This window comes from Methylotenera sp., from assembly GCF_030653755.1.
GTDB lineage: Bacteria > Pseudomonadota > Gammaproteobacteria > Burkholderiales > Methylophilaceae > Methylotenera.
In genome coordinates, this window is the sequence record NZ_JAURYU010000044.1 from 1 (window position 1) to 57,671 (window position 57,671).

58 protein-coding genes (1 of these 58 running past the window's edge) are annotated in these 57,671 nt (G+C 43.1%); 27 read left to right on the forward strand and 31 right to left on the reverse strand.

The genetic code is table 11. The annotated features are described in order from the left end of the window. Window positions 1–252: 252 nt before the first annotated feature. Complete coding sequence (gene tyrS / locus Q7U33_RS07600) at window positions 253–1,452, reverse strand: tyrosine--tRNA ligase (protein ID WP_304859335.1); 1,200 nt, start codon at window positions 1,450–1,452, stop codon at window positions 253–255. 104 nt (window positions 1,453–1,556) lie between these two features. Here tyrS and Q7U33_RS07605 point away from each other — a divergent pair, with 104 nt between their 5' ends. The 3 genes from Q7U33_RS07605 to gltA all read left to right on the forward strand — a co-directional run bounded on the left by Q7U33_RS07605 (window position 1,557) and on the right by gltA (window position 5,438). After that, window positions 1,557–2,939: a M23 family metallopeptidase gene (locus tag Q7U33_RS07605; RefSeq protein WP_304859339.1), complete on the forward strand. Its 1,383-nt coding sequence runs from the start codon at window positions 1,557–1,559 to the stop codon at window positions 2,937–2,939. Window positions 2,940–2,962: 23 nt separating this feature from the next. After that, window positions 2,963–4,063, forward strand: a complete 1,101-nt coding sequence (locus Q7U33_RS07610; RefSeq protein ID WP_304859342.1) for an anhydro-N-acetylmuramic acid kinase — start codon at window positions 2,963–2,965, stop codon at window positions 4,061–4,063. Window positions 4,064–4,139: 76 nt separating this feature from the next. Further along, window positions 4,140–5,438 carry a citrate synthase gene (gltA, locus tag Q7U33_RS07615; protein ID WP_304859345.1) on the forward strand — a complete coding sequence of 433 codons (1,299 nt, stop codon included), beginning with the start codon at window positions 4,140–4,142 and terminating at the stop codon, window positions 5,436–5,438. Window positions 5,439–5,655: 217 nt separating this feature from the next. Here gltA and Q7U33_RS07620 read toward each other — a convergent pair whose 3' ends face one another. The 12 genes from Q7U33_RS07620 to rplM form a co-directional block, all read right to left on the reverse strand. Next, window positions 5,656–5,961: a Na+/H+ antiporter subunit G gene (locus Q7U33_RS07620; RefSeq protein WP_304859348.1), complete on the reverse strand. Its 306-nt coding sequence runs from the start codon at window positions 5,959–5,961 to the stop codon at window positions 5,656–5,658. Further along, window positions 5,958–6,227: a K+/H+ antiporter subunit F gene (locus Q7U33_RS07625; protein ID WP_304859351.1), complete on the reverse strand. Its 270-nt coding sequence runs from the start codon at window positions 6,225–6,227 to the stop codon at window positions 5,958–5,960. Before Q7U33_RS07625 ends, Q7U33_RS07620 begins: the two co-directional genes overlap by 4 nt. Then, window positions 6,221–6,709: a Na+/H+ antiporter subunit E gene (locus tag Q7U33_RS07630; protein ID WP_304859354.1), complete on the reverse strand. Its 489-nt coding sequence runs from the start codon at window positions 6,707–6,709 to the stop codon at window positions 6,221–6,223. Before Q7U33_RS07630 ends, Q7U33_RS07625 begins: the two co-directional genes overlap by 7 nt. Further along, on the reverse strand, window positions 6,706–8,241 hold the full coding sequence (locus Q7U33_RS07635; protein WP_304859357.1) for a monovalent cation/H+ antiporter subunit D: 1,536 nt from the start codon (window positions 8,239–8,241) through the stop codon (window positions 6,706–6,708). The genes Q7U33_RS07630 and Q7U33_RS07635 overlap by 4 nt, the downstream gene beginning before the upstream one ends. Beyond that, complete coding sequence (locus Q7U33_RS07640) at window positions 8,238–8,606, reverse strand: Na+/H+ antiporter subunit C (protein WP_304859360.1); 369 nt, start codon at window positions 8,604–8,606, stop codon at window positions 8,238–8,240. Before Q7U33_RS07640 ends, Q7U33_RS07635 begins: the two co-directional genes overlap by 4 nt. Next, a complete protein-coding gene (locus tag Q7U33_RS07645) occupies window positions 8,606–11,398 on the reverse strand; it encodes a monovalent cation/H+ antiporter subunit A (protein WP_304859363.1) in 2,793 nt (930 codons plus the stop codon). The genes Q7U33_RS07640 and Q7U33_RS07645 overlap by 1 nt, the downstream gene beginning before the upstream one ends. Before the next feature lie 304 nt (window positions 11,399–11,702). Next, a complete protein-coding gene (gene erpA, locus Q7U33_RS07650; RefSeq protein WP_304859366.1) occupies window positions 11,703–12,068 on the reverse strand; it encodes an iron-sulfur cluster insertion protein ErpA in 366 nt (121 codons plus the stop codon). A gap of 90 nt (window positions 12,069–12,158) precedes the next feature. Beyond that, window positions 12,159–12,530, reverse strand: coding sequence for a polymer-forming cytoskeletal protein (locus Q7U33_RS07655; RefSeq protein ID WP_304859369.1), 372 nt, complete (start codon window positions 12,528–12,530; stop codon window positions 12,159–12,161). Between the two features lie 78 nt (window positions 12,531–12,608). Next, entirely contained in the window at window positions 12,609–12,959 is a 351-nt protein-coding gene (locus Q7U33_RS07660) for a DUF6776 family protein (RefSeq protein ID WP_304859371.1), read from the reverse strand. A gap of 4 nt (window positions 12,960–12,963) precedes the next feature. Continuing rightward, window positions 12,964–14,016, reverse strand: a complete 1,053-nt coding sequence (gene argC / locus Q7U33_RS07665) for an N-acetyl-gamma-glutamyl-phosphate reductase (RefSeq protein WP_304859373.1) — start codon at window positions 14,014–14,016, stop codon at window positions 12,964–12,966. A gap of 117 nt (window positions 14,017–14,133) precedes the next feature. Next, entirely contained in the window at window positions 14,134–14,526 is a 393-nt protein-coding gene (gene rpsI, locus Q7U33_RS07670; protein WP_019896537.1) for a 30S ribosomal protein S9, read from the reverse strand. Window positions 14,527–14,535: 9 nt separating this feature from the next. After that, window positions 14,536–14,964, reverse strand: a complete 429-nt coding sequence (gene rplM / locus Q7U33_RS07675) for a 50S ribosomal protein L13 (protein ID WP_019896538.1) — start codon at window positions 14,962–14,964, stop codon at window positions 14,536–14,538. Between the two features lie 341 nt (window positions 14,965–15,305). On the opposite strand from rplM, the gene Q7U33_RS07680 reads away from it, so the two are divergent. Then, window positions 15,306–17,612, forward strand: coding sequence for a hypothetical protein (locus Q7U33_RS07680; RefSeq protein ID WP_304859379.1), 2,307 nt, complete (start codon window positions 15,306–15,308; stop codon window positions 17,610–17,612). Between the two features lie 78 nt (window positions 17,613–17,690). Here Q7U33_RS07680 and ubiA read toward each other — a convergent pair whose 3' ends face one another. From ubiA to Q7U33_RS07745, 13 genes are all read right to left on the reverse strand, one after another. Further along, entirely contained in the window at window positions 17,691–18,569 is an 879-nt protein-coding gene (gene ubiA / locus Q7U33_RS07685) for a 4-hydroxybenzoate octaprenyltransferase (RefSeq protein WP_304859382.1), read from the reverse strand. Next, window positions 18,566–19,114: a chorismate lyase gene (locus Q7U33_RS07690; RefSeq protein WP_304859385.1), complete on the reverse strand. Its 549-nt coding sequence runs from the start codon at window positions 19,112–19,114 to the stop codon at window positions 18,566–18,568. The genes ubiA and Q7U33_RS07690 overlap by 4 nt, the downstream gene beginning before the upstream one ends. Before the next feature lie 45 nt (window positions 19,115–19,159). Next, the gene (gene recG, locus Q7U33_RS07695; RefSeq protein ID WP_304859388.1) at window positions 19,160–21,199 is read right to left on the reverse strand and encodes an ATP-dependent DNA helicase RecG; all 2,040 of its coding nucleotides are present in this window, start codon (window positions 21,197–21,199) and stop codon (window positions 19,160–19,162) included. A 98-nt stretch (window positions 21,200–21,297) separates the two neighbouring features. Beyond that, the gene (locus tag Q7U33_RS07700) at window positions 21,298–21,684 is read right to left on the reverse strand and encodes a RidA family protein (protein WP_304859390.1); all 387 of its coding nucleotides are present in this window, start codon (window positions 21,682–21,684) and stop codon (window positions 21,298–21,300) included. Window positions 21,685–21,725: 41 nt separating this feature from the next. After that, window positions 21,726–23,966: a bifunctional (p)ppGpp synthetase/guanosine-3',5'-bis(diphosphate) 3'-pyrophosphohydrolase gene (locus Q7U33_RS07705; protein ID WP_304859392.1), complete on the reverse strand. Its 2,241-nt coding sequence runs from the start codon at window positions 23,964–23,966 to the stop codon at window positions 21,726–21,728. Window positions 23,967–24,019: 53 nt separating this feature from the next. Further along, on the reverse strand, window positions 24,020–24,232 hold the full coding sequence (gene rpoZ / locus Q7U33_RS07710; RefSeq protein ID WP_019896547.1) for a DNA-directed RNA polymerase subunit omega: 213 nt from the start codon (window positions 24,230–24,232) through the stop codon (window positions 24,020–24,022). A 60-nt stretch (window positions 24,233–24,292) separates the two neighbouring features. After that, on the reverse strand, window positions 24,293–24,904 hold the full coding sequence (gene gmk / locus Q7U33_RS07715) for a guanylate kinase (RefSeq protein ID WP_304859395.1): 612 nt from the start codon (window positions 24,902–24,904) through the stop codon (window positions 24,293–24,295). Window positions 24,905–24,958: 54 nt separating this feature from the next. Beyond that, window positions 24,959–25,693 (reverse strand): proteasome-type protease, encoded by a 735-nt coding sequence (locus Q7U33_RS07720; RefSeq protein WP_304859398.1) that lies wholly within the window; start codon window positions 25,691–25,693, stop codon window positions 24,959–24,961. A 139-nt stretch (window positions 25,694–25,832) separates the two neighbouring features. After that, the gene (locus tag Q7U33_RS07725; RefSeq protein WP_304859401.1) at window positions 25,833–27,041 is read right to left on the reverse strand and encodes a hypothetical protein; all 1,209 of its coding nucleotides are present in this window, start codon (window positions 27,039–27,041) and stop codon (window positions 25,833–25,835) included. Between the two features lie 63 nt (window positions 27,042–27,104). Continuing rightward, window positions 27,105–28,007, reverse strand: coding sequence for a transglutaminase family protein (locus Q7U33_RS07730; RefSeq protein WP_304859404.1), 903 nt, complete (start codon window positions 28,005–28,007; stop codon window positions 27,105–27,107). Window positions 28,008–28,026: 19 nt separating this feature from the next. After that, complete coding sequence (locus tag Q7U33_RS07735; RefSeq protein ID WP_304859406.1) at window positions 28,027–28,983, reverse strand: alpha-E domain-containing protein; 957 nt, start codon at window positions 28,981–28,983, stop codon at window positions 28,027–28,029. Further along, window positions 28,977–30,467, reverse strand: coding sequence for a circularly permuted type 2 ATP-grasp protein (locus Q7U33_RS07740; RefSeq protein ID WP_304859408.1), 1,491 nt, complete (start codon window positions 30,465–30,467; stop codon window positions 28,977–28,979). Before Q7U33_RS07740 ends, Q7U33_RS07735 begins: the two co-directional genes overlap by 7 nt. A gap of 364 nt (window positions 30,468–30,831) precedes the next feature. Further along, on the reverse strand, window positions 30,832–31,698 hold the full coding sequence (locus Q7U33_RS07745; protein ID WP_304859411.1) for a YicC/YloC family endoribonuclease: 867 nt from the start codon (window positions 31,696–31,698) through the stop codon (window positions 30,832–30,834). A 239-nt stretch (window positions 31,699–31,937) separates the two neighbouring features. On the opposite strand from Q7U33_RS07745, the gene Q7U33_RS07750 reads away from it, so the two are divergent. From Q7U33_RS07750 to hemW, 6 genes are all read left to right on the forward strand, one after another. After that, window positions 31,938–32,945 (forward strand): serine/threonine-protein kinase, encoded by a 1,008-nt coding sequence (locus Q7U33_RS07750; protein ID WP_304859414.1) that lies wholly within the window; start codon window positions 31,938–31,940, stop codon window positions 32,943–32,945. Next, a complete protein-coding gene (locus Q7U33_RS07755; RefSeq protein WP_304859416.1) occupies window positions 32,942–33,853 on the forward strand; it encodes a PP2C family serine/threonine-protein phosphatase in 912 nt (303 codons plus the stop codon). Before Q7U33_RS07750 ends, Q7U33_RS07755 begins: the two co-directional genes overlap by 4 nt. Before the next feature lie 36 nt (window positions 33,854–33,889). Continuing rightward, complete coding sequence (rph, locus tag Q7U33_RS07760; protein WP_304859418.1) at window positions 33,890–34,615, forward strand: ribonuclease PH; 726 nt, start codon at window positions 33,890–33,892, stop codon at window positions 34,613–34,615. 4 nt (window positions 34,616–34,619) lie between these two features. After that, window positions 34,620–35,243, forward strand: a complete 624-nt coding sequence (gene rdgB, locus Q7U33_RS07765) for an RdgB/HAM1 family non-canonical purine NTP pyrophosphatase (protein ID WP_304859421.1) — start codon at window positions 34,620–34,622, stop codon at window positions 35,241–35,243. Then, on the forward strand, window positions 35,236–35,457 hold the full coding sequence (locus tag Q7U33_RS07770) for a hypothetical protein (protein ID WP_304859423.1): 222 nt from the start codon (window positions 35,236–35,238) through the stop codon (window positions 35,455–35,457). The genes rdgB and Q7U33_RS07770 overlap by 8 nt, the downstream gene beginning before the upstream one ends. A 91-nt stretch (window positions 35,458–35,548) precedes the next feature. After that, the gene (hemW, locus tag Q7U33_RS07775; protein ID WP_304859533.1) at window positions 35,549–36,748 is read left to right on the forward strand and encodes a radical SAM family heme chaperone HemW; all 1,200 of its coding nucleotides are present in this window, start codon (window positions 35,549–35,551) and stop codon (window positions 36,746–36,748) included. Between the two features lie 62 nt (window positions 36,749–36,810). Here hemW and Q7U33_RS07780 read toward each other — a convergent pair whose 3' ends face one another. Next, complete coding sequence (locus Q7U33_RS07780) at window positions 36,811–37,401, reverse strand: BLUF domain-containing protein (RefSeq protein WP_304859426.1); 591 nt, start codon at window positions 37,399–37,401, stop codon at window positions 36,811–36,813. A gap of 249 nt (window positions 37,402–37,650) precedes the next feature. Here Q7U33_RS07780 and Q7U33_RS07785 point away from each other — a divergent pair, with 249 nt between their 5' ends. Continuing rightward, a complete protein-coding gene (locus Q7U33_RS07785) occupies window positions 37,651–38,997 on the forward strand; it encodes an ammonium transporter (RefSeq protein WP_304859428.1) in 1,347 nt (448 codons plus the stop codon). Window positions 38,998–39,007: 10 nt separating this feature from the next. After that, window positions 39,008–39,646 carry a hypothetical protein gene (locus Q7U33_RS07790; RefSeq protein WP_304859430.1) on the forward strand — a complete coding sequence of 213 codons (639 nt, stop codon included), beginning with the start codon at window positions 39,008–39,010 and terminating at the stop codon, window positions 39,644–39,646. A gap of 69 nt (window positions 39,647–39,715) precedes the next feature. On the opposite strand, the gene argH is transcribed toward Q7U33_RS07790, so the two are convergent. Beyond that, window positions 39,716–41,161, reverse strand: a complete 1,446-nt coding sequence (argH, locus tag Q7U33_RS07795; protein WP_304859432.1) for an argininosuccinate lyase — start codon at window positions 41,159–41,161, stop codon at window positions 39,716–39,718. A gap of 266 nt (window positions 41,162–41,427) precedes the next feature. Between argH and Q7U33_RS07800 the strand changes: the two genes are divergently transcribed. Both Q7U33_RS07800 and Q7U33_RS07805 read left to right on the forward strand, forming a co-directional pair. Further along, the gene (locus Q7U33_RS07800) at window positions 41,428–42,441 is read left to right on the forward strand and encodes a sensor histidine kinase (protein ID WP_304859434.1); all 1,014 of its coding nucleotides are present in this window, start codon (window positions 41,428–41,430) and stop codon (window positions 42,439–42,441) included. Then, window positions 42,425–43,192 (forward strand): LytTR family DNA-binding domain-containing protein, encoded by a 768-nt coding sequence (locus Q7U33_RS07805; protein ID WP_304859436.1) that lies wholly within the window; start codon window positions 42,425–42,427, stop codon window positions 43,190–43,192. Before Q7U33_RS07800 ends, Q7U33_RS07805 begins: the two co-directional genes overlap by 17 nt. A 91-nt stretch (window positions 43,193–43,283) precedes the next feature. Here Q7U33_RS07805 and Q7U33_RS07810 read toward each other — a convergent pair whose 3' ends face one another. After that, window positions 43,284–43,964, reverse strand: coding sequence for a hypothetical protein (locus Q7U33_RS07810; RefSeq protein ID WP_304859439.1), 681 nt, complete (start codon window positions 43,962–43,964; stop codon window positions 43,284–43,286). 184 nt (window positions 43,965–44,148) lie between these two features. Between Q7U33_RS07810 and hemC the strand changes: the two genes are divergently transcribed. From hemC to Q7U33_RS07830, 4 genes are read left to right on the forward strand one after another with little or no spacing between them, the layout of a single operon-like run. Beyond that, on the forward strand, window positions 44,149–45,090 hold the full coding sequence (gene hemC, locus Q7U33_RS07815; RefSeq protein WP_304859441.1) for a hydroxymethylbilane synthase: 942 nt from the start codon (window positions 44,149–44,151) through the stop codon (window positions 45,088–45,090). A gap of 21 nt (window positions 45,091–45,111) precedes the next feature. Beyond that, window positions 45,112–45,888 carry a uroporphyrinogen-III synthase gene (locus tag Q7U33_RS07820; RefSeq protein ID WP_304859443.1) on the forward strand — a complete coding sequence of 259 codons (777 nt, stop codon included), beginning with the start codon at window positions 45,112–45,114 and terminating at the stop codon, window positions 45,886–45,888. Beyond that, window positions 45,881–46,918 (forward strand): uroporphyrinogen-III C-methyltransferase, encoded by a 1,038-nt coding sequence (locus Q7U33_RS07825; RefSeq protein WP_304859446.1) that lies wholly within the window; start codon window positions 45,881–45,883, stop codon window positions 46,916–46,918. The genes Q7U33_RS07820 and Q7U33_RS07825 overlap by 8 nt, the downstream gene beginning before the upstream one ends. A 6-nt stretch (window positions 46,919–46,924) precedes the next feature. Further along, window positions 46,925–47,347, forward strand: coding sequence for a heme biosynthesis HemY N-terminal domain-containing protein (locus tag Q7U33_RS07830; RefSeq protein WP_304859448.1), 423 nt, complete (start codon window positions 46,925–46,927; stop codon window positions 47,345–47,347). A gap of 110 nt (window positions 47,348–47,457) precedes the next feature. Here Q7U33_RS07830 and Q7U33_RS07835 read toward each other — a convergent pair whose 3' ends face one another. Together Q7U33_RS07835 and Q7U33_RS07840 are read right to left on the reverse strand one after the other, a co-directional pair. Next, window positions 47,458–48,492 carry a CDP-6-deoxy-delta-3,4-glucoseen reductase gene (locus Q7U33_RS07835; protein WP_304859450.1) on the reverse strand — a complete coding sequence of 345 codons (1,035 nt, stop codon included), beginning with the start codon at window positions 48,490–48,492 and terminating at the stop codon, window positions 47,458–47,460. Window positions 48,493–48,541: 49 nt separating this feature from the next. Beyond that, window positions 48,542–48,946: an FxsA family protein gene (locus Q7U33_RS07840; protein ID WP_304859452.1), complete on the reverse strand. Its 405-nt coding sequence runs from the start codon at window positions 48,944–48,946 to the stop codon at window positions 48,542–48,544. 18 nt (window positions 48,947–48,964) lie between these two features. Here Q7U33_RS07840 and cutA point away from each other — a divergent pair, with 18 nt between their 5' ends. The 9 genes from cutA to Q7U33_RS07885 form a co-directional block, all read left to right on the forward strand. Continuing rightward, a complete protein-coding gene (gene cutA, locus Q7U33_RS07845; RefSeq protein ID WP_304859455.1) occupies window positions 48,965–49,294 on the forward strand; it encodes a divalent-cation tolerance protein CutA in 330 nt (109 codons plus the stop codon). A gap of 8 nt (window positions 49,295–49,302) precedes the next feature. After that, window positions 49,303–51,162 carry a protein-disulfide reductase DsbD gene (gene dsbD, locus Q7U33_RS07850; RefSeq protein ID WP_304859457.1) on the forward strand — a complete coding sequence of 620 codons (1,860 nt, stop codon included), beginning with the start codon at window positions 49,303–49,305 and terminating at the stop codon, window positions 51,160–51,162. After that, window positions 51,156–51,683, forward strand: coding sequence for a TlpA disulfide reductase family protein (locus Q7U33_RS07855; protein ID WP_304859459.1), 528 nt, complete (start codon window positions 51,156–51,158; stop codon window positions 51,681–51,683). The genes dsbD and Q7U33_RS07855 overlap by 7 nt, the downstream gene beginning before the upstream one ends. Before the next feature lie 199 nt (window positions 51,684–51,882). Beyond that, the gene (gene aroQ / locus Q7U33_RS07860) at window positions 51,883–52,332 is read left to right on the forward strand and encodes a type II 3-dehydroquinate dehydratase (protein WP_304859461.1); all 450 of its coding nucleotides are present in this window, start codon (window positions 51,883–51,885) and stop codon (window positions 52,330–52,332) included. A gap of 36 nt (window positions 52,333–52,368) precedes the next feature. Continuing rightward, window positions 52,369–52,821, forward strand: coding sequence for an acetyl-CoA carboxylase biotin carboxyl carrier protein (gene accB, locus Q7U33_RS07865; RefSeq protein ID WP_304859464.1), 453 nt, complete (start codon window positions 52,369–52,371; stop codon window positions 52,819–52,821). 117 nt (window positions 52,822–52,938) lie between these two features. Next, window positions 52,939–54,288 (forward strand): acetyl-CoA carboxylase biotin carboxylase subunit, encoded by a 1,350-nt coding sequence (accC, locus tag Q7U33_RS07870; protein ID WP_304859535.1) that lies wholly within the window; start codon window positions 52,939–52,941, stop codon window positions 54,286–54,288. 110 nt (window positions 54,289–54,398) lie between these two features. Then, on the forward strand, window positions 54,399–55,295 hold the full coding sequence (prmA, locus tag Q7U33_RS07875; RefSeq protein WP_304859466.1) for a 50S ribosomal protein L11 methyltransferase: 897 nt from the start codon (window positions 54,399–54,401) through the stop codon (window positions 55,293–55,295). Further along, window positions 55,283–56,380 (forward strand): DUF3426 domain-containing protein, encoded by a 1,098-nt coding sequence (locus Q7U33_RS07880; RefSeq protein WP_304859468.1) that lies wholly within the window; start codon window positions 55,283–55,285, stop codon window positions 56,378–56,380. Before prmA ends, Q7U33_RS07880 begins: the two co-directional genes overlap by 13 nt. Window positions 56,381–56,542: 162 nt before the next feature. After that, window positions 56,543–57,671, forward strand: partial view of a PAS domain S-box protein gene (locus Q7U33_RS07885; protein ID WP_304859470.1) — the start only. It continues 1,565 nt past the right edge of the window; only the first 1,129 of its 2,694 coding nucleotides appear in the window; its start codon is at window positions 56,543–56,545; the stop codon falls past the right edge of the window.

Consider the following 57,671-nt stretch of genomic DNA (forward strand, 5'->3'; position numbering starts at 1 on the left):
GCACCCACACTTATCAGTTGTTATATTGTTAAAGAACTTTTTGTTTCCCCGTTACGCTTTGCGTTAACGAGGTGCGCATTATACAGAGCTTTTAACGCTCGTCAACCTTAATTTCGTAATATTTACTCATTAAAATTAACCGTACTTTTTACTGCGCCTTCTACTACTTTATACTTTTCGCTAACGTTGTTTCGTCAGCGAGGTGCGCATTCTACAGCGCTTTTAACTTTGGTCAACCCCTATTTTAAAATGTTACATAATTGTTACATTTGCAAATTTACGCTTACCCACTTGTGCAATTACAGCACTGCCTTTTTTAACAGTCAAAGTCTTGTCTGTCACTTTCTCGCCATCCAATTTAACACCACCCTGCTCAATCGACCTGAAGGCTTCGGAGGTACTGCTCACTAGGCCAGCCAACTTCAACAATTGAGCAACACCAATACTCTCAGACTCAGCCACCACCTCTATTTGTGGGATATCTTCTGGTACACCACCTTTTGAGCGCGTCTGAAAATCTAGCAATGCCTTATCTGCATCCTCTTTACTATGAAAACGCGTGACAATTTCTTGAGCGAATTGAACTTTGATGTTTCTAGGGTTGGCACCAGCACTAACATCAGCCTTCCACTGCGCAATGGTTTCCAATGATTCAAATGAAAGCAACTCTATATAACGCCACATTAATTCATCTGAGATAGACATTATTTTGGCAAAGATAATTTCTGGCGCTTCCGCGATACCTATATAGTTACCTAAAGATTTAGACATTTTATTAACGCCATCTAAACCTTCAAGCAACGGCATGGTAAGGACACATTGGGGACTTTGCCCTGCTTGCTTTTGCAGCTCACGACCCATTAACAAGTTGAATTTCTGATCCGTACCGCCTAGCTCAAGATCAGCATTTAACGCAACGGAGTCATAACCTTGTAACAAAGGATATAAAAACTCGTGAATCGCGATTGGCTGATTACCTTTAAATCGCTTTGAGAAGTCATCACGCTCTAGCATTCGCGCGACGGTATGGCTAGCGGCCAACTTAAGCATACCAGCAGCACCAAGCTCAGTGAGCCACTTAGAATTAAAAACAACTTCAGTTTGTTCTGGCTTCAGTATCTTAAATACTTGAGCCGCATATGACTTTGCGTTTTCCTGCACCTGCTCTGCAGTTAATGGCGGGCGCGTTGCACTTTTACCTGTCGGGTCGCCTATCATGCCAGTGAAATCACCGATCAGAAACAACACTTGATGCCCAAGCTCTTGAAGCTGACGTAACTTATTAATAAGTACAGTATGCCCAAGATGTAAATCTGGTGCCGTAGGGTCAAAGCCAGCTTTAATTCTTAATGGCTGACCTTTTTTAAGCTTTTCGACCAACTCCGCTTCGATTAACAGTTCATCTGCGCCGCGTTTAATCACTGCAAGCTGTTGGCTGATTTCAATATTCACGTTTTAACGTCCTTAAACTATATTATTTTTACTGCTAGTTTATTTGTATAAACTAAATTTTCTGTTAGTATCAAGAGCTGAAATAATTAACTAAAGGTTAGCCCGTGGATATCAACGAGCCCAATCATCACCAATCAACCCAAGATTCTATTTTAACGCAAAACGCCAATAAAGCTGAACGCAAGTTGCAGCGCCTTTCAGAGCGTAAATTTAAGTTGCGCTGGATATTGGCGATTTCTTGTTTACCGCTGTTTGGTATTTACACCGCTTTTGGTATTGCACCTCAAACCCTAACAACTAATATCACTACATCTATGGTGGTTGAAGAGTTGAGTTTACCTACGCTTGAACAAGCATTAAATGATGAAGTCAACCTAACAGAAAAATTTTGGTATAAAGATCATGTGCGCAGAGATGACACATTACAGAGTGTTTTAGCGAGACTAAACATTCGCAACCGCGATGTGCTTGAATTCATTCGCGCAGATAGCGTTGCTAGCGAAATTGCACGCTCAATCATCCCTGGTCGCCAAGTAAAATCAGAAACCGATGCAGATGGAAATCTGTTTCATTTTGAATATCAAATTAGCGCTAATCAGTTTTTAACGATTACCAAAACTGTTGATGGTTATGAAGCCCGTCAAGATGAACGCGCTTTAGAAGTTCGTCCAGTACTAAAATCGGCAATGATTCATAGTTCACTATTTGGCGCAACAGATGCTGCCAACATTCCAGACCATATTGCAATCCAGCTCGCAGATATTTTTGAAAGCGAGATTAACTTCCATACTGATTTACGTCGTGGTGACCGATTCAATGTCATTTACGAAGGCAATTACGATCAAGGAGAGCTGATTAAATCAGGCGAAGTTTTAGCTGCCGAGTTCGTAAACAATGGCAAAACTTACCGTGCTATTGGCTTCCGAGATAGTAACAATCAAATGCAATACTACACACCAGAAGGCAAAAGTATTCACAAGTCGTTTTTACGCTCACCTTTAGAGTTCAGCCGCGTAAGCTCTGGCTTTAGCGTTGCAAGGTTCCATCCTGTTCTACAAAGAATGCGTGCGCACAAGGGGGTAGACTTTGCGGCGCCCACTGGAACACGCATTAAAGCCTCGGCTGATGCTGTTGTTGATTTTGTAGGCACCAAAGGCGGCTACGGCAATGTCATCATCCTCAAGCATGCGAATGGGGTAAGTACAGTGTACGGACACCTTTCACGCTTTGCGCCAGAACTACGCCGCGGCTCAAAAATCACGCAAGGGCAAATGATTGGTTTTGTCGGAATGACCGGCGTGGCGACAGGCCCACATTTGCATTATGAGTTTTTAATCAACGGCAAGCATCAGGACCCAATGAAAGTTGCCTTACCAAAAACCAATGCGATTCAAGGCGACAATAAGGCTCAATTTGAAGCTATTAGCGGCCAAATGACTGCTCAGCTAAGATTGCTAGGCACAAGTAACATCGCCGCATTAGAATAATTCACCTCAATTAGAACACCATCATGGCTAGCCAGCTTTTCATCGGGTTGATGTCGGGCACTAGCCTTGATGGTGTTGATGTTGCATTGGTAACATTCGACCATTTGCAACATCCCCAGCTACTTAAAACACACTTTACAGCGTACCCTACAGATTTACGCAACCAAATCCTTGCCCTACAACACCCCACAGATAATGAATTAGAAATTACAGCACTCATGGGCAATACACTTGCTCGTTTGTATGCAAAAGCAGTTAACGAGTTATTGTCGGATGCAGAAATTGATGCAGGCACGGTTACTGCGATTGGTTGCCATGGACAAACTATCAGACATCGTCCAGAGCTAGGCTATACCATGCAAATTGGAAACGCTGCGTTGTTAAGTGAACTCACGGGAATTACTGTTGTAAGCGATTTTAGAAGTAGAGATATTGCCGCCAATGGACAAGGTGCGCCATTGGTACCCGCATTCCATCAAGATGTTTTTGCTCACAATCAGCGTAACCGTGCAATTATCAATATAGGTGGTATCGCCAATATTACCTACCTGAGCAATACTGGCGAGGTATTCGGTTTTGATTCTGGTCCAGGCAATATGCTATTAGATGCATGGACTAAGCAACATCTAGGCTTAGACTACGATACCGATGGCCAATGGTCCAGTACTGGCAATATCATTGAACCTTTGCTGTCTGCCATGTTAAGTGAACCTTATTTCTCTGCACTGCCACCTAAGAGCACTGGTCGAGATCTATTTAACGATGCATGGCTAAACCATTGCTTAACTACGCAAACATATGCACCCAATGATGTTGCACGTACATTGGTTGCATTAAGTGCGCACTCTATTGCAAACGCTGTAAAACAATACTGCGGTCAAGTAGACGAAATATACCTTTGTGGCGGTGGCGCTAAAAATAAGCTACTAACTAGCGGCCTACAGTCACTTATAGGATCGACGCACTTAGAAACTACTGAAAAACTAGGGATGGGCGTTGACTGGGTTGAGGCAATTGCCTTTGCATGGCTGGCGAAAAAGTGCCTATCACAAGAAAGTGCTAACCTACCAGAAGTCACTGGCGCAAAAGGCTTACGCATTTTAGGTGCAATTTACCAAGCATAGTAAGCTTTTATCATTCATCTGCCCGCATTGATAAAGTATAATCACAGTAAATGATGATTAGAACCGCAAAAACACCATGAAAAATAATACAAGTACAGCTACGCTCAGCTTTGACAATGGCAAATCACCAATTGAATTACCAATGCTCTCAGGAACATTGGGTAATGATGTGATTGATATCCGCACATTAGGCAAGCACGGGGTATACACTTACGACCCTGGTTTTATGTCTACTGCTGCATGCGATTCCAACATTACATTTATTGATGGAGAACAAGGCTTACTGTATCACCGCGGCTATCCTATTGAAGAACTTGCCGAGCACTGTGATTACTTAGAAGTTGCCTACTTGCTAATGCATGGCGATTTGCCGAATGCTGCAGAGAAACAGCAATTTACCGACACCATTACTGGCAGCACAATGCTGCATGATCAACTCAGCAATATTTTCCGCGGATTCAGACGTGATGCACATCCAATGGCAGTCATGGTGGGTGTTGTGGGATCACTCTCTGCGTTTTATTTTGACTCGATGGATATTCTGAATCCAAAACACCGCGAGATATCTGCACACCGCTTACTTGCAAAAGTGCCAACAATTGCTGCATGGAGCTATAAATATATAAGTGGTCAACCATTTATGTACCCGCAAAATCATCTGAACTATGCGGAAAACTTTATGTACATGATGTTTGCCACACCATGCGAAGAATACGTGCCTAATCCTGTATTAGCGAAAGCTTTTGAGCGGATTTTAATCTTACATGCTGATCACGAACAAAATGCATCAACCTCAACCGTACGCCTAGTTGGCTCTAGTGGCGCGAATCCATTTGCTTGTATTTCAGCAGGTATTGCATCACTTTGGGGTCCAGCACACGGTGGCGCTAATGAAGCCACACTTAACATGCTTGAGGAAATTGGTGATGTTTCACGCATTGGTGAGTTTATAAATCGGGCAAAAGACAAATCAGACAGCTTTAGGCTCATGGGATTTGGTCATCGCGTTTATCGCAACATGGACCCAAGAGCAGCCATCATGAGGAAAACATGCCATGAGGTGTTGGATGTACTTGGTTTAAATAACGACCCAATGTTTAAGCTGGCACTAGCTTTAGAGAAAATTGCACTGGAAGATGAATACTTTGTATCACGTAAACTCTACCCTAACGTCGACTTTTACAGTGGCATTGTAATGCGTGCGATGGGCATTCCAAACAGCATGTTTACTGCTATTTTTGCACTTGCTAGAACTGCGGGCTGGATTGCTCAATGGTCTGAAATGCATTCAGACCCTGAAGCAAAAATTGGCAGACCTCGCCAACTGTATACAGGCACAGAAAAAAGATCGTTCGTTGAATTAAATAAAAGGTAGTGACAAAACACAATAAAGGTGTAGCTACTCTTGGTTGCACCTCTTGATTTTACCTAGGCATTCATAGCGGGCTTTTCACAGTCAAACATTATCTTAACTTGGGCTAGGCCATAACTATCGCGGCCTCAATTAATAAGTTAAGCCCCATTTATGAGGACTTCACTTACTTTGTACACATGTATATCTAGCAACACCTTCATCACAAAATAACTAGTCGCTATTTGCTTACCCTGCTTGCTATATGCAACGCCGCTTTTGTCAGTAGGTGTGCACTCACTGGCGCGGTAATAAAAAGAAATACCGTAGCGACTATTTCATGCAAACTAATACCATCACCTGTGACACTAAAGTAGATAGCCGATGCCATTACCATTGCGCCCACGCCTAGCGTTGTGGTTTTAGTTGGTCCATGCACACGCATAAAAAAATCTGGCAATCTCGCCAACCCTATTGACCCTAGCAGGGTAAAACCAGCGCCGACTAATATCAGAAACGAAATGAGATACTCTACCCAAATACTCATTCGATGATATTCCCGCGTAACATGTATTTAGATAAAGCCACTGTTCCCACAAACCCCATGATAGCAATCAGCAGCGCGGATTCAAAGTAAGCGCTATTATTCATATAGATACCAATCAGCACCAGTAAAGCAATAGTATTAATATATAGCGTATCTAGTGCAAGGACACGGTCTGTCATATCAGGCCCAATCACCATTCGATATAAGCTTAGTATCATCGCCAACGCAATCATCACAAAGGCAATAGGCACCACGGTATTTAACATGAAAATATCTCCTTTAACGGCTTTTCATAGCGAGTCTTGATTGACTTAATTAATGTCTCAGCATCATCCACATTAAGCGCATGCACTTGTAGCACCCAGCGCGAGCGGTCAATATCAATAGAAACGGTCCCTGGTGTCAGCGAAACAATACTCGCGAGCAAGGTGCCAACAAATGGATCTTGCATATCTAAAGGAACCTCTACGAAAGCTGGTTTTACTTTACCTAGTGGGCCAAGCACCAACTTCGCCACGCCAATGCTGGCGAGCAAGATATCCCAAAGTACAATGCCAAACAGACGGATAGCCGGTAATAATTTTACTTTTTCTGGACGCTCTGGCCAAAATCGCTGAGTCAATACTGGCAAGCCGATTGCCAGAATAAAAGCTAAAATAAAATGCCCTGTGGAGGAAGCATTGTTTAGCGCAATCCATACCAAAAAGATGGCTACTGATAGCGCTGGATGCGGTAATAGCCGACTCATGGCCTAACTCCTCTTTGAATGTCAGCATGATGAGGAATAACGGCTTCAATATATTGTTCGGGCGCATGCAATTGCTCAGCAGCTCGCAGCGTAAAATCAGATAAAGGTTGCGCAAAAATAACTAACAATAAGGATACAGCGATTAAACCAAAAGTCGCTGAATACTGAAAGATGCTATGTTGAAACGAGGCTGGTCTTGGCGCAGAGGCTAGGTCATTTGGTGTTTCCCAAAATAAACGACTGCCAGCTTTAGCCAGCGCTATTGTTGTGATAAGGCTTACTATCAGTATAATCGTCCATATTGCTGGCATCATTACGCTTTCCTTCACGGCGAAAAGCAACATTAGCTTACCGACAAATCCTGAAAATGGCGGCAAACCAGCAGCCGTTGCTGCAAGTATGAAATACCCTAGCTTGAGCTTATTGTCTGATGCCCATTCAGTAATAATAAATGCGTCACCAATATGACCACGCGCATTGCTGATTAAATCAGCCATCATAAAGAATGCAGCACCAACAACGGCTGATTGCACTAAGTAATAAAGACCTGCGGCCGTTACCAGCTCATTATTCAAAGACGGCACAATTAACAGCAGCCCTGCTGAGCCTAATATGAGCCACGCAACCAACGACTGTAGACTTTTTGCACTTAATAAACCTATGGCAGCAAACACTATCGTTGCTAATGCCGCGACAATTAACCAGCTATCTAACAAGCCATGCATCACTGGTGCCGCACTAAAGGCGATCATCTGCACATGCAAAATAGCGACAATACCCACCTTAGTCATTATCGCGAACAAAGCAGCCACTGGCGCGCCTGCAGCACTGTAGGCATGTGGCAACCAAAATGAAAGTGGCAACACTGCCGCTTTAAGCAGAAAAACCGCCATCAATAATGCCCCTGAAAGTCTAACCAGCGAGGCCTCTGTCGCAGATACTGTTTTAAGCTGCATCGCAATATCAGCTAAATTAAGCGTCCCTAACGTTCCGTAAATCAAGCCTAGCGCTACTAAAAAAACCGCAGAGCCTGCCAAATTAAGAGTGACATAAGCAAAGCCTGCACGACTTTTGTTAAGTCCGCTACCGTGTGCTAGTAAAATATATGATGCGAGTAACATGACTTCAAAAAAAACAAAGAGATTAAAGACATCCCCTGTTAAAAATGCGCCGTTGATGCCAACTAACTGCAATTGAAACACCGCATGAAAATGTCGACCTTTACCATCAAAACCAGCGCTCGCGTAAAGCAATACGGCTGCCGAAAGTAACGCCATCGTTAATACTACCAAGGCGGCTAGCCTATCAGCCACCAGCACAATGCCAAAAGGTGCTTGCCAATCGCCCAATGCATAAACAAGCGGCGCAGGTTGATCAGCAAGTAGCAATAAATTAACTGACACTGCCAACAATAGAGTGACTGCCAATGCGCCCACACCCCGCTGCCAGCTGAGCTTACAAGCGCTCATCATCAATAGCACGATGCTAGCGATGAATGGCACTAATATAGGCAAAATCGGGCTGTGATTCATAGACGACGCTTTGGTAATTGATTAGATGCTGAGTCAGCTGTTTTTTCTATCATATCGACATGATCATCACCAGACTCTGACAGCCCGCGCAATGCTAGTGTCACAATATATGCAGTCATACCGAAACCAATCACTATAGCAGTCAGCACCAGTGCCTGAGGAATAGGATCGGTATAACGCACAATATCAGCACTGATGATTGGGGGCGCATTTACCACTAACCTGCCGCTGGCAAAAAGAAACAAGTTAACAGCATAAGACGTGAGCGTTAAACCAATAATCACTGGAAACGTGCGTGCGCGCAACATGAGGTAAACACCGCATCCGAATAATAAGCCAATTGCAATTGCTAATATTGCCTCCATCAGACGCGCGCCCCTTTCATATTTAGTCGCCCCAGTTCAGTTAAAATCAGCAGAACCGTTGCCACGACAACCAAATAAACCCCTAAATCAAAAATAATCACTGAAGCTAGCTCAATGTCTCCAACCAGAGGGATTTCAATATGACCGTGGGCGCTGGTGAGAAACGGTCGTACAAAAAACCAGCTGATCAAGCCCACGCCTGCAGCCATCGCCAGCCCCAACCCTAAGATAGGTGGGTATGACTTTGGTAGTCTATCTTCTGCGAACGCAAAACCGCCAGCCAAAGACTGCAAAATCAAGGCAACGCCTGTGACTAACCCAGCAACAAAACCTCCGCCAGGCAAATTATGCCCTCTTAAAAAGATATAGACGGCTACCGCTAAGGCTAATGGCAACAATGGACGCATTAACATTTTCAGAAATAAGGGATGAGCATCCTCCGCCCATAAACGGCCCGCACTATCCGGCATAGGCTGCATCAGACGCAATTGATTCAGTAAAGCATGCGTCCCTAAAGCGGCCATTGCTAACACCGTAATTTCACCCAACGTATCAAAACCACGGAAATCCACTAAGATGACATTCACGACATTACTGCCTCCGCCGCCTGGTACTGACTGCTGAAGATAAAAATCAGAAATGGTACTAAAAGAACTGGTCAACAGCTCAAAGCTGACAAAGGCCATACCCAAACCAATACCTAGCGCAAGCAAGACATCTCGCACTACACGAGTCTTAGACGATTCTTTCGGCGTATATTGCGGCAAATAATGTAACGCAAGCAACATCAGCACCGTTGTAACGACCTCAACTGAAAGTTGAGTCAATGCTAAATCTGGGGCTGAGAATCGCACAAAGATCAAGGCAACAACCAGCCCCACAATGCCAATCAAAATAATGCTTAACAAACGGCGATGATGCATAAATACTGCACCCAGCGCGCCTAATGCTAATGCAAAAAAGGCGATGCCACTGGCAACATCTAATGGCAATGACGAAACCGCATTCACCATACTGCCACCGCTAATAAACGCCCAAGCGCCATAAATGAACACAAACAAAAAGAATACGGCCATGTAACGCTGTAATGATCCATTGTCCATAATTAATAAAATATTTTCAGCATAAGCCGCCAAGTTTTGATACGCCCGCTCAAAAAATGTTCGGCTACTAATCGTTGGCAATTGATCGTTCCAACGCATCAACGTACTGCGCATCATATATAAACCAACACCGCCAGCCAGCGCTATCAAGCTCATCAAGAATGCGAGATTAAATCCATGCCATATCTTTAAATCATACACAGGCAAGGTAGATTGCAAAGTTGCCCCTGCAGCAGATGCCAATAAGGCGCCTACAGACCAAGCAGGAAAGATGCCGACAAGCAGACACAACACGACCAAAACCTCTACTGGCACACGCATCCAACGGGGCGGCTCATGAGGCTGACGCGGCAAGTCGACAGGCTCTCCATTGAAGAATACGTCATGAATAAATCGCACTGAGTAAGCCACTGCTAGTACACCAGCGATAGTGGCAAATATTGGCAAAATCCAATGTGAATTTCCAAATCCTTGAAACACGATAGACTCAGTAAAGAACATTTCTTTGCTTAAAAAACCATTGAGCAATGGCACGCCAGCCATTGAGCCTGCTGCGAGCATCGCTAACGTTGCCGTGATAGGCATCAGTTTAAACAAACCGTTGACACGTCGCATGTCACGAGAGCCACATTCATGATCAATAATACCCGCGGCCATAAAGAGTGATGCCTTAAATATTGCATGATTGATAATATGGAACACCGCTGCAACCACAGACATGGGTGTACTTAAACCAAAAAGCAAGGTAATTAAACCAAGATGACTAATCGTTGAATAAGCCAATAAACCTTTAAAGTCATTACGATACATTGCCAGATAAGCACCATAAACCAAAGTAATTCCACCGATGGCACTTACACTAAACAACCATGCATCAGTACCTGAAAGCACAGGATAAAACCGGGCAAGTAAAAATACACCCGCTTTAACCATCGTAGCCGAGTGTAGATATGCAGAAACAGGGGTTGGAGCCACCATTGCATTAGGCAACCAAAAATGAAATGGGAATTGTGCAGACTTTGTAAAAGCACCGAGCAACACCAAAGTAAGAATCGTAGGATATAACGGATCTGCTTTTATTTGCGTTGCGGCTGCAATCACATCTGTCAGCTCATAACTACCAGCAACGTTGCCTAACAGCAGAACACCTGCGAGAAAAGCCAAACCACCAGCACCTGTGACGACTAACGCCATCCTCGCCGCAATTCTAGACTCATGCGACGCTGATTTATAAGCAATCAATAGAAATGATGAGAGGCTGGTTACTTCCCAAAACACCACCATCATAAGTAGATTTTCTGAAAGCACAACCCCTAGCATTGCAGACATGAACAGTAACAATAGTGCGTAAAAACGCCCTAACTTGTCATCCTCGGGTAAATAATAGTGAGCATACAAAACGACCAGTATGCCAATCCCCAGAATTAGTATCGAGAATAACATGCTTAAGCCATCAAGGCGGAATGATAGGTTTAGACCAAAACTTGGCAACCAGTCAAAATGTGCAATGACAGTTTGTCCACTAATTGCACTAGAAAAGAGTGGTGCAAGCGATGCTAGGCACAATGCCATGACAGCACCTGCCGCAATAGCAGCTGCTTTCCTGCCGTAGCGCTCTACCATTAAAGGCAAAGCAACGCCAGAAACTGCAATGAAAAGTGTTAAAGGCAACAATACGCTTTCAATCATTGCAAAGATTAATCAAAAATATCATGTGCAATTAAATTTCACACCTTAAGAATTGAGGTTAGCGGGATTAATATACTCAGGTCATTAATAACGTGCTTAGTATTATTATTTGCGTGCTGAATATTACTCAACACCTGTTACTACGAGACTATGCCGCTTGCACAACAAGGAAACTCTCGTTCTGTTGAATGCAAACTGCAGTCTATTAGCACTGTAGATAAACAAACACGCTCAGTCAACCTAATGCTCACATTTATGAGCATTCAAGTTAACACAAGCGTGTAAATTTGCGTTTAATTAAATCTTAAGCTGAGAAAGATGAGCCACAACCGCAAGTTGTTTGTGCATTTGGGTTACGAATCACAAACTGTGAACCCTGCAAGCTATCTTGATAATCAATCTCTGCGCCCATCAAGTACTGTAGGCTCATCGGGTCAATTAACAATGTCACGCTATCCTTTTGCACTTGAGTATCATCGTCGTTCACGTCCTCTTCAAACGTAAAGCCATATTGGAAGCCTGAACAACCGCCACCGCTCACAAAAACACGTAATTTAAGATCTGGCGAACCTTCTTCTTCAATTAACTCTTTTACCTTTTTAGCCGCATTATCGGTAAAAACTAAAGGCGAAGGAATGTCTAGTTCCTGAACTTCTGCAACTGTACTCATTGTGTACTCCTAAAATTTCAATTAAATATCTTTTACTAATATGCGACCTAACGCAATGAATTTCAATAGCAAATACTGTTAAGCTTTACTTTACTCTGCTTTATCATCCAAATACACTAACTTTCCCTCAATCACTGCACCTGTATGCATTTCAAGGGTATTGTAATAAACATCGCCAGTCACGCGTGCTTTAGTTTGTAGCTCTATATATTGCGCAGCCTTTACTGGCCCAATAACAGCACCATTAATCACCACTTTGGAAGCGGTGATTGCACCTTCTATGCGCCCGAGCTCACTAAGTATTAGTGTACTTGGTTGATCATTAGGTTCAGCCACTGCACCGATGACTGTACCATCAACACGTAAACCACCTGAAAAATGAATGTTGCCTTCAACGCGCGTGTCCACGCCAATTAGAGTGTCTATCGTATTTTGAACGCGATTACTTTTTTTAAAAAACATCTTAAATCCTCTAAACTTTAGCAACTGACCAGCAGACAAAGACTACACGCAAGACAACGACATACTATAAATTAAGTGCTACCGCTTACTATTCATCATATTCTTATAAAAAGCCAAATCCTCTTTGATATGAATATTTTCATCTTGCACCTCACGCAACTCTTTACTGAGAACACTCTGCGCCGCCTGTTCTATTTGTAACTGTCGCTCCACTTGAATCACCTTTGTATTCAAGGCCTGATTATCAAGCAAAGTCTGCCGTAAACTCTCACTGCCTGTCGCAAATTGCCAATAAGCAATGAGATAACCCACCCCAATAAATACAAACGTAGTGCCGAGCTGAAAATACCATGGGCGCTTAGACCGCACGGCAACCTGCTTAGCAGTTAATCCAAAATGACGACGAATTCTACGGCGAACAGGTTTCATTCGTTCAAGGCAATAACGGCAAAACTTCTAAACCACTATGCTCATCAAGGTCAAACATGATATTCATATTCTGTACCGCCTGTCCTGCAGCGCCTTTTACCAAGTTATCTTGCACCACCACCAATGTTAAGTAACCTGTCGCTTGCTGTTGATGTAATGCAATGCGCAACTGGTTTGAACCGCGTACTGATCGTGTTTCTGGCAAAGCACCTGCTGGCATCACATCAACAAAACGCTCATGCTGATAACGTTGCTCATACAAGGCTTGCAAATCTACCGTCTTAGCCACATCGGTCAGTTTAACGTAAATAGTTGAAAGCATGCCACGTATCATCGGTATTAAATGCGGTACAAATATAAACTGCACATCAGCACCTGCCAATTGCGTAAGTTGTGCATGAATCTCTGGGTGATGACGGTGGCCAGCCACTCCATACGCTTTCATACTATCACTAGCTTCTGCAAACAAAGTAGCCACTTCGGCTTTTCTACCTGCGCCAGAAACACCTGACTTAGCATCAGCAATAATCGGTGCAGAAAAATCAATGTAACCTTGCTCTAGTAACGGTGCCAACCCTAACAAGACTGTTGTTGGATAGCATCCTGGGTTACCAATGACTTTAGCTGACTTAATATTTTTACGATAAAGCTCAGGTATCCCATAAACAGCATCCTGTAAGACATCTGGGCAGCTATGTGGCATTTTATACCACTTCTCAAAAACAACAGTGTCTTGCAAACGGAAATCTGCTGCAAGATCAATGACCTTAACGTTAGCATCCAACAGCACTTGTGCCTGACTCATGGCAACACCGTGCGGTGTCGCAAAGAACACCACATCACATGCACTTAAATTTGCCGTTGCTGGATCAGAAAATGCTAAATCAACATAGCCACGTAAACTAGGAAACATATCAGCAACTGGTAGCCCAGCTTCACCACGTGAGGTAATCACCGTTAACTCTGTGTGCGGGTGCATTGCCAATAGGCGCAACAACTCAACACCTGTGTATCCAGTGCCACCTACAATCCCTATTTTAATTTTCTTAGATGCCATTTTGTTTAATTAATTACCCAAGTTGTCTGATTATAAGCGCTCTATGTTTTTCATCCAATAAAAAAGGCCGCCAAAGCGACCTTTTTCAAACTCCACCGCCAAATAGCGTTTAACGTATTAGCGTTTAGAGAATTGTTTACGACGACGCGCTTTGCGTAGACCAACTTTTTTACGCTCAACTTCACGTGCATCACGTGTCACGAAACCAGCGTGTGACAATGCACTTTTCAATGTAGCATCAAAGTCAATCAAAGCACGTGTGATACCGTGACGCACAGCACCTGCTTGACCAGACTCACCGCCACCAATCACGTTAACCATGATGTCGAAGCTAGCTGTGTTGTTTGTTAACTCTAAAGGTTGACGCAAAATCATGCGTGATGTCACGCGTGAGAAGTACTCATCAACCGGCTTGTCATTAACAATGATGTTGCCTTTACCTGATTTTAAGAATACGCGCGCTACAGAACTTTTGCGGCGACCCGTACCATAATTGTATTTACCGATCATTTTTTATCCTTAGATGGTCAATGGTTGCGGTTGTTGTGCCGCGTGGTCATGCTCACTACCTGCATAAACCTTCATTTTTTTGATCATTGCATAGCCTAAAGGACCTTTAGGCAACATGCCTTTAACCGCTTTTTCTAAAGCGCGACCTGGGAAACGATCTTGCATTTTAGAGAATGTTGTTGTGCTGATGCCGCCTGGGTAACCAGAGTGGCTATGGTAAAGCTTACCATCCGCTTTATTACCAGTTACTTTTAATTTGTCGGCATTAATAACAACTATATAATCACCTGTATCAACGTGAGGCGTATAAATTGTTTTATGTTTGCCGCGTAAACGGTGTGCAACTGCGCTAGCTAGACGGCCTAGCACTAGGTCTGTGGCATCAACCACAAACCAATCGCGCTTCACTTCGTGTGATTTTGCTGAAAAGGTTTTCATTGTGTTACCAATACTATGAGCTAAAAAAATTAAGAGGCGGATTTTATGCTAAAGAAATATGTTTTGTCAAACAGTATTACACTATAGGACTTAATATTTTTTAAGTTTATTACCAACTTGCAACTATATGCTTTAAGAACTATACCGAACAATTTGTATCTATCTATCTGATGAGTACTCATGCCAATATGCATTGGCATGAAATGTGCTTTTTATTTATGGTAAAGTAGCATTGATTTACAATGGTTTTACCATATTAAGTTAAGCAAGAACAAGATTCTAACAGACCAGACTAACAATGCAATCAAAATTTAGTATAACAATTTGAAAACAAACATATTTTGAGACTATTCATACCCCTTATTTTAGCCATCTATGCTAACGCGAGCTTCGCGCTTAGCATTGGAGACGCTACGCTTAAATCATATTTAGGTGAGCCTCTGATTGTTAAACTAAATGTCACTGACGTCGAAAAATCACCAGATTCCAATTGTTTTACGATTACAGACACGAATGATACATCTGCTTTTAGAAAAGCACTCTCTACATTAGTGCCATACAAAAATGGTTATCAACTCACCATCACTACGCAATCAGTGATTACCGAGCCAATTGTAAGTCTACGCGTCTCATATGGTTGCGAACCCCAACTTATTCGTGATTACGTTTTATTATTAGACCCAGCGCCTTATCATAGTGAAATGCTCACTAACACTGGCAACAGCACTCAAACCAGCGGCATTAGTAAACAGCCTGAGAAAGCTATCGATAATGTGAATACGGTTAGCCCATATAACAATAAGACTACCGTTGACTCTATTAACGATAGCACTAGCAAACCACAAGCTAGCACAAAACGAAACTCAAAGAAACGCCTAGCCAATTCACCGTCTACTACTGATCAAAAAATAATGGAGGCCTATGTAGGCAAGCAACAAAGTTCAGCCAAACCAACTCCAGCAACATCTAATAGCAGCAATAGTGAACTTGCAGCGCCAACCAAACCCAGCAGTTCTAGCGAGCCATACCTGAGCATTTCTGGCGGCAACCAAGTAACAAATGCATTGGGCGGACAAACAAATCTAGGCCTCAAATTTGAGAGAGAAATTGACCTTAACCGCACACAACCTATTGCTCCGATGGATAGTAGTGAAATGATGGATGAAGTAACTGTCATGACCAATCGGTTAACACACTTAGAAAAGCAGATTATCAGCTTACAAGCTCAAAATACTGAACTACGAAACGAGGCTACGCTCGCGAAAGCTGAGTTAGAGAATCAAAAATCCAGTTGGCTAGATTACTTTTTTATCGCCATGGGCGTCGCCTTATTGATTGCCATACTTACATGGCTGCACCGCACCTTTATTAGCAAGCGTTTAATTAAACAAGAGCCGAGCTGGCTTGATGCTGAACACACTGAATTCGGTGAAGATGAGCCAACATTCTCTACAACAACTATACAGCCAGCACTTGATAATAAGCAGACTAGAAATAATAATTTTTCAGCATCATTTCTCGATGATCAACCTTACGATGATCAAGAAAAAATGGCGCTTCCTAGGCCCAGCACGCTATCATTCACTGAGCATGTGATTGACGAACATGACAGCATCATCGACAATGCAGATGTTTTTATAGAGCATGAACGCCCGTTACTGGCGATTCAGTTATTACAAAACCATTTGAATGACTTCCCTACAGAGTCACCTAAGATTTGGCTTAAATTATTGTCACTTATTGAAACCGAAGGTACAGAGGCCGAATATGAAGCCGCTGCGATTGAGGCAAAAAAATACTTTAACATCAGGGTGCCAAACTATTCTGACGCTAAAAGTGAAGACACATCATCGATTGAAGATTTTTCAAATATCGTTGCTAGACTGGAAGGTGTTTGGGGATCGCCGTTTGCAGTTAAATTTTTAAATGATTTAATTTACGACCACCACGCACAACCAGCAGAAGGTTTCTCAGCCAAGAATTTTGAAGAGCTATTCTTTCTAAAAAGAATAGCCGAACTACTGAGTACTGGCGTCACCACTAGTCAACGCACGCTATATCGCTCCGCTCCCGCAATATCCGATAGCGAGGTTGAAAACACACCAACTGACACCAGTTTAGATAACTTAGCATTTAATGAAGCAGCATTTGGCAACAACATGCCTTTTGATCAAGTTTCACCAGCGGAATTCACAGAAGATCCAAGCAAGAGTGCAATCATTGATGATGAGTTTATGTCGGCCTCTTTTCTTGACACCCCAGAGCCGACCAAACTAAACAAGCTGACTAAAGAGGAGGCGCATTCACAATTTGAAAATTCTCCTTTTCAGAAAGTGCCGTCTTATGATGTAGACATGCTCGTAGACTTTGATGACCATATTGAAACTGATGCGCAGCCACTAGTCGTACCAGTATTGAAGGATGAGGCTGACGACATGGATATCTCACAAGACATAAAACAAGATATTTTAGAAAAAGATGACGTCAATCAAGAAATGGCAGAAGAATTTCACTTTCCACTAGATACTTATCCTGAGGAAACAGATTCCAAAGACAACACACCAACAGAAATTGATGAAAAGCCAACGCCGAAAAAAGGCAAGGATTCCAACATTATTGAATGGGACCTACCAAAGATAGACTCTTAAAATCAGGTAATGGCAATAACGCCCACTCAGTTTCTATACCTTCAACGCTTATTGCGTAGACTTGCTAAGACTTTAGATTTAGGTCGCTTTAATTAAGTAGTTAACCAATATGCCTGAGAATACAAAAAAGCCGAACCAATTATTACCCAAGAATGCTTGAAAGCATTTTGCTCTCAAGCGCCCCCTGATAAGGTAAAAGTGGTAAACCGCGACAAAGCCTGCACCAACCAAACCAGTGTAATAAGCGAACGATAACTTTAGCTGATAGCCAACAATTCCAAGTAACAACAATGTCATGCCATAACATAGCATTATGGCGACAACATCAAAGCCCCCAAAAGTGATGGCGGATGATTTAATTCCAATTTTCAAATCATCCTCTCTATCCACCATTGCATATTCAGTATCATATGCGATTGTCCAAAACACATTGGCTAACAAAAGCATCCACGCAACAGCAGGAACATGATTATCAATCGCAGCGAAGGCCATCGGGATGCCAAAGCCAAAAGCAATGCCTAAATAAGCTTGAGGTATCGCGAAAAACCGTTTCGTCAATGGATAGGTCAGCGCTAAAAACAAGGCCAGCAGGGATAACTGTATCGTCAACGTGTTCAATACACAGACTAATCCAAACGCTACCACGCTTAACCCTAAGGCTAAGCAATACGCCTCTTTCTTAGTCACCTCTTTATTGGGTAAAGGGCGATTTTTGGTGCGCTCTACCAAGCCATCATATTGACTATCTGCAATATCGTTCATCACACAGCCAGCGCTACGCATCAGCACTGTACCAGTGATAAATATCAATACAATTATCCAATCAGGCTTACCCGTACCAGCGATCAATAGCGCCCATAGCGTGGGCCAAAGTAGCAGTAAAATGCCAATTGGTTTGTCTAAACGCATTAAGCGTTCGTAGCTGTTGATTTTTTTGACGATGTCTTGTGTATTCATGGGGTAATAATATTAGGTAGGAAAACTTCAGTGACCATAATAGTAGCGCAGTTCAAACTGAACACCGAGCGTCGCGCCCATAGGCAAGCTGGCTTATTGACCAAGTGCTTGATTGCATGCTGATATAGCACATGGTTTGGTGATAGTTTTTTATAACTGAATGCAGTGCGCTTTACTTTTTGATTGGAAAATAAGGTTGCGCCAAGCGGCTTAATGCCCAGTTTACCTAAGCCATGCCACACACCTCGCAGACTTTTTCGTGGCAGGATGCTGTGTGCAAAAACCACAGGATTTTGACCGCCAAACAACAAAACATCGCGCACTAGCACCGCACTATCAGCATTCAATCGCAAGGGTGTTAATTCATCTCGAATCGGCTTGAGAAAGCTTACGGTTAACGGCACTACATTAAAGTCTGAGTAACGCTGCTGTAACTTGGCAGTTAATGATTGATTATTAATCAGCCACGAGCGATATGTATGACTTAACACTGGCTTAATTAACCAACGATAACGGGCTTGAGATGTATGTTTACGATTCTTCACATCTAGAATTATCGCATGTTGTTCATGGATTCCACTGTTATCTAGCTACACCTTTACCAACTCTCCCGCACTACTCATCCAGCGATCTAAATGTTGCTCAACTTCTACAGGGTAGTTTTTAAGCAATGCATCTGCCATTACTTTTGCGGTCTCCAGCAAATCCACATCACGTTCTAAATCGGCAATCTTCAACATCGGCACACCACTTTGACGCACACCTAATAGCTCACCAGGGCCACGAATCTGCAAATCTGCCTGTGCGATGGCAAAACCATCATTACTTTCATAAATCACTTTCAAGCGTGCACGCGCGGTTTCAGACAGCTTATTTTGGTAGAGCAAGATACATGTGCTTTTTGCAGAACCTCTACCTACACGTCCGCGTAGTTGATGCAATTGTGACAATCCCATCCGCTCCGCATGCTCGATCACCATCAGGCTGGCATTGGGGACATCTACTCCGACCTCAATTACAGTGGTAGCAACGAGAAGCTGCAAATGCCCTGCGCTGAACTCAGCCATCACGGCCTGCTTTTCTGATGGTTTCATACGCCCATGTACTAAGCCAATTTTAAGTTCGGGGAATTCATTTTGCATCAAGGCGTAAGTGTCATTGGCGGTTGCCAACTGCAATGCTTCAGACTCTTCAATCAAAGGGCAAACCCAATAGGCCTGATTGCCCTGCAAGCACGCCTCACGCACGCGCTGCAAAATTTCGTCGCGTCTAGCATCGGAAACTATTTTCGTCACGATAGGCGAGCGCCCAGGTGGCAATTCATCAATCACTGACACATCAAGGTCAGCATAATAGCTCATGGACAAAGTGCGTGGTATCGGGGTGGCAGACATCATTAACTGATGTGGCTCTGGCTGGCCTTTTTGGCGCAATGCTAAACGCTGATGTACGCCAAATCGATGTTGCTCATCAATAATCGCCAGACCTAAGCTTTTAAAACGCACCGCTTCTTGAAACAGCGCATGCGTGCCGACAACTAATTTTGCCTCTCCATTTGCAATAGATTCAAGCGCAGCCTCGCGATCTTTTTTGTTTTGGCTACCAGTGAGCCATGCGATTTTGATATTTAATGGCAGCAACCAACTTAGCATTTTTCGATAATGCTGCTCAGCCAATATCTCGGTTGGCGCCATTAGTGCGACTTGCCAGCCATTTTCCATACATTGCAATGCTGCCATGCAGGCCACTATGGTTTTACCGCTCCCAACATCCCCCTGCAACAAGCGCTGCATTGGATGTGCTTGCGTTAAGTCTCGCTCAATTTCTAAAGCCACCTTTTGCTGCGCACCAGTTAAAGCAAATGGCAAACTTTTTAGTAAAGCAGAAACCAGTTGTTTGGATGGCTTAAATTGTGGCGCGCTTACACTGCGTCGCCGTGCATAATGTTTGCGCATGGATAGCTGCTGTGCGAGCAACTCATCAAAAGCCAAGCGCCGCCAGTGTACTGTGGTCTTATTGTCTAGCGCTCGCAAATCGACATCAGGGCTTGGATGATGCAAGGCAATTAGACTGGCCTTAAAACTTGGCATATCTAAATTTGCGTACACTTGCGCAGGTAAAGTCTCATGCATATCAGCTTGTTGCAACGCGATGCGTATCGCCTTACGTAAACTTGCTTGACCAAGCCCTGCTACGGCTGGGTAAACTGGCGTTAGGGTTTCAGCAACTACGGTTTTTTCACCCACGGCCTTGCAGGTCGGGTGCACCATTTCATATCCAAAGAATCCATGACGCACTTCGCCATAAACACGTAGTTTAGAGCCGATTTTAAGCGCATTGATTTGGCTGGGGTAGAAATGCAAAAAACGCAAAGTGAGCTGGCCACTTGCATCTTCTAATCTGGCAATAAGTGCCTTACGGGGCTTATAGGTGACTTCCGCATGGACAATCTCGCCCTCCACCTGCGCAGATTCACCTATGCGTAAATCACGAATGGCTGCCACATGCGTTTCATCAATATAGCGCAGTGGCAAATGCAACAATAAGCCTTGTAAATTAGCGATACCAAGCTTTGCCAAATTGGCAATTAAGGGCTTGCTAAACGCTTTAATTTGACTGAGCTGTGTCACATTGAAGATTTTAGCCAAGGATAAATATACAAGTTAAATACATAACTCGCCTAAATTACGTCGGCATTACCCACATTTATCCTCGGCAAGTTTTAACTTTATACCACCATCACAGCGTCAGCCTCAACTAACGCGCCACGCGGTAATGAAGCGACACCAACAGCGGCACGTGCTGGGTAAGGTTGGCTAAAATACTCAGCCATGATGGTATTCACTAAAACAAAGTGAGATAAGTCTGTGAGGAAAATATTGAGTTTTACTACATCAGTCAAACTACCGCCCGCAGCCTCAGCTACCGCTTTAAGATTTTGAAACACACGGTGGATTTGTGCTTCAATACTCTCCACCATTTGCATGGTTTCTGGGTCTAGGCCGATTTGGCCAGACATATAAACGGTATTACCTACTTTTACGGCTTGAGAATAAGTACCAATCGCCGCAGGTGCGCCTTGTGTTTGGATAATTTGTTTTGTATTAGTTGTCATTTAATTAAACCACTCTTTGTTAAAAAAATAATGCGTAGCAATTATTGTACTTTTGCATTCGAATTTTTGCCATTATTGGCAACATTACCTTTAGTGCGATTAATACGCACCACATCAGGTATCTTACGAAGGCCGCGCATGAGCTCGGCCAAATGCACGCGGTTTTTTACCTGCACGGTAAAATATAAATTGGCATAGGCGCTGCCATCAGCTTCTTCAACACTGACGTTATCAATATTAGAGCCAGCATCCGCAATGCCTGAAGCGATTTGAGCCAACATACCAGGCTGATTTGCCACAGTTAAATTCAAATTGGTTTTGAATAAACGTGAGCTTTCAGGCTCCCACTCAACGTCCAACCATTTATCTGGGTCTAATTTAAACTTACGTACACTAGGACAATCGTGCGTATGAATCACCAACCCCTTGTCTTTATTGATAAAGCCTAAAATTGGGTCCCCAGGGATAGGTCTGCAACAAGGTGCAAATTGTACGGCCATGCCCTCTGTACCACGAATAGTGATGGTATCTAATGAGGTAGCTGGCAACTTAGTATGCTTTTCCACATGATCATCAGTCATCGCTACCAACTGATGTGCCACCATCACGTTCTGGCGTTTACCAAGGCCAATATCAGAAAGTATTTCAACTTTTTTCTTAACGCCATAGTCACGAATCAACTTTTGCCAATGATCTTCTGAAATCTGGTTAGGATCAACATGCAAGGCGCGTAATGCCTGATTCAGCATGCGCTCGCCCAAATGTGCAGATTCAGTAGATTGCTGTGATTTCAAGAAATGGCGGATATGTGCACGTGCGCGGCCTGTTACTACGTAATTAAGCCAAGCTGGATTAGGTTTGGCTAATGAACCAGTAATAATTTCAACATGATCACCGTTATGAAGTTCCGTGCGTAATGGTGCAAGGTCGTGATTAATCCGCACAGCAACGCAACTATTGCCGATATCCGAATGAACCGCAAAAGCAAAATCAACTGCCGTGGCGCCTTTAGGCAATGCCAAAATCGAACCCTTAGGAGTGAACACATAGACTTCATCAGGAAATAAATCAATTTTGAGATGCTCAAGAAAGTCGAGTGAGTCTACGCTCTCGCTTTGAATATCAAGCAAGCGCTGTAACCACTGATGCGTTTGTTGCTGTAACGCGGTAAGTTGGGCATCTGTTGCCTTATAAAGCCAATGTGCAGCAACACCCGCATCTGCAATATTATGCATATCAGCGCTACGTATTTGCACTTCTATCGGTGTGCCAAATGGGCCAAACAAAGTGGTGTGCAATGACTGATAGCCATTGGCTTTAGGAATTGCAATATAGTCTTTAAATTTACTAGGAATAGGCTTAAACAGTGCATGCAAAGCACCTAACGCAAAGTAGCAATTTGGCAAGTCTTTCACCACCACTCTAAAGCCATAGATATCATAGACCTGCGAGAACGGCGTTGCCTTACTTGTCATCTTTTTATAAATGCTATAAAGATGCTTTTCGCGCCCTGATACTTCCGCTTCAATATTAAAACTAAGTAACTGCTCTTTAATTGAGTCTAATATTTTACTAATGACCTCTTTACGATTGCCACGCGCGGCCATAATCGCTTTAGAAATCGCGTTATAACGCATGGGGTAAAGATACTTAAAACTCAAATCTTCTAAAGCCTGATAGACTTCATTCAGGCCAAGCCTATTGGCAATCGGGGCATAGATGTCCAGCGTTTCTTTAGCAATAATCCTTTGCTTTTCTGGTCGCATCGCCTCAAGCGTTTGCATATTATGCAAACGATCTGCCAGCTTCACTAAAATCACGCGCACATCTTGCGACATCGCTAATAACATTTTGCGAAAGTTCTCAGCCTGTGCCTGGCTCGCGCTTTGAAACTCAATTTTATCTAGCTTAGTTACACCATCCACTAACTCAGCCACCTGAGGACCAAATTTCTCTTTAATATCGAGCGTGGTAATGGCGGTATCTTCTACTACATCATGTAATAGCGCAGCGAGAATGGTAGGCACATCCATGTGCAGGTCGGCCAGAATACAAGCAACGGACACAGGGTGCGTGATATAAGGCTCGCCCGTTTTACGGACTACCCCATCATGGGCGGCATAGGCATAGCGATAGCCATCCCATACTTGTTCGATATCTTGAGGTTTTAAATACTGCTGAAGACGTATACTTAAGGCCGAATCCTCGCTGTCCGCAGGCAGCAAGGGAGCCGATGTTAACTTTGATAATTCCGCTTTAAGATTGTTTGCGGCTTTTGGCATGTCAGTTTCACTAGTTGTATGAAAAAATTAATAAATGCCAATGTTAAGCAAACTTAAGCATGTCCGCGCGCTAAAATTTCCACACCAATTTTGCCTGCAGCAATTTCACGCAATGCGATTACCGTTGTTTTATCGCGTGTGTTTTGCACGTTAACTTGTGGCTCTGCGCCGTTATGTAACTGACGAGCGCGATAAGCAGCCACTAGAGTTAATTGGAAGCGATTTGGGATTTTTTCTAAACAGTCATCTACCGTGATACGTGCCATGATGGTATTTCCTAATGATAAACAAAATTAATAACTAAAAGACTAAACAAACGCAATGAATTATGTGAGCGCTTGAATCAAACTGGCATAACGTTGCAACTGTGCAGTACCTACTAAGCGCTGTGCGCGGATAATAGCGCGAATGTCCTGCAACGCTACGTCAAAATAGTTGTTAATTGTAACATAATCGAACTCGCTCACATGGCGCATTTCGGCACGTGCGGCTGCAACCCGTTTAGAGATTGTCTCTTGGCTGTCTTGGCCTCTGCTATTCAAGCGCTGTTCTAGTGTCTCGATAGAAGGCGGCAACACAAAGATGCTGATTGCATTTGGAAATAAACGACGCACTTGCTCCGCGCCTTGCCAATCAATCTCTAAAATCACATCATGGCCGGCTTGTAATGGTGCATCTACGGCAGACTGCGAAGTACCATAGCGTGCGCCATGCACCTCTGCACTCTCTAAGAATTTTGCTTCACCTAACATCTGCAAAAACATAGCATCATCTACAAAATGATAATCTACGCCACCTTGCTCACCTGGGCGTGGCTTGCGCGTGGTGTGAGAGATAGATAGCCTCAAATGCGCATCTTCGGCAAGCAATGCCTTAATCAGGCTAGTTTTACCTGCGCCTGATGCCGCGGTGATGATGTAAAGATTACCTGGAACCATTCAATTAAGACTCTCTATAACAATATATTCGTTAAAATAACCTAGCTCACTAGATTAACACCAGTCAGGGCTTGGTAATGCGCTAAATACTGAACGCAAGCCATCGGACCAGCCTTGGCGGATTTGTAAGTAATATGGGTCAGTGTCTGAAATGCGCTGATGGCAATCAGCATGCAGACTATCCACTCGATAGATGAGTAAATCAATCGGTGCTGCCACAGACACATTACTGCGAATAGTGGAGTCAAAAGAAATCAACACACACTTCACCGTATCCATGATGTCGCTATCTTGCTCTACCACACGATCAATAATCGGCTTACCGTACTTAGTTTCACCTATCTGGAAATAAGGCGTTTCTTGTGTAGTCTCAATAAAATTACCCGCAGCGTACACATTAAACAAACGTGGCTTTTCACCTTTAATCTGCCCACCTACCAAGATACTGGCATTAAAATCGATATTATGATTTTTAAAGTGCTCGCCATCACGCTCAAAACTTGCCCTTAACTCAGCTCCAACCAACCCCGCCACATCAAACAAGCTCCCCACATTATGTAAGTGCTTACTATCTTCTGCACTTTCTTCAACTCGCGCTCTAAGTGCATTCACCACCGATTGTGTAATCGCAAGATTACCAGCCGTTAATAACACAATCACACGCTCATTTTTAATCTCGAAAATATGCATTTTAGGCGTAGAAGCCACCTGATCGACACCTGCATTAGTGCGCGTATCAGAAGCCAACACCAATCCTTGTTTCAGTAATAAACCGACACAATAAGTCATAATTTTTGTTTAATTTGGAAGAATGCTAATCATACCATTTTGCTTACTCTCTCGCCAAAAAACTGCAAGGAAGAATTGCATGCCTCATTATGACGGGGCATGCACCTAATGTGATTATTATCTGAGAAAAAACGAACGATTACATAAATCCAGCGGCTTCAGTGAGCTTCGCCACATTCTCTTTAGTAAAGAATCCATCAAATCCGCCATAACGTTGTACGTATTCGATAATGAGTGAAGAATGCTCGGAAGCATTCGAGAATATCTGCTTGAGCCCTTGTTCCTTGGAGCCGATGACATCTAACAAAAAGCCTTTACCGTTTTGCGCAATGGCATCGACGACAATGTCGATGTGCTCTTTTCCATGACGCTCACCATCTTTTACTGAAATTGCCATGTGGTGCAAGCGTGGGCCATAGTTCCGCACAAAAGTCTCGGTGGGTGATGGTAAGTGTTCTAAATGATTAATAAAATACGGGGTATTGTTAGCTGTAAACACTTTTGCAGGGCTTTTGGATTCTGGTATTGCATGCGTGCTTTTTGTGACGTTGGTGGATGAGTTTTGGTCTTTAATATTGTAAGCACCCCAGAAGTAATAGCTAGACCATGATAGATATTCCAAAATGGCAACTTCGCGGTTTTGGCTATACACGCGCGTTGCAAGATGATCGATCGGTAACAACAAGTCGCTAATCCCCAGCTTGTTTTGCAAGGCTTTTGCACTTTCGTAAGCAGCTTGCGCCTCTGGCGAAATGGTACTTAAACCTAGTGAGTACACGCGCGTTTCATCGGGCGCTCTTTCCAAGTAAGCCACAACATTATGGGTATAGGGCGATGGTTTGCCCACTGCAAGGTTGCCAGGAAATTCTAACTTTCGGATTTCATCTTGATTGAAAAACCGAAAATCACGTGCTTGCTGTAGTTCCACCACATTGTGCAAATTACTTACGCGCAAAATCTCACCCATATAACGGCTGTTAGGTTTTTTTGCACCTATCGGGTAAATTTCGTTCAGGCTTCTAAAGATGCCACGTATGTTGGGGTCTTTGACCTCACGCAATAAAATATCGGGCGAATTTAAATCGACACGCAAAATATGCGTTAAGTGCTGTTCACTTTCTAGCGTGACTAGATAATGATAAGGCGTCATTAAGGCCAATTCAGCGATATATTGAATGGCATTTTCAGGGTCAACTGAAATCATCAGCGCATCGATTTCGTGAATCATGGCAGTTAAGCCTAGCGCGTCGCGCTCTTCTAACAAGCGAATCAGGTTTTCTTCAAAAAAAGTGGAGTTTTCTTTGTCACCGTGACGCTTGAAAGCTAGTGACTGGGCAGTTTTTTTCATCTGTGACCGTTCTTTCATTTGAAACGCTGTTTGAAACACTGGTTTAAGCACTATCTCTAAAAATTACTGTTGTGCATGTTGTGATTGTTTAACCATCGCAGCTTGAGAAAGTTCCTCTCTGCTTAATTGTGCTTGCTCCAACAATAATGCTGTATTCACCTTGCGCTGCTGACTAGTTAGCAAGCCTGCCTGATTAACAATCACGCTAGATGCCATACCCTCAACCCCGCCGCCTGAACGCATGCCGCTGACTGGGCTAGCACTTCGGTAATCCAGCCCTGTTGCCAAACGCACATGGGTTTCACCCGCACGGCAGCCGTTTGACACATCAAAGCTCTGCCATCCTTCGCCTGCTACAAACACGTCTGCCCATGCATGGGTTTGCATTAAGCTACCATCTTCTGTAAACAAATATCCACTGACATACCGTGCTGGCAGGTCTATGGCACGACAGCACGCAATAAAGACGTGTGCATGATCCTGACAGACACCTTGACCTAAAGAAAATGCCTCAACGGCAGAAGTGTTTACTTGTGTTGCGCCTTTGATATATTGCACTCGCGACAATAAAGCATGCATCATTTCTTCTAGCGCATCATTTTGGCGATGCGGTTGTTGATACTGCTTAGCAAACGCAAGTATCTCTACACTACTTTGAGTAAGTGGCGTATCGCGAAGATAAATAGGCAAAGGCAATGCTAAGTGTTGCGACACCACATCAAGCCCTGTTTCAACCTGCCCCGTGGCGATAATTAAGATCTCAGAATGTGGCTCATCTACCACTAAAGTATGAGCTGTGTTTCCGTAAGCATCTTCTGACGGCTGCAACTCACCATTCACCTTAATTTCCCAGTGCCTGACATGCTGACCAAAACCATGTTGCGGCGTTAACCGTAGCTCCTGTATGGTGTAATTCACATCTTCACTATATGCATAGCGCGTGTGATGTTCGATATTAAGTAACATGTTAAGTGCCTAAATTGAGTTAAGAAATGCTTAAAAAGGTTTTATGCACTTCGACACCAAGCTTGTTGTTAGCTTTCACAAACTCACTTAAAAACTCATGCAGCCCATGCTGAAAAATATCGCGCATTTTGCCAAAGCGTAACTTGGCATGCAGCTCACCCGCCATTCGCCTACATTCAGTGGCACGTGAGCTAGAAAGCTGCTCTAAAATTGAAGTGATTTCATCAAAACAAGCGTGTAAAGACCTCGGCATATCGCGCCTGAGCACCAACAACTCTGCGACACGCCACGGCTCAATCGTATCGCTAAATATTTTCTGGTATGCCTGAAATGCCGACACTGAACGTAATACTGCACTCCATTCGTAATAATCAACCGCACCACCTACTTCTTCCTGCTCTGGCAATAATAAGTGATACTTCACATCCAGTAAACGTGCTGTATTGTCCGCACGTTCAATAAAAGTACCTAAACGCACAAAACTGAATGCATCATCACGCAACATGGTGCCAAAACACACGCCTCTAAATAAATGCGAGCGCGCTTTCACCCAATCACAAAACTCACTCAAACCACTTTGCGATAGGTCTTGACCAAAGAACTGACCAAACTCTAACCACAATGAGTTGATGTTCTCCCATGTTTCGGAAGTCATCGCCACCCGCACCGCACGCGCATTTTCCCTCGCACTACGCAATGAGCTATAAATACTGGATGGGTTATTCATATCCATCGCCAGATAATGAATCACCCCTGCTGCGGTGTATTCCTGCTGTGTTTCATTAAAGTAATCACGCTCATACGCATCTACATTGCCAGAAATTTCTAACGCAGGTAGCCACAAAGCCGCTTCACTTTCGGCCGCGTTAGGCACTAAAGACATGTTATAAGTGACATCTAGCACCCGTGCCATATTCTCTGCGCGTTCAATGTAACGTGCCATCCAATAAAGATGATCTGCCGTTCTACTTAACATACCATTTCCTCTACTTGATTGGTTTTAGACTTGCTGGGTGTTTCAACCTCTTCTTCCAGAACCCAAGTGTCTTTGGTGCCGCCACCTTGCGATGAATTCACCACCAAAGAGCCTTCTTTCATTGCTACGCGACACAAGGCACCTGGTACTAAAGTGCAGGTTTTTCCAGAAAGCACAAACGGCCTTAAGTCCACATGCCGTGGCGCGATCCCCTCTTCCACTAAGGTTGGGCAAGTAGAAAGTGCTAATGTAGGCTGTGCAATATAACTGGCGGGGCTAGAGATAATACGCAAGCGGAACTCGTCTAACTCCTGCTTGCTAGCCGCAGGACCTACCAACATGCCGTAACCGCCAGAACCTTGCACCTCCTTAACCACCAACTCATCTAGGTGCGCTAAGGTATAAGCTAAATCATCTTCTTTACTCAGCTCATAGGTCGGCACATTTTCTAGTAGTGGCTCTTCGCCTAGATAGAATCGAATCATGGCTGGCACATGGATATAAGTAGCCTTATCATCAGCAACACCCGTACCTACGGCATTAGCAAGTGTCACGCCACCATTTCGATATACGGAAAGCAAACCAGGCACACCGAGCATAGAGTTAGCGTTGAACACCAACGGATCTAAATAATCATCATCAATGCGGCGATAAATCACATCCACACGTTGCGGCCCTTCGGTAGTGCGCATATACACGGCATTGTTACGCACAAATAAATCTTGGCCTTCCACCAGCTCAATACCCATTTGTTGCGCTAAAAACGCATGCTCAAAATAAGCACTGTTGTATGCCCCTGGCGACAACACCACCACCGTTGGTTCTTGTACATTGGTTTGTGCAACGGCACGCAGATTATTAAGCAGCACTTGCGGATAATGCTCAACAGGGGCAATCGGATACTGACGGAACAGCTCAGGAAACAAGCGCATCATCATTTTGCGATCTTCTAACATATAAGACACACCTGACGGTGTGCGTAAATTGTCTTCCAACACATAAAACTGGGATTCACTGGTACGCACCAAATCAACCCCCGCAATATGCGCATAAATTTGATTAGGCACATCCACCCCAAACATTTCTGGGCGATATTGGCTATTGGCTAAAATGGTCGCTGGCATAATGCCCGCCTTGATAATATCTTGGTCATGATAAATATCGTGCAAGAACATATTCAGCGCACGCACCCGCTGAATGGAGCCAGTAGACAAATGTCGCCACTCTTTTGCGGACAAAATCCGCGGCAACACATCAAATGGAATCAAACGCTCAGCGCCGTCATTTTCACCATAAACATTGAAGGTAATCCCTACACGGCGAAATAACAACTCGGCTTCCATGCGCTTACTATTTAATTGATGATGTGGCACATGTTTAAGCCACTGGTGATAAGCCTTATAAATCTCACGAACGCCGTCTGCACTATTCGCAGCGATGTCTAGTTGCATTTCATTAAAAAATTGCGGTTGTGATTTTTTCATGATGTAAGCCTTCCCTTGATGGTTAAGACTTAAGCAAGGGTCGTACCAGATAATTAATATAAACAAATCATAAGGTTACAAAGCACACCAAGGATTTATAGGCGACACCGCCCATAATAGGTGCATGAATAAATGGCAGATACAGATTACGCAATATAAATGTGCGAAATTTTTATGTAAAACAAGAAGTGGTGATGAAATAAAGCCTAGCGCCTGAGCATGGGGTAGTAAGTGACTAGATTAATCAATCTTAATTAAGGTGTGGTTGTAGCAAGCCTGCTTGTACGGGCATGGTGCCCGTACAAAAAAACGCAAGCTAGCTAAGGTATAGCTGAGCATTTAGATAGTACCCAGCTTTCATGCTTTACTCAATATTTTGAATCTGCTCGCGCATTTGCTCTATGAGCACTTTAAGCTCCATGGATACTTGTGTCGTATGCACTGACACTGATTTTGAGCCTAGTGTATTTGCTTCGCGGTTCAACTCTTGCATTAAAAAGTCTAAACGCTTACCCGCAGGCGCATCACTATTTAAAATACGTTTCACTTCTGAAATGTGCGCAGTTAAACGGCTAAGCTCTTCATCTACATCAATACGTTGTGCAAACAGCACTAACTCTTGAGCAATACGATCTTGATCGATGGTTTTTAAAGTTTCATGTAATTTAGTTTCGAGCTTTAACTGATACTCTTTGTTTAGCTCAGGTAATAGCGGCTTCACCTTAGCAACCAAGACTTCAATTTGCTGTAATCGATCTAAAATCAATGCTTTTAACTTCTCACCCTCACGCTGCCGAGATGCGTTAAGGTCTTGCAAACCACGCGCTACTAATTGTTTTACATCTTCTATCAATGAAGCTTGGCTTAATTCATCATGCATCACCACCCCAGGCCAGCGCAAAATATCTGCCACGCTGAGTAGGCGGCTTTCAGGGAATAATGTTTGCGTCTTGGCTTGCAAAGTCGCTAATTGTTGCATGAGCTGCTCATCAAGCTGAGGTGCTTGATTTGATTGTGCCCGCTGTATTAAATGCACTTTGCACTCAAGCTTTCCACGGCTTAGATGTGCAGAGAGCAGTTCTCTGATCGTAGGTTCTAAACTTCGAAGGCTTTCATCCAGTTTAAAGTGCATATCTAAATAGCGGCTATTCACTGCCCGCAGCTCCAATAAGAGCGTGGCGTTTTCTATCGGCTGTTCTAATGCGGCAAAACCTGTCATGCTAAAAATCATATTAAGATTTTCCAATGAATAAAATAAATTGGCACCATGTTATCAAATACTGACCACTAATCACTAAAAATTGCAGTCTAGCCGCTTTTTTTATATGCGTAATAATTGTGTTTAATCAAAACAATCTATCAAAAAACTTTAATTTCAGTCCATTACGCGCTATATTGCTGTAGTCAATACGGATAAAAAGCAAGCAGTCATTAAAATGTAAGGTTGCGCGCAAGCGACATACAGGCTTAATGGTCAATATCATTAAAGAAATAAACTTAAAAGTGACCTCTACAAAGCATTTAACCTCAGCGAATTTAGCGTTAACGACTGGCTACCAGTTGCATGACTATGAAATCACCAAAGTGTTAAGCTCTGGTGGCTTCAGTTTTGTCTATTTAGCACGCGATAAAGAAAAGAACACGGTAGCGATTAAAGAGTATCTACCTACTTCTATTGCAATACGTGCGGATAGCGCCACGGTGCAGCCTAATGCAGAAGATATTGCTTTATTTAGGCATGGCTTGAAGTGTTTTTTTGATGAAGGTTTGGCATTAGCTAAAATTGAACATAAAAACATTGTGCGGGTGCTTAATTTCTTTCGAGCCAATGAAACCGTGTACATGGTGATGCAATACGAGCGAGGCAAATCCTTACAAGAATATATACTCAGCCAGCCTGGACCTGTGTCAGAAAAATTCATACGGCGTGTTTTTAGCGAGCTATCGAACGGGTTGCGTGAAGTACATACCCAAAAACTGCTACATTTGGATATTAAACCAGCCAATATTTATATTCGTTTAGACGGCTCTCCCGTACTACTGGACTTTGGCTCATCTCGTCAGGCACTCACTGAAAATCAAGCCAAAATCTCACCAAGCTACACGCCAGGGTTTGCACCACCAGAGCAATATTACGATAGAAAGCTTTTGGGGCCATGGAGCGACATTTACAGCATTGGCGCCACCATGTACTCATGCTTGACACGTACATCACCACTTGCCGCGAATCAGCGCATCAAGAATGATTTACTAGTACCCGCCGTAAAAATAGGCAAAGACCATTATTCGCAGGACTTACTGCAAATCATCGATAAATGCTTAAGCCTGGATTATCTTAAACGCCCTCAAAGTGTTTTTTCACTACAAAAATCATTGCTGGAAAACATGCCCAAGACCGATAAAAAGACAGGCCTAGTGCATAGAATGATGAGTGTTCTAAATAAATCGATATCGCTTAGCAGCAATAAATCACAATGAAATTTACAATTTTCCAGAATAGCCGCCAAGGCCCGCGGCCATATAACCAAGACAGGCTCGCTTACTCTTATAGCAAAGATGCATTACTTTTAGTGGTCGCAGATGGGATGGGCGGATATCGCCACGGCGAGGTGGCAGCTCAGCTTGCGGTGACTACAATGACTGATGCTTTTCAACGGCTAGCCATGCCTTCGTTATCTAGCCCGGCCAAGTTCTTAACCGATCATATTCAGCAAGTGCACGATATGATCGACCAGATTACACAAGAGCGAGAGATGCTAGAAGCACCGCGGACCACCATTGTGGCGGCAATCGTTCAACGCGGTATGCTGTATTGCGCCCATGTAGGCGACTCACGGCTCTATCATTTCCGCGATGGCCACTTACTGTATCGTACCGAAGACCACTCTGTGGTGCAGTCTTTATACAATCGTGGCATGATAGATAAAAGTGATATGTCTACGCATCCATACCGACATAAAGTATATAGCTGCCTAGGCGGCGACGTACCGCCAAAAATTACGCTTTCAGATAGGCAAGAGCTATTAGAAGGTGACACTGTATTGCTATGTACTGATGGTGTTTGGGGAGCGATTACTGATGAGCAAATCAAACATATGCTAAGTGGTCCTTCAATTTCGGACAACGTAACACAGCTGCTAGACGAAGCAGAAGAAATCAGCAAGGAACAAGGCGATAACATGAGTGCAATTGGGCTACAATGGGGTGACAAACTTCATAGCCAATTAGCAGTTTCAACCATCACCATGCCAATGGGCTCAACTACCACCATCATGAACCCAATTACGCGCCCGAACAATCAGGCAAAGCTTGATCTATCTGATGATGACATTGAAAGAACTATTGCCGAGATTCAGCAAGCCATACGCAAAACCAAACGCGTTTAAACATTTATACACTATAAGAAACTCAGGATTTATATCATGCAAGAAAATATTAGGCCAAGCCAGCGCGCTTGCGACCAACTCAGACCTGTTGAAATCATTCGTCATTACACCAAGCATGCAGAAGGCTCCGTCATGGTAAAGTTTGGTGATACGCATGTGCTATGCACTGCCAGTGTTGAGGAAAAAGTGCCTGGCTTTTTAAAGGGCAAAGGTCAAGGTTGGGTCACGGCAGAATATGGCATGTTGCCACGCTCAACTGGTAGCCGCATGGATAGAGAAGCCGCGCGCGGTAAGCAGTCTGGTCGCACACAGGAAATTCAGCGATTAATTGGTCGCTCTTTACGCGCAATTATCGATTTAGAGAAATTGGGCGAACGTAGCATTCAAATTGACTGCGATGTGATTCAGGCCGATGGCGGCACTCGCACAGCAAGTATTACAGGTGCTTACGTAGCGCTGCAAGATGCAATTTCATTTTTGTTAAAAAGCGGTAAAATCAGCGAATCACCATTAAAAGACGCTGTCGCTGCCATTTCTGTGGGTGTTTATAAAGGCACCCCAGTACTAGACCTAGACTACATTGAAGACTCTGACTGCGATACTGACATGAACGTAGTGATGACTGGCAAAGGCGGCTTTGTGGAGATTCAGGGCACCGCAGAAGGCGAGCCTTTTGAACGTGAGGCGATGAATGCCATGCTTGATTTAGCAGCACACGGCATTAAACAGCTGATCATTGAACAAAACAAAGCACTCGGTTAAACATATGGCACTTCCTTTTAATCAACTTGTGATTGCCACTGGCAACAAAGGCAAGTTGCGTGAAATTCAGCACCTACTCAGCCCACTAGCGGTTGAGATCATTCCGCAATCAACGCTGAATGTGCCAGAGTGTGAAGAACCATTCTGCACCTTTATTGAAAATGCGCTGGCCAAAGCACGCCATGCCAGCAAACATACTGGCCTGCCTGCACTCGCAGATGATTCTGGTCTATGCGTGGATGCACTACTGGGTGCGCCAGGTGTACGTTCAGCCAGATACGCAGAAGCAGATGCACTTTCTACGCTGAACCAAGACGCTCGAAACAACCTGAAATTACTAGATGCATTACAAGGCGAAACCAATCGTCATGCGCATTTCTACTGCGTCATGGTACTTGTGCGTCATGAGAACGATCCTGAGCCTATCATTGCAGAAGGCCAATGGATTGGAGAGATTTTAACTGAACTGCGTGGCACAGATGGCTTTGGTTACGACCCTTTGTTTTTAGATGCAAAAACCGATAAAACGGTGGCCGAACTGCCATTAGACATTAAAAGCCGTATTAGCCACCGTGGTCATGCCATGGTAAAACTGCTACAAAAGCTAGAAAGGCTCAGTCATGACTAAGCCAGAGCAAGCATGGCCTAAATGGATTCGAGATGATGGTAGCGTGGTTTCATGCACGGAAAAAGTGAAAGTAATGACTGAAAACTTTGATGAGCTAAAACAAATTGCGCAAGATGCGCTTGAAGATGGCTTGTTAATGGAAGTATCAGAGCAGCAAATGCGTGACGCACTCCATCAATTAGTAGACGCACTCGTCAACCCTTATAAAAAGTGAAACTCTACTTAAGAAAAGTTTCCACTCAAGGTGATTTGTCATTAAAAAGATTATTGAAATTAAAGCAGCTAACGAGTTTAAGCCTCAATTAATTAATACTGTAGCACCGCTTGCTGGTGCAGCAACACTTTCTGGCTTAAGTAACCCACCACCGCTTTCTTTATACATCCATATCCCTTGGTGTGTGCAGAAATGTCCATATTGTGACTTCAACTCACATGAAAGCCGCCATAAAAACGGCGAACTCCCAGAAGCCTCCTATGTAGAAGCGCTCATCAAAGACTTAGAACTTGCCACACCCAAAGTGTGGGGCAGAAAAATCAAAAGTGTATTCTTTGGCGGTGGCACACCAAGCCTATTCTCACCTGAGGCGATTGACACCATTTTAAGCCAAGTACGCGCACTTACGCCCTTGGAATATGATGCAGAAATTACACTTGAAGCCAACCCTGGCACAGTGGACATTTCCAACTTCGCTGGTTACAAACAAGCGGGCGTTAATCGGCTATCGCTAGGCATACAAAGCTTTAACGCTGGTTATTTAAAAGCATTGGGAAGAATTCATGATGATAAACAAGCGCTTTATGCGGCAGAGTTAGCACTTACTACCTTTGAGCGCGTTAACCTTGATGTCATGTACGGCTTACCCAATCAATCATTAGCTGATGCTTTAGCAGATGCAAAACAAGCCGTTGCACTGAACCCTGACCACCTTTCTTTTTATCATTTAACCCTTGAGCCCAATACGCCGTTTTATCATACACCGCCAAGCCTGCCCGATGATGACACCAGTGCTGAAATGCAAATTGAGATTGAAAACTTATTAACACAGCATGGCTATGAGCATTACGAAACCTCTGCATTTGCAAAAAATGGCAAGCAGGCTAGACACAATCTCAACTACTGGCAATTTGGCGATTACCTAGGTATTGGTGCGGGCGCTCATAGCAAATTAAGTTACCACAATAAGATTACCCGAGAAACTCGCCCCAAGCACCCTAAAACTTATATGGAGCAAGCACTTAATGGCAATGCTGTTGAGCGTGAGTCTGTTATTAGCAGAGATGCACTAGGGTTTGAGTTTATGATGAATGCGCTCAGGCTAACTGATGGAGTGCCAATAGGCTTATTTCAACAGCATACAGGGCTTAACCTGATATCGCTGGAGTCAGCCATCAAGCAAGCACAAGCTAAGCAACTGCTGATTATTCAAGATGGCTACATCAAGCCCACGCTATTAGGTCAGCGCTATTTAAACGAATTATTAACGCTTTTCTTAAATGATGAGTAAAGAACCCAACGCTCGCATCCAGCTACCCTAATAAAAATCAGCTGTTAGTTCACTGAAGCTTACTAAATCAAGTTTTTTGCAGCTAAAATCGAGAGTATAGAAATCACTAAAGCTAATACTGAGCACATCAATGCTAAATTAGCAGTTCTTTTGCCAGCAGACTCAACTGTAGCAGCCTCAAAACCTTCCCTTGGTAGCAATGATGCCCCCATGGAGTTGGTTGGATCATCCGCATAAAATAACTCATTCAAAAAGTTGCTAACTGTTTCGTCTGAAAATAAATATGGATTAAACCGCTCAAATCCGTTTGCTTTCAGAAAACGGGCTATCTTGGCATCAATTGGGGCAAATTTCATTGCCCAATCAGAAAACGAAAGCTGATCGATATATTTCCTCGATACCACTTTTAAATCTTTGTGGCGTGGGTCTGCTTCTAATTTACTCATCAGCTGATTGATTGTTGTCTCATCTCCCTCAAGACATTGAAAGAAAACGCCATCGCCAAAGTACAACACACCTACTAAGCCATTTTTACGATTATTTATTCTAGATTTAGCCAGAATTCTTGCAACGTTTGGCTCAATTCTATTCAATGAATCAGTTGATTTAAATGTAGAGCGGCTAATATAAATGATCTGTAGAAGTTTACTCATCGTGGTTAATTCGCTCTTATATTTAGGTTTGTTGATCGTTTAGAGACAAATCATCATGCTCAGTTGTTCAAAAATATTTAATATTTTTTAAATTATTTTGATTAAGGTTTGCTTGCCATCGCTTTTTATTAAGCACCAAACACTCAGCGCTACATCTTGTTTATTCTGAGCCTTTCTTTTACACCATGGCATACATATTGCTTCGTATCAAATATAAAAAATTACAATCATTTACGCCATAGGTTATTTATGCGAAGAATTACTTGTCTAACCGCTCTTACTATCCTAGGTTTTACATTAGGTATAGTTATTCCATCAGCCTCTTTCGCTGGTGCGGTCACCAATCAAATCACCAATGAAACGGTTTCGACAATTGCAATCAATAGTGTCTGGGTTGTACTGGCTGGCGCCTTAGTATTTCTGATGCAAGCAGGCTTTGCCATGCTAGAAACTGGCATGTCTCGCTCCAAAAATGCTGTCAACGTCATGATGAAAAACTATATGGACTTGTGCGTAGGTACCGTGCTGTTCTGGCTGGTAGGGTATGGTTTGATGTTTGGTAGTAACGCAACTGGATGGGTAGGTACAGATCACTTTGCGTTAGGTGATGGAGATGACTGGGAATTTACCTTGCTGTTTTTTCATATCATGTTTGCCTCCACTGCCGCCACCATCGTGAGTGGCGCCATGGCCGAGCGCACAAACTATCTCTCTTATTTATTTGGTGCTATCGGCATTACAGCGGTCATTTACCCAGTGTTAGGTAGCTGGATATGGAATGATCAAGGCTGGTTAAAACAAATGGGATTTATTGATTTTGCAGGATCTACTGTTGTACATTCATTGGGTGGCTGGTGCGCACTTGCAGGCGTTATTTTACTGGGCCCACGCTTAGGTCGCTTTAACGAAAGTGGGAAAATCCATAGTATTCCTGGCCATAATATCGGCATGCTCGGTCTTGGTGGCTTTATCTTATGGTTTGGCTGGTTTGGTTTTAATGCCGGGAGTACATTAGAAGCAAGCACTAATATTGGGCTAATTGTGCTTAACACGCAACTATCTGGGGCAGCAGGCGCTATTGGTGCAGTGCTTATTAGCGTCATAGTGCGCAAACCCATATTAATTAGCAATACTGTCAATGGCAGTATTGCTGGGCTAGTCGCCATTACCGCAGGCTGCGCCACAACGGATGTGCCCTACGCCGCACTGACTGGCTTTATTGGTGGCACCATTTCAGTGTTGGGTGTACTTTTATTAGAAAAATTGCGCATTGATGATGTTGTGGGTGCCATTTCTGTGCATGGTTTTGCTGGTGTCTGGGGCACGTTAGCCGCTGGTATATTCTTAAAAGGGAATATGTTTAATAGTGATCAAATTATTGTGCAACTAATAGGCATCAGCGCTACTTTCATTTGGGTTTTCTTTGCGGCACTCATTATGTATGGCTTAATTAAGGCAACCGTTGGTTTACGTGTTAGCACCATGCATGAGCAACGCGGTTTAGATATTACTGAACATGGTGAGATTGCCTACCCAGAGTTTAGCCACAATGCAGCTTATAAAGCTGAGAATTTAGAACAACTACAGAAATTATAAGAAGTAGCAGATGAACTTACCATTAAGACGACGCGCCATTTATACCGGCCTAAAACCATTTTTAAATGCGACAGAGATGTCGCAGGCATTAAGCATGTGGGAAACAGAGTTTTCATTAAAACCTACCTATGCCTTAGCAAGCTTCGTTACCCGCTGCTGTACGTCTGATGAATTAAGAAGAATACGCACTCAAATTTTAAGAGCGCTCATTACCGCATTAGAGTCACCTGAATCCCTACTCTTAACCGACCCAGGCTCTCAGGTCGGTAAACAAACACTGGTTGATGATGATAGCAATATCGTGCTTGATGCTAAGAACTCAGTATTTGTCGCACTGTCGAGTGCCTTATGGACAGCTGTCGATGAAACAACCGAGAAAAGTATCATAGATTTTATATTAAGAAATTTAACACATCTCGAACTAAGTAGTGATCAGTCTCGTAAGCTTAAAGACTGGTTTATCAGCAGAAACACAACATTTCCGTGTAATTTTGAATTAACGATCCTACAAAAGCTCATTAACCTTAACTACATTGCACTATGCGAATATTATGGACCAGTAAAGGCGGATAAACTACTGTCTCAAGCAACCCATGCAGTTGAACCTGAAGCCATACAGCGACAGTTCAACCTACATGATTTACTCTAAGCAACATCAGACACTAACCCCAGAATGAAAAGCGAATATTGCTAAAAACATTCCTACACAAAATACAATCTACTCACTTTCAAGCAACTTTCTCGCTCTAGCGATTGCTGCTTTTACCTGCGATGGTGCAGTGCCACCAATATGGTTACGGCTATTGAGTGATCCATCCAAAGTAAGTACGGCATAAACATCATCAGTGATTTCTTTAGCAAACGCTTGTAGTTTAGCTAAAGGTAGGTCACTTAAATCCACTTTTTGATCTACTGCATAACGCACAGCCAAGGCTACTGCCTCATGTGCATCTCTAAATGGCATGCCTTTTTTCACGAGGTAATCTGCTAAATCTGTCGCAGTCGCAAAGCCTTCGCTCGCGGCTTTACGCATATTTTCTTTATTGACGGTAAAGCCAGCTTTTACTACCACGCCATTCTCTATCACAGGCAAGCGTAGCATGTCGGCATAGATTTCTAGTGTTACCAATAGCGTATCTGCGGTGTCAAACAATGGCTCTTTATCTTCTTGATTGTCCTTATTGTAGGCAAGTGGCTGCCCTTTCATTAAGGTCAACAATGCAGTTAGATGTCCATATACACGACCAGTTTTACCGCGCACCAACTCTGGCACGTCAGGGTTCTTTTTCTGCGGCATAATCGATGAGCCAGTACAGAAACGGTCTGCAATATCAATAAACGCAAATCTTGGTGAGCTCCATAAAATCAGCTCCTCAGAAAGCCTTGATAGATGCATCATCACCGTAGATGCGGCAAAGGTAAATTCAATCGCGAAATCACGGTCCGACACTGCATCCAGTGAGTTCTCACATACGCCAGCAAAGCCTAAGTTAGACGCAACGTTCTCGCGATCTATCGGGTAGCTAGTCCCCGCTAAAGCCGCGGCACCCAAAGGCAGCATATTTAAACGTTTTTTACAGTCTTCAAAACGTGAGATATCACGTTTCAACATTTCGTAATACGCCATTAAATGGTGACCAAAGGTCACGGGCTGTGCCACCTGCAAATGCGTAAAACCAGGCATCACCGTATCAAAATTAGCTTCAGCCAAATCAAGCAAACTCGTTTGCAAGTTAAATAAACCTGCAATCACCTGCTGGCAAGTAGTCCGTAGCCAAAGCCTTATATCGGTTGCTACTTGATCGTTACGGCTTCTGCCAGTATGTAAGCGCTTACCTGCATCGCCAATTTTGTCGGTTAAACGTTTCTCTATATTCAGATGTACGTCTTCTAAATCCAGCGACCATTCAAATTGACCCGCGTTAATTTCTTCAAGAATCTCTTGTAAACCAGTTTCAATCGCTTTGAAGTCCTCCTGTGAAATAATAGCCTGTGCACTTAGCATACGCGCGTGTGCAATTGACCCCTCAATATCATAGGATGCTAAACGGTAATCAAACCCAATAGATGCCGTATATTTTTTAACTAGCTCAGCCACTGGCTCGTTAAAACGCCCAGACCAACTGGTGTCTTTTTTATTGAGCGCGCTTATTTTCTGTGTCACTTTTTTTGCCTATCTAGTATTAACTTTTCATATACCTATTTATTGATAGAAGTGTTAATGAAAGAGCCAACCTTTGCATTAAGCTTAAAATGGTTAACCACTTTTTCTGTCTATAAAAGGAATTAAATTGCGATTGTTGTACAAATTTTATTCAACATTAAAAAATGCTTAATAACAAACTACTTATATGCATTAGTATAATGCAAAATAAAGTCATTTAAGATAAAGCGATTGTACTAGACAACATAAATGCAGATAAAAAGCCAATGAGAAAAACAAGCCGCCTGCCTAATTTACGCAATTTAGGAGTTGTCCTACGCATCCTCATTATTGCTAACTCAGCGCTAATGTTAAGCGCACTTACTTTGAGTCATAGTATCGAAACATTTATCTATCAGCTCACTACCATCTCCACGTTTGCTCAACCCATGCTGTTTGTTTGCTTGCTCCTACTTTACGGCTGTTACAGCTTTCTAGTTAAAATGTCTTACCGCAAAGCCATCGCCTTTATTTTCATACTCATCACGCTAGGCACCGCGCTTATACATGGTCTTTTTTCACAGTTATGGCTATTTAGCGACCTACCCTCACTCACTCGCATTGTTTTTTATGCGTGGATTATCAGTGCAGTTATTTTTTATTACTTTAACCTACACCATCGCGCTTACTCTCCAGCAGTTACAGAGGCCAGATTACAAGCTTTACAGGCGCGTATTCGTCCCCATTTTTTATTTAATAGCCTAAATGCAGTATTGTCCTTGATTCGTGACCAGCCCAAGCAAGCTGAAACTGCACTGGAAGACATGGCAGACTTATTTCGTGTGTTGATGGCAGAAAATCGAGAGCTGGTGCCAATCGCACAGGAGATCGCTCTCTGTCGCCAATATTTAGCCCTAGAGAAACTACGCTTAGACGAAAGACTAAAAGTCGAATGGCAGATTGACAATGTCCCACCTGACATCCTCATCCCGCCTCTGCTGTTACAGCCACTTATTGAAAATGCTGTATATCATGGGATAGAGCCATTAATTGACGGTGGTACGATTAAGGTTCAGATATACACTAAACAAAATGAAGTGCATCTGATACTAAAAAACCCATATAAAGCACAAAACAAGCACAGCAGCGGCAATAACATGGCTCTTAAGAACATCAAAGAACGGCTTACACTTCATTTTGACCTCGAAGCCTCGCTAAAAACTAAAAAGCTAGACGACACATACGAAGTACATATTACTTTGCCGAATCACACACAAACGATAAATGCTCAATCAATCTAAACTCAACATTCTAATTGCTGACGATGAGGCCCCTGCCCGCAATCGGCTACGCACTTTACTAGGTGATATTGAAAATATTCATGTATTAGCCGAAGCAAAAAATGGCAGAGAACTGCTAGACATCGTTAATCACGCCCAAAATGAACAAACCTCAACAGACATTGTATTGTTAGATATCCGCATGCCAGAAATGGATGGCATTGAAGCAGCACAACACTTACAAAAACTACCTAAACCACCTGCAGTTATCTTTACCACCGCTTACGACACTTACGCAATCAAAGCGTTTGATATGAACGCGGTAGATTATCTATTAAAGCCTATTCGCCTTGAGCGCTTGCAAACCGCGCTACAAAAAGCACGTGCGTTACTCCCTAACCAGCTTGAAGCGCTAACCCCATTAAGCCCTAAGCGCACCCATCTCAGTATTAATGAGCGAGGACGCATTTTATTAGTGCCCATTAGTGAGGTGATCTATCTGCGTGCAGAACTCAAATACATTACGGTACGCACCGCAGAGCGTGAGTACTTAGTAGAAGAGTCACTGTCACATTTGGAGCAAGAGTTCGGTCATGTTTTCACGCGACTGCACCGAAACTGCTTAGCAGCCAATGCCTATATTTTAGGTTACGAGAAACGTAACCAAGATGCACAAACTGAAAAACAATGGGTCGCATTACTCAAGCACGTACCTGAAACGATAGCGGTTAGCCGAAGACAGCAACATCTGATTCGCCAGCAGATACTTTAGGTATTGCGGTTCTGATGCAAGCAGCACCAAAACCGCATGATTGTGACTAAACAGCTAAACATCATGTGACCTAAACCATACTGGCAAAAACTTACTTACTTTTATTCTGATTGGCTTCCAGCTCGGCAATCTTCTTGGCAGCCCAATCCTTGCCACCTAGACCAAATGCCAACGCTAATGCCAGAAAAATTGCACCAAACACAATCACAAACAATGAGTGAATCAACTGCATGCCAATACCCAACTGCTCCAAAGCAACAAATATCGCTAATATTTGAATACCATACTCAGCAGAAGTGCTCACGGCTAATGCACCAGAGAATTTAATACTATGCAGCCATGCAAACATCAGTTTGTTCACAAAGCGTGCTAACAGCGTACCAAAAATAATCACAAGAATCGCTAAGATAATACGTGGCAAATAGCCTGCTAACTGTTGTAATAGATTAGCCACCTCACTTAAGCCCAATGTGCTGGCGCCTGTTGTAATAAACAAAATAATGACCAGCCAATACACCACTTGGCTAATAATGCCGCTGAGTGTCACATTCAAACTACCACTGTTCATAAACGCTTCAAGACCAGATTTTTTAGCAAATTTATCAAATTGCGTAAAATCCAGTAAACGCTTCACCGCAAGCCTGACTAACTTTGCAACAATCCATCCGAAAAATAAAATCACGACTACCGCTAATAACTTAGGCACAAAATTAACAAGTTGCAGCCAAAACTGGTTTAGCGACTCCATAAAAACATCAAATTGATATTGCATGTTGACCTCCTAATACTACTGAAATAAGTACAGCTGAAATAAATACTACTGAAAATTTAAATTGAATCTCGGCTTTAAAACCAATAATGCATAAGCTTAACTCATAAATAAACATCATTTAAACACTAAATGGAAACTTTCTGCGCTTAATGCTTGCAAGCAAGCCCTGTGATAAAATCACAATATGCAAAATTCAGACCAACAACCTACTCCCAAAAAACTCGTCATCGCCTCGCGTGAAAGCGCACTTGCCATGTGGCAGGCACGCCATATTCAAAGCCGCTTGCAATCACTCTACCCTGATACAGAAGTCACTATTCTTGGTATGACCACAACTGGCGACCAGATATTAGACACCCCTTTAGCCAAAGTGGGTGGCAAAGGTTTATTTGTCAAAGAGTTAGAAACAGCACTGGCAGACGGCAGAGCTGATTTGGCTGTGCATAGCATGAAAGATGTGCCGATGAACCTGCCAGAAGGTTTTATATTGGCAGCCACTGGCGAGCGTGAAGACCCTCGCGATGCTTTTGTTTCAAACGACTACGCTTCACTGGAAGATCTGCCTGCAAACAGTATCGTTGGCACTTCAAGCTTGCGTCGCCAAAGCCAGCTACAAGCACGCTTTCCTCATCTTAAAATTGAATCACTACGCGGTAATCTACAAACACGCTTGCGCAAATTAGATGAAGGCCAATATGCAGCAATTATTCTGGCAGCAGCGGGGCTAATCAGGTTAGAGCTAGGCGACAGGATTCGCCAGTTTATCGCACCTGAGCATAGCATTCCAGCAGTGGGGCAAGGTGCTTTAGGCATAGAAATCTGCGCTGACCGCCCAGAGCTAATTGCGATACTCGCCCCACTGAATCACCCAGACACACAAGTATGTGTTGAGGCTGAGCGCGGCATGAGCCGCACACTAGCAGGCAGCTGCACGGTTCCACTTGGCGCTTACGCTGTATGTGAGGCAGATAACATCCGCATCACAGGCTTTGTTGCGAGTGTCGATGGTCAGCAAATGCTAATAGAAACTGCGGTTGGCAGTAGAGTGAACGCTGAAGCACTAGGTAAAGCCTTAGCCAGCCAGCTTATCTCAAAAGGTGCAGACAAGATTCTCGCTGCTTTGTAATCACATACTGTAGGCTTACCCATGCGTGCCGACCATTTACTTAGTAACTTGTACATTGCGGTCACGCGGCCAATCGATCAGGCAGAAAGTCTGAACCTCGCCATTGCCCAACATGGTGGCACTGCGATCTCATTTCCCCTGCTTGCCATCTCTGCATTAGATGACTACCAATCATTTCAGCAGCAACTAACCCATATTGATACAACTGATTGGGCAATCTTTATCAGCTCTAATGCGGTTGAATACGCCATGCCGCTTTTAATCAAGAAATTTGGCAAGATTCCAGATCATTTAAAATTTGCAGCGATTGGTCATCAAACAGCCAAGGCACTAGCGTTATATGGCGCACATGAGGTATTGGTTCCATATACCCGCTTTGATAGTGAAACATTACTTGCGCTACCTGAAATGCAAGATGTCGCAACGAAAACAATCGCGATATTTCGAGGCGTTGGGGGTCGGGAACTCATGGCAGATACCCTTAAAGCAAGGGGCGCAAATGTCTATTTTGCAGAAAGTTATCGCCGCATTAACCCACAAAAAAACGCAGACTTACTTGAAATGCAATGGCGTCAAAATAAATTAGACGCTATCATCGTGACCAGTAGTGAGGCGATGCGCAATTTATTACAGATGTCTAAAAACGCAGAATGGTTACGCCATGTCACATTATGTGTAAACCATGAGAGAATCGCAGAAGAACCACAACAGCTTGGTTTAAAAGTGCTAGTAGCCAAAGCGCCAGGAGATGAAGCTATGCTGCAATGCTTATCACAACTTGTAAAACATCATGACTAACTCAACAGATTCTCAATTTGCAGATTACCCAAAGCCTTCCATGCTCACTATTGGCACCATGGTACTGGTCATCATTGCTATTTTGACACTCGCCTGGCAATGGCTCAACACGCGTCATCGATTCAATGAAGTTGAAAAGTCACTCAGCGTCAAATTAGAGGAATACCATACGCTGAATCAACAAAGCCTAGCATTGGCAAAACAGGCAGAGGAGCGCAGTACACAAGCCAATGCACGTACTGTGATTTTAGAGCAAAAGCTAGCAGAGTCACGCGACCAACAAGAAGCTTTACAAATGCTATACACGCAACTCGCAGAGAATCGTGAAGCCACAGCAGTTGCAGAAGTAGAACAACTTTTAACAATTGCAAAACAACAACTACAACTGGCTGGTAATGTTAAATCTGCCCTGCTTGCGCTGGAAGCCGCAGACCATAGGCTACAACCGCTTGATTTACCAAGAGCAGTACAACTACGCGAAATATTACAAGTTGAAATTGAGACCCTACGAGATCTGCCGCAAATCGATATGATTGCAATGAGTACACAGCTCACCTACCTCGCTGAATTATGTAACAGCATCCCACTCATTAGTGAGCGCCAACCAACACTTAATATCAATGCGGTTAATAACCCAGGCCCCATTCAACCGTTACAAGGCGTCCAGAAGTTCTGGTGGGCAATCTGGGATGATATTAAGAACCTAGTAACAGTAGAACGGATCGACAAACCAGAGCCGCCGCTACTAGCAGCAGAGCACGCATTATATTTACGTGAAAATATAAAACTCAGGCTACTCACTGCCCGAATCGCCCTGCTCCAACATGATGAAAGCACTTATAAAGCCGACCTCAACATGGTGAAAACTTGGCTTAACCAATATTTTGATACCAAACACCCCGATACGATTAAAGCACTCGTGCTGTTGAAAAAACTATCTAGCAACAATATCAGCCTAGAACTCCCACAACTAAGCGACAGCTTGGCCGCAGTGAGCAGTTACAAACTGATGCTGGAAAAGAGCGAGTAATCTACCATGCTTAAAAATAGATTGTTTTGGTGGGCTTTAACATTACTTGGGATTATCTTTATCGTGTGGCTAGCTAGTAACAATCAAGGTTACGTACTCATCATACGTTCACCTTATCGCATTCAAATCTCCTTTAATTTCTTTTTAGTCGTGTTTGTGCTGAGTGTTTTTGGTTTACACCACCTTCTAAGGCTTTTGAGGTTCTTAAGACACTTACCCGCGATTAGAGCAAGCAAGAAAGAGTCTCTGCGTCTAAAAGCTGGCAACACTGCACTGTTAGAAGGTATGCACGCACTAGCAGAGGGGGATTTTGAAAAAGCAGAAGCTTCCGCAAAATTGGCTCATGAGCTGATTCAAAACTCAGACCTTGAAACGCTGATACAAAAGCTTGCCAACGAAAAAAACAAACAATCGCTGCTTTTTAAATAAACTAAAACTACCAGCTACTTATTGAACGCACAGTTTAAAAGTTAAACGCCACTTTTGTGGCGTTTAACTTTTATTTCATGAGAATCACTAAAACCGACCTACATGACTTATCAGGCACCTGACGCAACACTAGGTATAGGTTTCGCATAGTTAAAAGCATCTGAGTAAAAAGAATCATCTGGTAATCCCGCTTGCGTAAAACTTGCGTGTGCAACTTCCACCATGGCGGGGGCGCCACAACAATAAACTTCAACACCACTTAAGTCACTAAAATCGTCTAACACGGCCTGATGCACCAAGCCATTGCGACCCTGCCAATTATCTTCTGGGAGCGCATCTGATAAAACTGGAATAAATTCAATATGTTCATAAGCCTCAGCCCATGCCTTAGGAAGCGCTGGCATATAAAGGTCTTCTAATGCTCGAGCCCCCCAATACAAAGTCACCTTGCGTTTAATATCGTTATGTATCATATGCTCGATAATCGCCTTAATAGGCGCAAAGCCTGTACCACCAGCCACCATCACCATCGGCTTTTCTGAATCGCTTCTATAGTAAAAACTACCAAATGGCGCTTCTATTCGCAAAATGGCTTTGTCTGGCATTTCATTAAACACATACTCGGTAAACTGCCCACCTGGTATTAATCGCAAATGTATCTCTAGTAAGCTATCTGCATGCGGTGCATTTGCCAATGAAAAAGCACGGCGCTTACCATCCTTTAACAAAAACTCAACATATTGCCCTGCCATAAACTGCAAACGTTCACTGCTAGGCAACTTTAAAAACAAAGCCATCACATCATGTGACAACTGTTCTTTGCGCTCTACACGTGTAGGAAGGATGCGTGGCGGAATCACCCCTGCATTAATTTCCCTGCACTCTATGGTTAAATCGGTCAGCGGTCTGGCGCAACAGAATAATGCTTTACCTGCCGCTTTATCAGCCTCCGTTAATGCACTACTGGCATAGTCCCCATAATCCACATCACCGCTTAACACCGTCCCTTTACAGCTACCACAGGCGCCATTACGGCAACCGTAAGGAATGTTAAAACCTGCTTCTATCGCTGATTCAAGCACTGTTTCATAAGCTTTTGCTTGGTAGGTGTGTCCACTGGGCTGAATGGTAATTTGATATGTCATGTCGTATATTTCTATTTATTTTCAATGAGTTATTTTAAAGCATGTCTTGTTAATCTTCTCGGCGAAACTCGCCTTCAATCACATCATCATTTGCGGCCTGGCGTGGCTGATGTGATGACTGTAGATTGGGTGTCTGGCTATTTTTAACTGGGACCAGTAGCAAAATCACAGCAATCATATCAGTAATGACGCCTGGCAATATCAGCAACACCCCTGCAATAATATTACGCGCGCTGCCAAATATCGCTTTAATCGGGTGATTACCCGTACGCATACTTTGCAACATACGCCCCGTAAATAATGATTTCTCATCCTGAATCAGGCGCAAGCCTAACAAGGCAATGCCGACTAAGTAAACTAACAACCACCATCCATATGCTTGCCCTAACACGATTAATAACCATATCTCAGCGATTGGAAAAGCGAGTAAAATCAAACCTATTAATAAACGCATGCCTTGCTATCCTAAATAATGTCGAATCCAGAAAATATTTTATTAGTGCTCACCAATGTGCCAGACACTGAAACTGCTAGCCTATTAGCAGAAACACTGATCACACAAAAACTTGCGGCCTGCGTGAACATACTAAGCCCATGCCAATCTATTTATATTTGGGAAGGCAATGTAGAACGCGCGAACGAAATTCCCATGCTTATTAAAACCACCCAACTACAGTATGATGCGCTTCAAGCCGCTATTATAAAAGCACATCCTTATGAACTTCCTGAAATAATCTCTATCAACGTAGATGGTGGCTTACATCAATATTTACAATGGGTAACCACGCAATTATCTGCTTAAGGAACACAATGTTTAAAAGATTTTCTTATTTTTTGGTATTTAGCTTCTTCATAGCATCAGCCTCTATCAGCCATGCAGGTAACGTCACCAGCGGCATCAAAAACTTATTCACAGATCAATCCGCAGAAGATGAGTTTTTATCTCCAGACGTAGCTTTTGGCCTATCAATAAAACAAGATGGGCAAAGTGTTCATGCAAACTTTACTGTCGCACCAGGTTATTACCTTTATAAAGAGCGTACCAAATTTGAGTTCACACCTGCACAAACGTTCGCAATAAATTTACCTAAAGCAGACATTAAAAATGACCCTAACTTCGGGAAAATGGAGGTCTATCATGAGGACTTTACCGCCACTCTGCTGATAAAAGACAAAATCAGCACGTCTACTAACCTTAAAATCACCTATCAAGGCTGTAGTGAAAAAGGCCTTTGCTATTCACCTCAACACAAAACCTTCACCATTACAGCAGATGATAGCGCCAACCTAAACCAAACTACACCAACCGATAACAAGACCGCCTCGAGTAACAACAACGCCTCAGAAAGTGATAGCCAAGCAGCCAACCTACTCAAAAGCGGAAAATGGTGGCTGATTATTCTAGGCTTCTATACTGCTGGACTATTACTCGCATTCACACCTTGTGTATTTCCCATGATTCCTATCCTATCTTCCATTATCATCGGCAAAAATGCACATGTTTCACGCCTACATGCGTTTAACTTATCTCTCGCTTACACCTTGGGGATGTGCTTAACCTACACGCTAGCAGGTATTGCAGCGGGGCTTTCTGGGCAAATGCTCAGCAGTGCATTGCAAACCCCTTGGGCATTAGGGTTCGGTGCATTAATATTTGCATTACTAGCACTTTCCATGTTTGGCTTTTACGAACTCAAATTACCTAGCAGCATGGAAAATGGCTTAATGAGTTTGAGCCGTCGCATTAAGGGTGGACGCTTTTTTAGTGACTTTTTAATGGGCGTACTTTCAGCCCTTATTATTAGCCCATGCGTAGCCGCACCATTGGCTGGCGCCTTACTTTACATCAGCAAAACTAACGATGTTTTACTAGGTGGAGTCGCTTTATTTTCACTATCCGTAGGGATGGGCACCCCACTACTGCTCATTGGCGCATCCGCAGGTACGCTCCTGCCTAAAGTGGGTAGTTGGATGAACGCTGTCCGCAACTTATTTGGCGTACTCATGCTAGGTGTTGCGGTATGGCTGATTGCACCCGTCATCCCCATGCAAGTGCAACTAGCGTTATGGGCAGCGCTGTTAATTGTGCCTGCCATTTACATGCATGCACTGGATAGCCTGCCTGCTGGTGCAAAACCCGCACTCAAATTCTGGAAAGGTATCGGCGTGATGATGGTGGTGGTCGGCTTGGCGATGCTGATTGGCGCGCTCTCTAATGCAAAATCACCATTACAACCACTAAGCGGGCTGGTTGCAGCGGCATCTAATAGTCAACAACAGCATAATAACCTAAACTTCCAACCAATCAAAAGCATTGCCGAGCTAGAAGATGCACTCAAAAATGCTCAAGGAAAACCAGTGATGCTCGACTTTTATGCCGATTGGTGCGTGGCTTGCAAAGAACTTGAGCAATTTACGTTTAGCGACCCACGTGTTCAATCTGCTTTAAAAGACACGCTATTATTGCAAGTAGATGTCACTAATAATACAAACGACGATAAAGCGCTCATGCAAAGATTTAACCTGTTTGGCCCACCAGGCATTTTATTCTTTAATGCAAATGCCACCGAAGAAACTCACTTAAAAGTAGTAGGTTATAAAAATGCAGATGCATTCCTGCAAATTCTAGATCAGCGCGGCAGTTGTCTGCCAGAAACCATTCAATGCTAAACAAAATAATAAAGCCACTTTTCTTTATAGCACTAGTGCTAACAGTAGCATTGGTGTCACGCCATTTTTCTAGCCCCAGCAATGAAAATGAACTTAGCAGTACGCCTTTATATACAGCTAACTTACCTGATGTTTCAGGAAAAACCCAGAACCTCGGGCAATATAAAGGTAAAATTATTATTGTGAACTTTTGGGCAACTTGGTGCCCGCCATGCAAAGAAGAAATGCCAGAGTTAATCGCTCTACAACAATCTTTTAAAGATAAAAATGTCATCGTGCTAGGCATAGCGATTGACGAGCCACTGCTGGTTGCTGAGTATTTAAAGACTGCACCAGTGAATTACCCTATTGTGGCATCTGAAACAGAGGGCAGCTTGCTAGGCGAGCAATTAGGCAATGACAAGGGTGTTTTACCCTACACTGTCATCATTAATGCAGATGGTAAAGTTGTTAATACGCACTTTGGTCGGATTAACAAAACTATCCTTGAAGCAGCCATCAAGCCTTTAATCTCACCCTAATCACGCTAGTCGAATACACAATTTAACCATTTACTGTTAAATTAAAGACCCTACTTATGATATGGACTTTGTGTAATTCATTAAGGTAAATTCGCTTAAATTCTCTAAAGTTGCTGGACAAAACCCTTTAACTTCGGCAAACTCGCGTTTATGAATTATCGTAATTTATGCAAAAACTGTTTAAAACGGGTGAGTCGTCATGGCTACTAAGCACATTTTGGTATTACATGGCCCTAACCTGAACCTATTAGGCCTGCGTGAACCCCAGCATTACGGTAACGCGACACTTGATAGCATCAACCAATCACTCATCAACAAGGCAAAATCCGCCAATATCACATTAGAGACGTTTCAAAGCAATGCAGAAGCTGATCTTGTCGATAAAATTCAGTCTATTGCTACTAAAAGCGTAGATTTTGTCATTATCAACCCGGCTGCATTCACACATACATCCGTTGCAATGCGCGATGCGTTGAGCGCTGTCAAAGTTCAATTTATAGAAGTACATTTGTCAAATGTGTTTGCGCGAGAGTCATTTCGTCATCATTCATATTTTACAGATATCGCTGTTGGCATTATTAGCGGACTGGGCGCAAAAAGTTATGAACTTGCCCTAGATTTCGCTATTGAAAAAATTAATCATTCTTAAAAATAATAATTTATAACGAATTAGTTAGGAGTCATCATGGATTTACGTAAACTTAAAAAACTTATCGATCTGGTAGAAGAATCAGGCATTTCAGAATTAGAACTGACTGAAGATGGTGAAAAAGTACGCATTAGTCGTAATTTTACTGCCAACATGCCAGCACAAAACTACAACCACTACGCACCACAACAACATGCGCCAGCACCACAAACTGCTCCTGTTGTAGCAGTTGAAGCCGCACCTGCTGTTGATGAAGGCCATGCAGTGAAATCACCAATGGTGGGTACATTTTATCGCTCACCATCACCAGATGCTAAATCTTTCGTTGAAGTGGGTGATACGGTTGCTATCGGCGACACACTATGTATTATCGAAGCAATGAAGTTATTAAATGAGATTGAATCAGATAAAGCTGGCGTCATCAAAAAAATCTTAGTTGATAACGGTCAAGCCATTGAATATGGTGAACCACTGTTTATTATCGGCTAATCGTTTTAGCTTATTAAATTACTGCTTTATTAATTAGGTCTTACATCAATACTTCTTAGTATCAATAAGAAAGTATCAACACTAAGACCTAAATACTAGGATCTCACTTTCATGGCAATGTTTGACAAAATTTTAATCGCCAATCGCGGCGAAATCGCGTTACGCGTACAGCGCGCATGTCGCGAACTAGGTATCAGAACGGTTGCTGTTCACTCAGAAGCTGACCGTGAAGCTAAATACGTAAAGTTGGCAGATGAGTCAGTTTGTATCGGCCCTGCTCCTTCCAGCCAAAGTTACTTAAATGTGCCTGCGGTCATCAGTGCTGCTGAAGTCACAGATGCACAGGCAATTCACCCTGGTTATGGTTTCTTATCAGAAAACGCTGACTTCGCAGAACGTGTAGAACAAAGCGGCTTTGTGTTTATTGGCCCACGCGCTGAGACTATCCGCTTAATGGGCGACAAAGTATCTGCTAAAGATGCGATGCGAAAAGCTGGTGTTCCTTGCGTACCTGGCTCAGAAGGTGCGTTACCAGATGACCCTAGCGAAATCATTAAAATCGCTAAACAAATTGGTTACCCAGTGATTATTAAAGCGGCTGGCGGTGGTGGTGGTCGTGGTATGCGTGTAGTACATACCGAAGCTGCGTTACTGACATCAGTCAACATGACCAAAGCTGAAGCGCAAGCAGCATTCAGTAACCCAATGGTTTACATGGAAAAATACCTAGAAAAACCTCGTCATATTGAGATTCAGGTACTAGCTGACCAACATGGTAATGCAGTGTTCTTGGGTGAGCGCGATTGCTCTATGCAACGTCGCCATCAAAAAATCCTCGAAGAAGCGCCAGCCCCATTACTCAATGCTCGCTTACGTGACAAAATTGGTGAACGTTGTGCTGAAGCTTGCCGTAAAATCAAATATCGCGGTGCAGGTACTTTTGAGTTCTTATATGAAAACAATGAGTTCTATTTCATTGAAATGAACACGCGCCTACAAGTAGAACATACGGTGACAGAAATGATCACTGGTATTGATTTAGTGCAACAACAGATTTTTGTAGCCGCAGGTGAAAAGCTGAAGTTCCGCCAAAAAGACATTCAACTAAAAGGACATGCTATTGAATGTCGCCTAAATGCAGAAGATCCTTATAACTTTGTACCTTCTCCAGGCAAAATCACTAAATTCCATATGCCTGGTGGCCCTGGTGTACGTATCGATACGCACGCGTATGCTGGCTATACAGTGCCACCACATTACGACTCAATGATCGGTAAGTTAATTACTTACGGTGATACCCGCGAACAAGCCATTGCTCGTATGCGTATTGCATTGTCTGAAATGATGATTGATGGCATTAGCACCAACATTGCATTACATGCTGATTTAATGGCAGATGCAGCTTTTCATTTAGGTGGTACAAGTATTCACTACCTAGAGCAAAAGCTTGGTATTTATAACAAATAATTATCATTTTAAAGTAGCAATATTCAATACGCGTTACCGTAAGTTTTGTACGGTTAACGCGTATTTGCATTAATATCGTTTAAATAAGTGAAGTAATAGATAGGTTGAGTATGGCTTGGGTATCATTAAAAATTGAAGCACAGGATAATAATGCTGATTTAATTAGCGATACACTCATGGAGCTTGGCGCACTTTCAGCCATTATTGAAGATGCCAATGCTGAGACCATCGATGAACAGCCGATTTTTGGTGAGCCAGGCGACCCTCCTCCAGGCATTTGGCAGCAAAATCTGGTAAGTGCTTTGTTTGACGAAGGTGTTGATGTCACGGCAGTGATTAAAGAGTTAGAACAACTCGCGAAACTTAGCAAACTTAACTACACCACCGAAACGATTCAAGAACAAGATTGGGTGCGCGCTACCCAATCACAATTCGAGCCGATCAAAATTACAGAAAACCTATGGATTGTACCTACATGGCATGTATCGCCAAATCCAGAGGCGATCAATATCGTATTAGACCCTGGTCTTGCCTTTGGTACTGGTAGCCACCCAACCACGCACTTATGCTTGGGCTGGCTGACACAAACTGTGAATGCAGGAAACTCCGTGCTCGATTACGGTTGTGGATCAGGCATTTTAGCGATTGCGGCTAAAAAACTAGGTGCTGACGAAGTTGTGGGTACTGACATCGACACGCAAGCTATTCAATCTAGCCTATACAACGCCGAGCAGAATCAAGTAGAAGCTAAGTTCTATGATGCGACCCAATATCAGTCTAAAGAGTTTGATATTGTAGTGGCCAACATTTTATCCAGTGCACTGAGCGTTCTGGCGCCAGCATTAGCAAAGTCATGCAAGGCTGGGGGGAAGATTGCACTTTCTGGTATTTTACGTGAACAAGAATCCGCTGTTTCTGCCATTTACTCTGAATGGTTTGATATGGGCACACCACAGCATATGGATGCTTGGGTATTGCTCACAGGCACGAAAAAATGCGCGACATAACCCATTGCCCTAATTGTCAAACTCAATTCTTTGTTAGTGAAGCACAGCTCAATCAGCATGGTGGGCTAGTACGTTGCGGCCAATGTCTGCATGTATTTAATGCTAAAGATCAATTTATCGCTCAAGCACACGCTGATCACCCAATACAGGAAAGCAGCACAGTCACTGAAGATACGAGCACTACATCAGCAGCATCCATTACCGAACAATCTGACACACCGCATTCATCCTCTTGGCCTATCCTCGACCATAGCGCCATCGCAGAGGTGGCGTTATCAAATGATATTCAAAGCCAAAACCATACACCAGAGAAGGTGCAACAATCCTTCTCTAACACGCAAAATCAAACAGTAGACGCTATTGAGCTAACGGCAGCGCAACAAGAAGAAGTCTCCCATGGCTTAGAACGTTCAGAAGCGATACAAGCAGATTTGAATCAGCCTAGTACTGATGCTGACACGATTACTGACAAGTCAGACAGTCTGGCTCATCTAGAAGATCAGCCAGTCAATGACGTAACAAATCTGAGCTTCATCCCTGGAAATCAATCTCACTACTTTAATGATCTTGCAAAACACGCAAAGCTTGACGGAAAAAAGATTGCCAATACGCGTCTTCGCTGGCTATGGATTTTGGGTGTGTTTCTTCTGCTATTGATTGCTGCGGGCCAGAGCGTCTACTTTTTACGTAATACGATTGCCATTTATTATCCAAATTTAAAACCGCATTTGCTAGCCGCTTGCCAACAGCTACATTGCAGTATTGAGCTTCCTAAGCAAATAGAATGGATTATCATTGATGACTCTGATATGCAGGAAGATTTAGAACATACAGGCGTCATGCATCTTAGCAGCAGCCTTTTTAACAAGGCTAGCTTTGTACAGGCTTACCCAAACGTAGAGCTCACACTAACAGACACCAATGACAGTGCTGTGTTAAGACGTATATTTAAACCAGCAGAGTATTTACCACCAAAGACAGATATCGCTGCAGGATTCAGCGCTGGTAGAGAAATTAAGATTAAACTTGCCATTACCACGCAAGATGTGAGCGTTGCTGGTTACCGGCTTTACGTTACTTATTAGCCTGCAAGCCTGCACATTAAATATCTGTGTTATAGATGTAGACTTGTCAAAATAGACATTCTGTTTATGTTGCTACACCGCCAGCACTTTTGATTTTAATCAAAAGATTTTGTAGTCTTAGGTATAGGATATGAATACAAAGTATTGAAAGCTAGGACTCACTTGAAACATACTTTAATCCCAATATTGCTCAGTAAGAAGAAATGGCACTTATGGCTGATATCTGTCATATTAGCCATTGCACTTACTTTACCTACTGTAGCAACGATGCAATTTCTGCTAGAAGGTAAAATAACCACAAACTATCTTATTACTGGGTTTGTAAGTGCTGTGTTAGCCGCTTCTATTGTGAGTGGGCTTTTGATCTATCTATTAAAAACCCTTCATCAACTCCATCAGCACAATGAACATCTAAATGCAATTATCGATGTATGTCCGGTGCCAATTGTCGTTTTTAAAGATACAGGCCAACTAATCAGGCTTAATCCACAATTCACTAAATCATTTGGTTATACGCATGAAGATATAACGACAATCAGCGATTGGTGGCTGAAGGCATACCCTGAGGAGCACTATAGAGCTTCAGCCATAGAGTCATGGAACAGCCACTTAAACGATTGTGCAATTAATCAGAGTTCGTTTGTGCCTTTAGATCTAAAAATTCACTGTAAAAATCAAGCAGTGAAATCAATCATCGCCACCACTACCCCACTAGACAAGGGAGTTTCAGGCGCTCAACTACTCGTGCTATTTGATGTTTCTGAGAAAGCTATTCTATTTGATGCGCTCACAGAATCTCGCAATATCTTGCAATCTATTATTGAAACGATTCCTATGCGAATCTTTTGGAAGGATAAAAACTCAAGATATATCGGCTGCAATAGCAATTTTGCAAGGGATGCCGGCTTCAATAATGTTAACGAAATTATCGGAAAATACGATGATGATTTAGCTTGGCAAGTACGCGCAGACTACTATCGTGCAATTGATCTTGAGGTGATGCAACTTGGAGTACCGAAAGCCTCTTATGAAGAGCTTGAGAAAACTGCAGATGGCCATGAAATGATTCTTAAATCCTCTAAAATTCCGCTACGTCAAAATTCTGGAGAAGTAATCGGCGTATTGGGGATTTACGAAGATATTACCCAAATAAAGAAATCTGAAGCTGAACAGATCATCAATCGTGAACGCTTAAACTTTGCATTAAAAGGTGCCAACGATGGCTTATGGGATTGGAATCTAGACACTAACGAGGTGTATTACTCCCCCCGTTGGAAGTCAATGCTTGGCT

Excerpts from the sequence above, each read along its gene's own strand:
- rplM (WP_019896538.1), bottom strand. The coding sequence starts at position 14,964 with ATGAAAACCTTTTCAGCAAAATCACACGAAGTGAAGCGCGATTGGTTT.
- Q7U33_RS07770 (WP_304859423.1), top strand. The coding sequence starts at position 35,236 with ATGACTAAGCCAGAGCAAGCATGGCCTAAATGGATTCGAGATGATGGT.
- Q7U33_RS07745 (WP_304859411.1), bottom strand. The coding sequence starts at position 31,698 with ATGATTTTTAGCATGACAGGTTTTGCCGCATTAGAACAGCCGATAGAA.
- Q7U33_RS07805 (WP_304859436.1), top strand. The coding sequence starts at position 42,425 with ATGCTCAATCAATCTAAACTCAACATTCTAATTGCTGACGATGAGGCC.
- Q7U33_RS07735 (WP_304859406.1), bottom strand. The coding sequence starts at position 28,983 with ATGTTAAGTAGAACGGCAGATCATCTTTATTGGATGGCACGTTACATT.
- prmA (WP_304859466.1), top strand. The coding sequence starts at position 54,399 with ATGGCTTGGGTATCATTAAAAATTGAAGCACAGGATAATAATGCTGAT.
- Q7U33_RS07705 (WP_304859392.1), bottom strand. The coding sequence starts at position 23,966 with ATGCCAAAAGCCGCAAACAATCTTAAAGCGGAATTATCAAAGTTAACA.
- Q7U33_RS07730 (WP_304859404.1), bottom strand. The coding sequence starts at position 28,007 with ATGTTACTTAATATCGAACATCACACGCGCTATGCATATAGTGAAGAT.
- Q7U33_RS07620 (WP_304859348.1), bottom strand. The coding sequence starts at position 5,961 with ATGAGTATTTGGGTAGAGTATCTCATTTCGTTTCTGATATTAGTCGGC.
- accC (WP_304859535.1), top strand. The coding sequence starts at position 52,939 with ATGTTTGACAAAATTTTAATCGCCAATCGCGGCGAAATCGCGTTACGC.
- Q7U33_RS07800 (WP_304859434.1), top strand. The coding sequence starts at position 41,428 with ATGAGAAAAACAAGCCGCCTGCCTAATTTACGCAATTTAGGAGTTGTC.
- Q7U33_RS07785 (WP_304859428.1), top strand. The coding sequence starts at position 37,651 with ATGCGAAGAATTACTTGTCTAACCGCTCTTACTATCCTAGGTTTTACA.
- Q7U33_RS07820 (WP_304859443.1), top strand. The coding sequence starts at position 45,112 with ATGCGTGCCGACCATTTACTTAGTAACTTGTACATTGCGGTCACGCGG.
- accB (WP_304859464.1), top strand. The coding sequence starts at position 52,369 with ATGGATTTACGTAAACTTAAAAAACTTATCGATCTGGTAGAAGAATCA.
- Q7U33_RS07750 (WP_304859414.1), top strand. The coding sequence starts at position 31,938 with ATGGTCAATATCATTAAAGAAATAAACTTAAAAGTGACCTCTACAAAG.
- Q7U33_RS07790 (WP_304859430.1), top strand. The coding sequence starts at position 39,008 with ATGAACTTACCATTAAGACGACGCGCCATTTATACCGGCCTAAAACCA.
- aroQ (WP_304859461.1), top strand. The coding sequence starts at position 51,883 with ATGGCTACTAAGCACATTTTGGTATTACATGGCCCTAACCTGAACCTA.
- Q7U33_RS07880 (WP_304859468.1), top strand. The coding sequence starts at position 55,283 with ATGCGCGACATAACCCATTGCCCTAATTGTCAAACTCAATTCTTTGTT.
- Q7U33_RS07610 (WP_304859342.1), top strand. The coding sequence starts at position 2,963 with ATGGCTAGCCAGCTTTTCATCGGGTTGATGTCGGGCACTAGCCTTGAT.
- Q7U33_RS07625 (WP_304859351.1), bottom strand. The coding sequence starts at position 6,227 with ATGTTAAATACCGTGGTGCCTATTGCCTTTGTGATGATTGCGTTGGCG.
- rdgB (WP_304859421.1), top strand. The coding sequence starts at position 34,620 with ATGGCACTTCCTTTTAATCAACTTGTGATTGCCACTGGCAACAAAGGC.
- Q7U33_RS07635 (WP_304859357.1), bottom strand. The coding sequence starts at position 8,241 with ATGAATCACAGCCCGATTTTGCCTATATTAGTGCCATTCATCGCTAGC.
- Q7U33_RS07810 (WP_304859439.1), bottom strand. The coding sequence starts at position 43,964 with ATGCAATATCAATTTGATGTTTTTATGGAGTCGCTAAACCAGTTTTGG.
- Q7U33_RS07640 (WP_304859360.1), bottom strand. The coding sequence starts at position 8,606 with ATGGAGGCAATATTAGCAATTGCAATTGGCTTATTATTCGGATGCGGT.
- Q7U33_RS07840 (WP_304859452.1), bottom strand. The coding sequence starts at position 48,946 with ATGCGTTTATTAATAGGTTTGATTTTACTCGCTTTTCCAATCGCTGAG.
- Q7U33_RS07780 (WP_304859426.1), bottom strand. The coding sequence starts at position 37,401 with ATGAGTAAACTTCTACAGATCATTTATATTAGCCGCTCTACATTTAAA.
- erpA (WP_304859366.1), bottom strand. The coding sequence starts at position 12,068 with ATGAGTACAGTTGCAGAAGTTCAGGAACTAGACATTCCTTCGCCTTTA.
- Q7U33_RS07825 (WP_304859446.1), top strand. The coding sequence starts at position 45,881 with ATGACTAACTCAACAGATTCTCAATTTGCAGATTACCCAAAGCCTTCC.
- rph (WP_304859418.1), top strand. The coding sequence starts at position 33,890 with ATGCAAGAAAATATTAGGCCAAGCCAGCGCGCTTGCGACCAACTCAGA.
- Q7U33_RS07855 (WP_304859459.1), top strand. The coding sequence starts at position 51,156 with ATGCTAAACAAAATAATAAAGCCACTTTTCTTTATAGCACTAGTGCTA.
- Q7U33_RS07720 (WP_304859398.1), bottom strand. The coding sequence starts at position 25,693 with ATGACTTATTGTGTCGGTTTATTACTGAAACAAGGATTGGTGTTGGCT.
- gmk (WP_304859395.1), bottom strand. The coding sequence starts at position 24,904 with ATGGTTCCAGGTAATCTTTACATCATCACCGCGGCATCAGGCGCAGGT.
- Q7U33_RS07830 (WP_304859448.1), top strand. The coding sequence starts at position 46,925 with ATGCTTAAAAATAGATTGTTTTGGTGGGCTTTAACATTACTTGGGATT.
- Q7U33_RS07725 (WP_304859401.1), bottom strand. The coding sequence starts at position 27,041 with ATGAAAAAAACTGCCCAGTCACTAGCTTTCAAGCGTCACGGTGACAAA.
- Q7U33_RS07740 (WP_304859408.1), bottom strand. The coding sequence starts at position 30,467 with ATGAAAAAATCACAACCGCAATTTTTTAATGAAATGCAACTAGACATC.
- gltA (WP_304859345.1), top strand. The coding sequence starts at position 4,140 with ATGAAAAATAATACAAGTACAGCTACGCTCAGCTTTGACAATGGCAAA.
- Q7U33_RS07660 (WP_304859371.1), bottom strand. The coding sequence starts at position 12,959 with ATGAAACCTGTTCGCCGTAGAATTCGTCGTCATTTTGGATTAACTGCT.
- Q7U33_RS07645 (WP_304859363.1), bottom strand. The coding sequence starts at position 11,398 with ATGATTGAAAGCGTATTGTTGCCTTTAACACTTTTCATTGCAGTTTCT.
- Q7U33_RS07755 (WP_304859416.1), top strand. The coding sequence starts at position 32,942 with ATGAAATTTACAATTTTCCAGAATAGCCGCCAAGGCCCGCGGCCATAT.
- Q7U33_RS07835 (WP_304859450.1), bottom strand. The coding sequence starts at position 48,492 with ATGACATATCAAATTACCATTCAGCCCAGTGGACACACCTACCAAGCA.
- rpsI (WP_019896537.1), bottom strand. The coding sequence starts at position 14,526 with ATGATCGGTAAATACAATTATGGTACGGGTCGCCGCAAAAGTTCTGTA.
- Q7U33_RS07630 (WP_304859354.1), bottom strand. The coding sequence starts at position 6,709 with ATGAGTCGGCTATTACCGCATCCAGCGCTATCAGTAGCCATCTTTTTG.
- ubiA (WP_304859382.1), bottom strand. The coding sequence starts at position 18,569 with ATGAATACACAAGACATCGTCAAAAAAATCAACAGCTACGAACGCTTA.
- argC (WP_304859373.1), bottom strand. The coding sequence starts at position 14,016 with ATGGCATCTAAGAAAATTAAAATAGGGATTGTAGGTGGCACTGGATAC.
- Q7U33_RS07700 (WP_304859390.1), bottom strand. The coding sequence starts at position 21,684 with ATGACAACTAATACAAAACAAATTATCCAAACACAAGGCGCACCTGCG.
- dsbD (WP_304859457.1), top strand. The coding sequence starts at position 49,303 with ATGTTTAAAAGATTTTCTTATTTTTTGGTATTTAGCTTCTTCATAGCA.
- cutA (WP_304859455.1), top strand. The coding sequence starts at position 48,965 with ATGTCGAATCCAGAAAATATTTTATTAGTGCTCACCAATGTGCCAGAC.
- hemC (WP_304859441.1), top strand. The coding sequence starts at position 44,149 with ATGCAAAATTCAGACCAACAACCTACTCCCAAAAAACTCGTCATCGCC.
- rpoZ (WP_019896547.1), bottom strand. The coding sequence starts at position 24,232 with ATGGCACGTATCACGGTAGATGACTGTTTAGAAAAAATCCCAAATCGC.
- Q7U33_RS07655 (WP_304859369.1), bottom strand. The coding sequence starts at position 12,530 with ATGTTTTTTAAAAAAAGTAATCGCGTTCAAAATACGATAGACACTCTA.